The sequence below is a fragment of the Clostridium sp. YIM B02500 genome, from assembly GCF_022324665.1.
In the GTDB taxonomy this organism is placed as follows: Bacteria; Bacillota; Clostridia; order Clostridiales; family Clostridiaceae; genus Clostridium; species Clostridium beijerinckii.
Genome location: NZ_JAKGTE010000038.1, coordinates 1 through 45,443, shown reverse-complemented (window position 1 = coordinate 45,443; position 45,443 = coordinate 1). Strand labels below are relative to the sequence as shown.

The following is a 45,443-nucleotide window of genomic DNA, read 5'->3' as shown; positions in this document are numbered from 1 at the left end:
TAGATCCTGTTGCTCCAGTATCACCGGTAGGTCCGGTAATTCCAGTATCACCTGTAACTCCAGTTGCACCAGTGTCACCTGTAGGGCCTGTTGCTCCAGTATCGCCAGTAGGACCGGTAATTCCAGTCGCACCAGTAGAACCTGTGACTCCAGTATCACCTGTAGTTCCTGTTACTCCGGTGTCTCCAGTAGGTCCGGTTGCTCCGGTATCACCTGTAGGTCCTGTGACTCCAGTATCACCTGTAGATCCAGTTATTCCAGTATCACCAGTAGGTCCTGTTACTCCTGTGTCTCCAGTAGGGCCGGTAATTCCAGTCGCACCAGTAGAACCTGTGACTCCAGTGTCACCTGTAGATCCAGTTACTCCAGTATCACCGGTAGGTCCGGTAACTCCAGTATCGCCAGTAGGTCCGGTAATTCCAGTATCACCTGTAGCTCCAGTTGCACCAGTGTCTCCAGTAGGACCGGTAATTCCAGTATCACCTGTAGGTCCGGTAATTCCAGTCGCACCAGTAGAACCTGTGACTCCAGTATCACCTGTAGCTCCAGTAACTCCGGTGTTTCCAGTAGGTCCTGTTGCTCCTGTGTCTCCAGTAGGTCCGGTTACTCCAGTATCGCCAGTAGGTCCGGTTATTCCAGTGTCACCTGTAGGTCCTGTTACTCCAGTATCACCTGTAGATCCTGTTGCTCCAGTATCACCGGTAGGTCCGGTAATTCCAGTATCACCTGTAACTCCAGTTGCACCAGTATCGCCAGTAGGACCGGTTATTCCAGTGTCACCTGTAGGGCCTGTTGCTCCAGTATCACCAGTAGGTCCTGTTACTCCAGTGTCACCTGTAGTTCCGGTTGCTCCAGTGTTGCCAGTAGGACCGGTAATTCCAGTCGCACCAGTAGAACCTGTGACTCCAGTATCACCTGTAGCTCCAGTAACTCCGGTGTCGCCTGTAGGTCCAGTAACTCCGGTGTTTCCAGTAGGTCCGGTTATTCCAGTAGGTCCGGTTATTCCAGTATCACCTGTAACTCCAGTTGCTCCAGTAGATCCTGTGACTCCAGTGTCACCAGTAGATCCTGTTACTCCGGTGTCTCCAGTAGGTCCGGTTACTCCAGTATCACCTGTAGGGCCGGTAATTCCGGTATCACCTGTAGGTCCTGTGACTCCAGTATCTCCTGTAGCTCCAGTTATTCCAGTATCACCAGTAGGTCCTGTTACTCCTGTGTCTCCAGTAGGGCCGGTAATTCCAGTATCGCCAGTAGGTCCGGTAATTCCAGTCGCACCAGTAGAACCTGTGACTCCAGTATCACCTGTAGCTCCAGTAACTCCAGTGTCACCTGTAGATCCGGTTACTCCTGTATCGCCAGTAGGACCGGTAACTCCAGTATCACCTGTAGTTCCTGTAATTCCAGTTGCACCAGTAGATCCAGTTACACCAGTGTCACCTGTAGATCCGGTTACTCCAGTTACTCCAGTGTCTCCAGTAGGTCCGGTAATTCCAGTCGCACCAGTAGAACCTGTGACTCCAGTATCACCTGTATCTCCAGTTACTCCAGTATCACCTGTAGATCCGGTTACTCCGGTGTCGCCTGTAGGTCCAGTAACTCCGGTGTCTCCTGTAGTTCCTGTTACACCAGTATCGCCAGTAGGACCGGTAATTCCAGTATCACCTGTAGATCCAGTAACTCCGGTGTTTCCAGTAGGTCCGGTTGCTCCAGTGTCTCCAGTAGAACCTGTGACTCCAGTATCACCTGTAGCTCCAGTAACTCCAGTGTCTCCAGTAGGTCCGGTTGCTCCAGTGTTGCCGGTAGGTCCGGTTACACCAGTGTCACCTGTAGGTCCAGTTGCACCGGTATCGCCTGTAGATCCAGTTGCTCCAGTGTCACCAGTAGGTCCGGTAACTCCAGTGTTGCCAGTAGCTCCAGTTATTCCAGTGTCACCAGTAGGTCCGGTTACACCAGTATTGCCTGTAGCTCCAGTTGCTCCAGTATCACCGGTAGGTCCGGTAACTCCAGTATCACCGGTAGGTCCGGTAACTCCAGTATCGCCAGTAGGACCGGTAATTCCAGTATCACCAATAGATCCTGTTGCTCCTGTGTCACCTGTAGGCCCGGTAACTCCGGTAACTCCGGTATCACCTGTAGCTCCAGTTGCTCCGGTGTCACCTGTAGGTCCAGTAGATCCTGTTGCACTTGATGAAAATTCTATGCTAAGGAATGGTCTTTGAGTTTCGACTGCCCACTCTTTTGAGAAATATCCTATAATAGTGTCAATTATATTTTCGATACCAGTTAATGTTAAACCAAAATTTGTTGCTGGGTTATTTACCCAATCAATCACTAAATTAGTTATATTAATACTTATATACATACCGACATCTGCATCAGTAACATTTGTAGAATAAATTGTTGGATTTATTGCTGGCGCATTATTCCACGTAACTGTATCTTCAGAAAAATCGCTTGCATTTGTAAATACGCTAACGGTTTGTGGGGATAAAACAGCATCAGGTAAATCTTTTCTAAAAACGAATAAATTTAAGGAAGCATTTGTTATAGTACTTCCGGATGGAAGAGACCCAGTTAAATTAAATTTTAATAAACTTCTAAATAGGTCATTAGGCTGAACAAATCTCCCTGTAAATAAAAGACTCGAAAATCCAAAGTTCGTGTTTGGATTTAACAATGATATATAAGCATCTGCAATAGGGACAAGAATTGCAGTAGGCATTGTGTCATCTCCTTAATTTCTTTATTTTTTCCTAGATAAAAAAAGATACATCACTAATAATATACGGAAAATTGTAAAGTCTTGGCACAATATAATGCAATTATGTATATAAAAATGGAACAGATTTTAAATTTTATGTACTATAGAATAGATAAAAAAATCAATATTTCTCTATACTGAAACTTTAAATAAATAATGAATGCTATGAAAAATGTACTTGATTTTATATCAAAGCCCTCTGATTTTAGCAGAGGGCCAATCTTATATTCTAATCTAATTTTTTAATGGTTAATTGAGAGCCAACTCCTGGAGCCAATGTCATCACTAAAGGAGTTGCTGAGTTATTTCTTAAAGTGATGACATCTCCGGCAGCAAGAGTTAATATAGCGCTTCCGAATAATTCACCAGTAGCAACTAAAGCTGTTATAGGAGTAGATGCATCAACAGTACCATTTACAGCAATTGCAATTTGTGCACCAACACCTGCTGTTATACTTACACCATAATTTATTTCATAAGTGCCAGCACTTGCTACGGTAATAGTAGTGGTACCTGGTGTGTGAGTTATACCACTTAACGGTCCATTGTTAGAGAATGGAACGTCTGCACCACCAACAACAGTTGAATCGGCTATTGTTGCAAGTTCATATACATAGCCATCAGCAGCTAGACCTGCACCTGTTGCTCCAGTAGGTCCAGTAACGCCAGTATCACCTGTAGGTCCAGTTACACCAGTATCACCTGTAGGTCCAGTAACGCCAGTATCACCTGTAGATCCTGTTGCTCCAGTGTCTCCAGTAGGTCCTGTTACACCAGTATCACCTGTAGGTCCAGTTACACCAGTATCTCCAGTAGGTCCGGTTACACCAGTATCACCTGTAGGTCCAGTTACACCAGTATCACCTGTAGGTCCGGTTACACCAGTATCACCTGTAGGTCCTGTAACGCCAGTATCTCCAGTAGGTCCGGTTACACCAGTATCACCTGTAGGTCCGGTTACACCAGTATCGCCTGTAGGTCCAGTAACGCCAGTATCTCCTGTAGGTCCAGTTACACCAGTATCGCCAGTAGGTCCTGTTGCTCCAGTGTCTCCAGTAGGTCCTGTAACGCCAGTATCACCTGTAGGTCCTGTTGCACCAGTATCTCCTGTAGGTCCAGTTACACCAGTATCGCCAGTAGGTCCGGTTACGCCAGTATCACCTGTAGGTCCGGTGGCGCCAGTAACTGCGCTGCCAGTATTTCCTGCAGGTCCAGTTTCTCCAGTGGCACCAGTAGGTCCAGTAGGTCCAGTAGGTCCGGTAGCACCAGTAGCGCCAGTTCCTCCAGATGAGAATTCTATGCTAAGGAATGGTCTTTGTGTTTCAACTGCCCACTCTTTTGAGAAGTAACCTATAATTGTATCAATTACATTTTCAATACCAGTTAATGTTACACCAAAATTTGTTGCTGGGTTGTTTGCCCAATCTATCACTAAATTAGTTATATCAATACTTATATACATACCAATATCTGCATCAGTTACATTTATAGAATAAATTGTCGGATTTATTGCCGGTGCATTATTCCACGTAACTGTATTTTCAGAAAAGTCGCTTGCATTTGTAAATACGCTGACAGTCTGTGGAGACAAAACAGCATCAGGAAGATCTTTTCTAAAAACAAATAAATTTAAAGAAGCATTTGCTATAGAACTTCCGGATGGAACAGAACCAGTTAAATCAAATTTTAATAAACTTCTAAATAGGTCATTAGGTTGAACAAATCTTCCTGTAAATAAAAGACTTGAAAATCCAAAGTTCGTGTTTGGATTTAACAATGATATATATGCATCGGCAATTGGGCTAATAATTACACTAGGCATTGTGTCATCTCCTTAATTTTCTTTTGTTTTCAAATGACTTAACTATTATTATAGTTGTCTAATATAATATATGTTAAATCATTAAAGCTGCTACAATTATGATAAATGACTATAATATTCAGATTATTATTATCACTTTTATTTTATAAGTGTTATATATGGACAGTTTAATCTATAATTTTCTTAGATTAAATATACTTAAAAATAAGTGCTTTAAATTTTCATAGTTTTTAAACCCGCATGTTTCCTATAAATATTTATATATTTTTATATTTAAATAGTAAAATATGTTTATATAAAACTAGATACCTATAAATATATATTTCTATATAAATATTTTTCTATGTATTGATTCTAGTATAGTTTTATGGACACATTCCTGAAATAAATTATAATTAAAGTAAGAGAGGTGTGTCTGAATGAGAGGGAAGAGTTATGCATAAGATTTTAAGCAAATGATAATCGAGGTATATAACACTAAAAAAAATGAAAAAATAGAAATAGAATTTGTGTGAAAATTTCCAATTTAGCTTGTAACGCAAAAAGCGGTGACATGCTAAATTGGATACAACTTGCAACTTAGGGATTTCAGCTATGTTTCCATAGTCTTCCGGATTATTATGACCCTTGGGGTTACAGAAATATTTATTGTTTCGGTAAGATACCACATAAGTCTGAATTCAGATTTGAGTATCTATAAAAGTATTGTTTTGAAACTTAGCTACATACTGGTAGGATATAAAAAAGCCTTTCATATTACTTCCAACAATATCACATATTTGATCTAAAAAATTATCATCTTCTTGTGATATTTCTCTAGAGTAATGAAATATATATGGATTTATATATCCACATTCCTCGAATATTTTTTGTATATCTGGTAATGTGAAAAATTTTGTGCACTTTGGATTTAATATGGAATCGTGATTATAGATAAAAGTTCCCTTTAATAAACCTTTTATAACAGAATAATGCATTAAATTTGGTATTGTGGCGATTATATATCCATCAGGCTTTAAATATTTTTTTAACTCAGTTAGTAATTTCCATGGATCCTTACTAAATTGAAGTTTATTCCCAATAATTATATAATCAAAAAAGTTGGTTTTGCTTTCTTTGAAGTTCATAGTATAGTTTTCTTCAAAATCCCCAGTCATTGTTTCTATTATTTTTTCACATATTTTGGATACATTTCTATTTTGTTCTATACCATACAGCATTGCATTAGGATACATATATTTTAATTTAAGCAGGGTAGATCCCAGACCACAATTAAATTCAATAATATTCAATTTTTTTTCTATTGGTTCATTTATACGGTTTATAATATCAAACTTTAATAAACTTTCTGAATTAGAATTGAAGCCCCATTTTTCTTCAAACTTATGAGCATTTGTTTTTAGAATGTTATTAAATTTAGCATAATCACTCTTAAAAGATGTGCTTCCAAAATGGTGTATGAAACTATCATTACAAACCATGAGTTTATATCCAGCCTCCACAATCCTCATGCATAAATCATCATCTTCAAAATTTCCAGGAGTAAACCTCTCATCAAAGGTTCCGACTTTATTAATAACTTCTCTTTTAATTAACATGCAGAAGGCTACCAATCTGGATTTTTCTTCCCACATCTCTGAATTAGAGATATTGTTTTTGTCTGCAAAATCGATCATATCTTCTATATCTGTATATGGAACATTTATTGCCTGATAGTTGGAACAATTATTAGTAATTGAGGCCACAGCACCAATTTTTTCATTGCTGTATAGACAGGCTTTAAGGTTATCAAGCCATCTTGGTGTAGCTTTTGTATCATTGTTTAAAACTAAAATATCGTTATCTTTTTCAGCTGCATTTATTCCAAGATTACAGCCTTTTGGAAAGCCCAAGTTCTCATCATTTAAAATGAGTTTAATATCAGTTTGTTCTTTAAGCCATTCTCTAGTTCCATCACTAGAATTGTTATCTACAATGATTATTTCATAAGTACCTAAAGTAGTATATTTTCTTATACTTTCAAGGCATATTTGATTATAATTAATATTATTATAGGTTAGTATTATTATTGAAGTTTTTTTGTTTTGAAACATTATTTTAATATCTCCTGTAATAGATTAATATAGTAATTGTTTATTTATAAACAACCATACTTAAAATCATACTAGTGCTTCATTGTATTTTATGAAAATTAACAAAAAGCGTGAAAAATAGAGTTTAAAATATCTTGATTTTGCCATATTCTAAAAGAAAGAGTTTATTTTTTCGCATATTTTTATCCACTCAAAATTATCTCTTGTATTAATTTGAATATCATTGCACACCTGTTCAAGTAGCTTTTCGTTTGAGCATGTTAAAATCAATTTCTTTGAAAGTTCCTCAAAGTTATTTATTTGAAATATATCCCCATATTTTTTATCATCTGTAATATCTATTGCTCCCTCTACATCAGAGGATATAATATAATTTCCATTAAAAGCAGCTTCACCAAACACTTGAGCAAAAGCCTCAACCCTTGAAGTCAAACAAAATACTTTTGACTTCTTGTATTCTTCCATGAGTAACTTTCTATCATAAATAGGGCCTGTAAAAATAACTCTGCCTTGTAACTTAGGATAGTACTTATACAAGTAGTTATTAATATATTCATTAAAGCCGGGTTCAATGGGTCCTACTAATTTTAATTTCCAGTCAGGAAGTTTTTCTGACGCTATTTTAAAGGCTTCCATTATAATTTCAGTAGCTTTTTCATAAGAACCTAGCCTGCCAACTGTTAATATGATATTTTCCTTATCCTTGTAATTTATCAATGGACTATCAAAAAAATCATAAAATCCATTAGGTATATGCTCAACCTTTATAGGCCAGTCAGTATCAATTATTTTTTTTAGATTTTTCGATTCCACGGAAACCAAACTGTTATTACTTAACAAATTAATGCTTCGATCATTAAAAGTTATTCTATTTAGCCAATATCTATTTAAATCTAGTTTTAAGTAAATATTGCCATTGGGATTTACTGATTTAAATCTTTCTATCATATTTAAATTAAAATCATATAAGCCAATAAACATAAGGATATCTGTTTTTTGCAATAAGGATGTCACTGAAGCTTCGTCGTCCATAAAATTAAGAGTAATGTTTTTTGTAAATACTTCATCATAATGTTCTTCATTTTTGCCACATAAAATAGAAACCTCATAATTTAAATGCTTTTGAAAGACATAAGGGATTAAACCTACATCTTTTGTAAGATGAAAATTTTGAAGTCCAGGCCAATATAAAGTAAAATATTTTTTCATAGTTCCTCCTATTTTTTTATATAGAAAAACTCAAGGCATTAACCTCGAGTTTAAACTATTTTTAATTCTAGATTTTACAACTAATTAAAGAATAATTTATATTAGATTTTATAAAATATTGAATAAAATTCAATATCCAAATTACATCTAAATCTAAAGACTTAAGCAATTTAGGCTTTACTGAGATCAGGGACACTAAATAAGCGTCCCTCTCAATCCAAAGTCCATAGCACTTACTGATCTTTAATTAATTATTACTAGCATATTGTTCCACATGTTGCTATTGCACCAAGAGTTGCGTTATTTATACTTAAAGTACCAACAGTAACTGCACTAGTAACAGTTGCAATTACACTATAAGTGCAGCAGTCATCTGAACAACAATCGCCACAGTCACAAACAAAGAAAGAGAATGTTTCAGATGCTAATAGTGCTACTAAATTAAATGTGAATGCAGGTCCAACAGGAACTGGAGTAGATTGACCTCTGCATTGTTTAAATACTTGGAAATTTATAGTTCCTGTAAATGCAACTGTAGCAACTAAATTACTTGCAAATTCTAATTTTACGCAAGCATTCTTTAAGCGAGAAGTGTTTAAAGAAAGAGCGGTAAGAGGAAAAGCTGTTCCTAAAACAGTAGCAGGAGGGAGCGTTACTGCACCCGGTGTACTACATCTTATAATAGTTGGACATAAATCTTTTTCTTTCCTGCAATCATCATGATCATCATGATATTTTGACATTGAATTCATAAATAGAATCCTCCTTTTAATTTAGATAAATTTTTATAAAAATTTCTATATGGATAATTTAGAATTCTTTGGTTCTTCTACTATAATATATGAACTTTATCAAAGAAGGTGATGATAATACTTGAATTTTATAATTGAATATAATAATTCAATAAAAGGATACCATCACATCTTTATATCTATTTTTAGTAAAAGACCTCAATCTATTTATCTACAGAAATTCTAATAATCCTTGTAATTATAATGTTAATCATACTATTGATCATTATCATCACCGTCTGAGAATAATGGCTCTAAGTTTTGATCAGGATAGAATTTAGGAATTGGAGCCTTTTCAAATCTCTCACATGGGTCTTCCTCTGGTTCCTCTTCACATGGTTCTTTTGGAACAGGGCAATAATCATAAGCTGGTATAAGAAGTTGAACAATAAGCTCACATTTTACAACAATATAGTAACCTAAAGTTATATCTAAAACGTCGTTTCCTTCTTCATCTTCTAATAATTCACCTGCCAAAGCTTGGGCAACCATTTCAAGTTTTATTATATTAGAATCCAAATCAGCTGCATCTTGAACAGGAACAAAGCTAGCAGAAATTTGAGCTATAGACTCAGGGCAATAAAATTTTCCTATTACATCGGTTCTATTAACTTCGAACAGTTCGCTTTGATTTACACCATTTGCATCTATATAATCTGCATAGAAAGAAATTCTATAGGAAATAACTATTTTTTTGAAGCCAGGTCTGCCTGCAAGTGGAATCTTATCCACAGAAATTAATGTTAAATTAAAATCTCTACTACCAATATATCTTTTAGGATCTGTTAGTGGATTGCTTCTTAATTCAGAATCTGTTGTATTTGTGTCAGGACCATCGCCATATACAAGACATCTTTTTATTAGGCATTGATCAAAAATCTTTGGTACTTCAATGCAAACTAATTCAGAAGGATCTGGTAAATGTCCTTGTTTATTTACAAGGCCAGGACGTGGCGAAAATTTCTTGAAGTTAATGGGCATATATTTTCCTCCTCTTCAAAAAGTATATTGAATATAAGTCTATTCAACATTTACAATACATTATATGAAATTACATTATGCTGGTGATAATAAAAGTTAAATTAAAATAAGTTTTACAAAAAAGCATAATAAACTTCTATTAAAAATATAATTTTATTAAGGAGGGAGTGGCATGAATAGTATATATGTTGATTATACTGATAACATATGGAAATTTTTCCGAAATGATAATAAAGAATTGTGTTATAAAATTATGTATGAAGAAGGAAAATGGACTAAAGAAAATTTGATTAATAATGAAGTATTGGGGTTTGCTGTTTATGTTGAGGGGGATGAGAGAATACATATAGTATACAGCAATATTAAGGGTGAATTGAAATATTGCACAATGAAGGATAAACATTGGGTCGGAAAAACTCTATATCAAATGGATTTTGATGAGTTTCAAATAGAGCATTTAAAGATTGAAATTATTGGAGAAGAAATGCATATATTTTTTTTGCTCATAAGCAATGATGGCAGTGATCACGGTGTGTTAATGCATTGCGCCTGGAATGGAAAAGAGACGAAATTTTTCTCGCTGCAAGATATCGTCTTGGTACCTAACTTAAAGGATTATTATTTAGTAAACACAAATGAACAAAGTGGCCTTGAAGTATTTTTCATCACAGATGAAGGAGATGAAGTCTCACTAAACTATTGTAACTTTGAAAATCGTAAATGGTCTTCTGCTAAAAGACTTTATGGGATTCAAGGAGATGATATATCTTTTGAAGTGTTAAGGGACCAACAACAGGATGTTCATATATTAAACAAATCTAGAGAAGATTTATTGTATTTTATTGATCACGTTTGTATAGATATTAGTGGTAATATACAAGTTTACAGAGTCCGTGAAAGTAATATGAACTTAATCGATCCAATATTATTTATTGGAAATAACGAATTATGTGCCTGTTGGATAGAACAAAATAAGATATTTTATTCATTTTTTAATAATGAGCAATGGGAAAGCCCTATATATTTTGATAAAGGTAATGAATTTACAGTAATGAGATACCATTGTTTTATGCATTATAACAGAGATAATTCCGTTAAATTACTAGAGACTTACGGAACAGATGAACCGGATTTAAATCTATATATTCCAAATAGATTTACTATGAATAATTCATTGAAACATGAGACGAATCAAGTTAATAATGAAATTTCATTTAATGAAAATGAGGAAATTCAAAATTTAAAACTCGAATTATCTAAAGTGAAGTTAGAAAAGAAAAATTTGGATAGGAAAATTGATTCATTAAATATGCAATTGCAAAAAAAACAAAGATTCATGGATGATTATGAAGAGAGAATTGCAATAATATTAGAACAAAAACGTAAGACAGATGAGAATTATAATGTATTTATAGAGTTACAACAAAATCTTCAAAAGGAATTTGATGATACAAAAAAGCAGCTGGATGATGCAAAAAAACAGTTGAATGATGCAAAAGATCAATTACTAAAAGAAAAAGATATTAGGATAAGTATAGAAAAAAAATTATTAGAACTTGAAAATGAAAATCTAATAATTAGACAGAAAGTCATGACAATAAATGAAGAAAAGAATAAATTATATGAAGACCTTGAATTTGAAAGGAATCAATCTATTATGGAACGTTTATTAAGAAAGAAACCAAGTGGAATATAGAATCACTTCTAAAATTTTAGAACATACAATAAGGTAGAAATATCTTATAAATAATATTAGGATAACACCAGATAGAGGCGATTTATATGAAAGCAGAAAAGTATGATTATATAATGGTATTTACTTGTCATCAGAGAGCACTATATATATATGAGCATTTAACTAAAAGAAATATTAAAACAAAATTAGTTAGTGCTCCTAATAAAATTAATATTAGCTGCACTCAGGCAGTCAAATTCAAAGACATAGATATGGAAATTGTTCAAACAGAATTATATAAGAATAATATTTATCCAACCGCAATGTATAAGATTTTAGGAGAAGGAAAAAATGAAACTTATGAATTAGTTGAATAAGATCTGGTTAAACCAGGTCTTTTCATGTTTTTGTTGCATAATAACGAAGAACAAAGCATAAATTTTAATATAAGAAAATGATGGGGTGACAGCAAACTTATGATTGATAAACTAGAGAAGATGATTTATTATGTATCGAATATAGGCACAGGTAGAGTATCTATCATTGATGGTGATACTTATCGCATTATAAAAGAAGTTGAAATTGGTCCAAGGCCTCAAAATATAGTTATAGACGAAAAAAACAATATATATATAGCTAGTGATAGAAATAATAAAGTTACTCTTATTCATGATTTGTTTAATTCTGATAAAACATGGAATATCCCCAATAATGGTAATATAAAAGTGGATTCCAATAATAAAAAGATATATGCATGCGATACGGAAGAGGTATGCATTTATAATTTAGAAACTAGTGAAAAGATTGGTTCTTTGAAAGGCTTTATAGCGGCAAATTGCTTGGAACTTGATAAATCCAAGAGAAGATTATTTGTATTGGATATTTTACAGAATGAAATTAAGGTATATGATACATCAGATTTTCATTTAATCAATCTATATAAAGAAGTTGGCATTTTACCAAACTATATTATTATAGAAAAAAATGAGAAATGTATCTATATCGCTAACAAAGGAGCAAATAAAGGAAATTATAAAGGAAATGTCTCTATACTTAATCTTGAAAGTGGAGATATTTCATATATAAGCCTACAAATAGGTTCTATAATTACAGCTCTAGAACAGAATGAAACTTTTTTGTATGCAGCTAATAGTGGCTTACATAGAATTGAAGTTATAGACTTGCTAAAGAAAGAATGCATAACAAATATAAAAACTACGCTTCCAAAAATACAAAGGCTTCGATTATCTCCAGATAAAAAAATACTCTTAGTAACGAGTCGAAGTGATGATGGGAGAGGAGTAATTGATAGAATTGACACTTCAAATAATAAAATTATAGATACATTTAATTTTGAACAAAATAATAGTCTTCCATATGATATTGGGATAGTAACTAAAAGTAAACTCCAAGTACAAGATGAATTTTCTAATTTAATAGATTCAGAAGAAAAATTAAAACAGGAAAATAGTATTACTATAATCGCAAAAAAAGTGCTATCTACTTATCAAGAAAAAATAATTTTCTCTGAAATTTCAATTAGATTACCCTTAAATAAGGATGCAATTATGAACCTAGAATATATTAAATTTAAAAAATGTGAAGTTATAAATGAAACAAAAAATATAACGATTGTAGATACTCGAAAAGATTATTCAATATTACAATATAATTTTTACATACCATATATCGTAGAGTTTAAAGGTAAGGATAAAGAAAAATATATTGTAGAAGGAAAGATTGAAGGAATGCAGAAAGCAAGGTTATATATCCCGGTTTATGCAGAACAACAAGGAGTAGAGTTTGTAGTAAATTCTTTTGCTACAATAACAAGCAATCCAGTTGTTGCAAATGAAAAAATGAAGTTTGAAGTTAGTGTTTTGATTTCTACAAAAGCAATTGTAGATGAAATGATATCCATACCTATATACAATAACTATAATCTATGGAATATTAGAGGAGAGCAAAAGAATTGAAAATAATGACGAATATATTTGCAGCATTCCTCTAATTTTTACATATCATTATATAATAAAGCTTATTTTATATTCCGTAAGATTTTTCATATTGATTTTTAGTACTTTATGATGAAGCTATATTTAATTATAAAGGTACAGATTTTTATGCACTTTAGTACAGGGAATGAATTAAGAGGAATGATACTAATTAAACGTTGCATAACTTTTATAGAAAGTTATTAAGGTAATTTTATCAGAAAATGATAAAGTTAATGTAGGAATAAATGAAATTTTTTAAGGTAATATCCAGATTATAATATATAGTTAAAAGAGGTGCTTATTTTATAATGAAGATATTAATAACTGGAGCAAAAGGACAGTTAGGTAGAGAGATTACTGAAATAATAAAAATCGGAAGAGCTGATATAGGAGAAATATCGGAGAGTATAAAAGTATCTGAAGTTATTGGCTTTGACGTAGATAGGCTAGATATAACAAATTTAGTCAAGGTTAAAGAGGTACTGAGTTATTTAAAGCCAGAGGTAGTAATAAACTGCGCTGCAGCCACCAATGTTGATAGATGCGAAATTGATGAAGATTTTGCGTTTAGAGTTAACTCAATAGGACCAAGAAATCTTGCTATAGCTTGTGACGCCATAGGCGCTAAACTAGTACAAGTTTCTACTGATTATGTGTTTAATGAAAATAATCATAAGCCATTGAAAGAATATGATTTAGCTTCACCATCTAGTGTATATGGTAAAACTAAATTTCTTGGAGAGCAGTATGTACAGCTATTATGTTCAAAGCATTTTATTGTAAGAACAGCGTGGCTTTATGGTTATGTAGGAAGTAATTTTGTTTATACAATAATGAAACTTTCTAAAGAAAAAAACCATATTAATGTTGTGAATGATCAAATGGGAAATCCCACTTATGCTAATGATTTAGCATATCATATCTTGAAGCTAATAGAAACAGATGGTTACGGAATATATCATTGTACTAATAATGGCGAGTGTACATGGTATGAATTTGCTAAAAGAATTGTTAAATTATCTGGAGAAGAATGTGAAGTAAGACCTTGTACTTCTGAAGAGTATAAGACTCAGGCAAAAAGGCCTAAATATTCGTCTCTCGATAATGCGATGTTAAGAAATACTGTTGGCGATGAAATGAGAGATTGGAAAGATGCAATAGAAGCGTTTATAAGTAAATTAGGCAAGTGAAATGAAGGAGTTGTAGTCATGAAAACTTATTTAGTTACAGGTGGAGCTGGATTTATAGGGTCAAATTTTATTTTATATATGCTAAATAAATACGAAGATATTAATATAATAAATTTAGATAAGTTAACTTATGCAGGGAATTTAGAAAATCTTAAATCAATAGAGAATGATAAAAGATACGAATTTGTTGAAGGAGATATTTGTGATAAAGAATTAGTTACAATACTTTTTAAGAAATATCATATAAATTATGTTGTCCATTTTGCAGCAGAATCCCATGTTGATAGAAGTATAAAAGAACCTGAAGTATTTGCGAAAACAAATATACTTGGTACTGTTAATATCCTCAATTGCGCAAAAAATGCTTGGGAAAATGAACAAGGATTTGAGGAAGGCGTTAAATTTCTTCAAGTATCAACAGATGAAGTTTATGGCTCATTAGGTTCTAAAGGCTTTTTTAAAGAGACTACCCATTTAGATCCTCATAGTCCATATTCTTCAAGTAAAGCAGGGGCAGATTTGATAGTTAAAGCTTATTATGATACGTACAAAATGCCTATAAATATAACAAGGTGCTCAAATAATTATGGACCTTTTCAATTTCCAGAAAAGTTAATTCCTTTATTAATAAATAATTGTTTAAATCATAAGAGGCTTCCTGTCTATGGAGATGGAATGAATATAAGAGACTGGCTTTTTGTAGAAGATCATGTAAAAGCTATTGATATGGTAATTAATAATGGAAGAGTAGGAGAGATATATAATATTGGTGGTCATAACGAAAGAACTAATATACAAATTGTTAAAACCGTTATTTCTTATATTAACGAAAATGTAGATAAGAATGTAAGTGAAAGCTTAATAAAATATGTTGAGGATAGAAAAGGACATGATAGAAGATATGGCATAGCACCAGACAAAATAAAAAAAGAATTGGGGTGGTACCCAGAAACTGCTTTTGAAGTTGGAATAAAACAAACAATAAAGTGGTATTTAGATAATAAAGAATGGATGAAAAATGTAACCTCTGGTGATTATCAAAAATATTATAAAAACATGTATAAATAATATAATTAATAAAAAGGCTCTAAACTATATTCCTAATGAAGACCACATGTTTGAGCAAGAACCTTTAAAAAGCCTTGTCAAAGATAGACAAGTGTTAATCAATAATAGAGCATATAATTAAAGTTCTTGCTTAAATAATTTTACTATTACCTGAACAAGAACTTTAATTATACAGTACATATTAAATGATTTTTTATTGTAGTCTAGTTTACGGGCTCAGCTTTTATGGAACAAATCAATTTCGTTAATGAATTCAAATTTGACGATACTTCTAATAATTGAGAGCTTATAGAGTTCAAATTAGAAAAATCAAGTTTCCCTGTCTTAGTAAATTCATTAATTGTCTCTTTTAGATTCTTAATATTTACACTTAAATTAGGTAATAGAGCTTTTAATTCCAATAGCTGATTATTTAATGATGACATATTCATATTTAACGTTTCAATATCATTTTGTTTTAAATTAGCAGAATTTTCACCTAATGAAGATATTTTATCACCGATATCTGCAACTTTGTTTGATAGGCTGTTTATTTCTTGGCCTAAAGATTCACTGTAAGAGTTCAGAGAATTTAGTTTCAAATCTTGATTTACTAAGATATCCATAACTTTATTAAGCAAATGATTAATTAATGTAACATCTTCTTGATCCTTTACACTATCTCTTTCAACATTTGAAGATTCCTTTGATGCAGAAATATCCTCAGAATTATTAGTCTCAGTCTCCTCATCATCGTAAGTATTCTCTTCAACAGGTTCTTCAATATAAGTTTCAATATTAAGTTCTTCCGATAAATCTATATTATTTGTCGAATCTGTATTATATGTTATTATATCTAAATATGGAGGATATTTTGACTCGAATGAAGATAATTTAATAATTGAATTAGAATCCTGATTTTGAGGAAGTAAAAATATATTATAGCTTTCGTTATGTGTTGTTAGAGATCTAATTAATGAAGTAACATTAATTTTTAAATAATGTCCTATATTATATCCATGTACTATATGATTTAATAACTTTGTATAATCCTTTTTGGGCAAGCTCGACCAATCAATAGCAGCTATATCTATATTGCTATAATTACCTAAAATACCAAAGCTAAAGGAATTCTTATAATCTGGTTTAATATCTTGAATAAACAAATATAAATATGCTTTCTTTACAGCGTTAGGATGTAATTCAGATAGTTGAAAGTTTAATAAAGAAATATAGCGATTATTGCCTAGTGACCTATTGTTTATGGACCCAACGAGTAATGAATCATTACTTGAAAAGTTTGTATTCGAATGATATTTATCCAAGTATGTTGAAGTATTGCAAATAGCTTTAATTGAATTTTCCACTTTTACTACTCCTTAAATTTTAAAGGTTTCATATTATACTATGAAATTTTATATTATTAGGTGCTTTTTGCTTATATACCAATATAAATTTATTTTTTAAGTCCTAGTATTTTCCTCCTAAAAGATTTCTTCTACTATGTATATTTAGCGACAGGCTATTTTATACATTTCTTTTAGGAGGAACTAAAAATAAATAATTTTCTATATAATATTGTAGTGTTTTAAAGCATATTTAATTCCATCATCCTCAATATCCTTTGTGACAAATGATACTAAGTCAAATAATAATGGAGTACTATTTCCCATAGCAATACTGTTTTTTACATATTTAAGCATAGATAGATCATTTGTACTATCACCAATAGCATATGTGTTTTCGTGATGAATATCTAAATAATTTATTAAGTATTCTATACCTGATGCTTTAGAGAATCCTAAAGGAACTAATTCATAAAAGCCTTCACCACGATGGATAAATTCAAATAAACTTTTGAACTCATTATGAAAGCTTTCAAAATCACTATTTTCATTAGTCCAAATTACAAATTTATCAAAGTTAATTTCAGTATCATCAAAAGTTTTACCTTTATAAAATCCTTCCCTTATGTGACGTTCTTTGATTCTAAGAACTTCTTTAGAATGTATATTAGTATCGTAATAAATGTCATTCTTACCTTCTAATATAGCATCGATATTATATTTGCGAAGCTTGGCTACAATTTCTTTTGATAAATCTATTCCAAGATTTCTATGTAGTATTTCTTTATTTTTAAATTCTATGTAAGTTCCACATCCACAAACATAACCATCAAAATTTAGTTCTTTGACACAATCATCAATTCCTATAATTGTTCTCCCTGTATTAATGAAGATTAGATGCCCATTTTCTTGTGCTTTTTTTAGAGCTGCCTTAGCACTGTTAGGGACTGTATAAGTCTTTTCATTAAATAATGTTCCATCAATATCAAAAAATATAATATTGGATTCCATTATGTCACCTTCCTTTTTCGTTTGTATATCCATATTTAAATTGCCTTATTTTACTTTGTTTATTATAACTATTTTATAAGATTAATACAATGTTTGACCAGCTAATTAAAGATTTTTCGATAATCGACAAACAAATTTACGTTACTTCTCTAAACTTTACATACAGCTATTAAGTATAGTATAATTACAAAATAATTAAGAATTCATGTTCGATTTATAAAGTGAAATTCAATGAAAAAAGGAGGGGAGAAATATGGAATTTGGCAAAAAACAAAAAAAGATAATTAATAATAAGCCAAATGGTCATCTATTAATAAAAGGTCCAAAAGGGTCTGGGAAGACCACTGCATTTATACATAAGATTCCATCACTACTTAATAATTATTGTATATCTAAGGATGATAAAATACTTGTCGCAGCTTGTAACGAAGAATATTCTGATTATTTTTATTCTGTCTATAGAAATATTGAAGGTGAAAAATATCATCAAAATAGCTTCTTTGATGAAGATAATAGTGATAAATTAGAAATAAGCACAATAGATTCTTTAGTCTCTTATTATTTAAACAAATATGTAAAAAATAATAATATAAATCTTACTTTGGCATCTTTTGAAGAACGTGAAGCTGAGCTTAAAGATGCAATACGTATAGTGTCAAAAAGATACGAAAAGAAAAAGCCGGATATATTAAATTTAGATCATATTGAATTTATAAAAGACGAGATTAAATGGATTAAATCATGTAATTATTTAAAACTTGAAGAATATCAAAGCGCTAATAGAGTTGGTAGAATTAATAATTTGAACGTTGAGATATCTAAAATTCTTAGAAGAAACTCTAAGCAAAGACAAGCTATCTTTGAAGTTTTAGAAGAATATACTAATAACTTAAGAAAGCTTAATAAAGTAGATGCTCAAGACATGGAACTTTTAGCTTTAAATGAAGCAAAAAAAGCTCCAATAATTAATTATACTCACATATTTATAGATAATAGTCAGCAACTTACGAAAGTTCAATTAGAATTAGTTAAATCAATATATAATGAAAAATCTTATTCAAGTATAACATTTATTATGGATACTTTTGAAACTGCAATTCCTAATGCTTGGCTTGTAAAGGGACGCCACTTTTCTAGTTTAGGATATGATATGAAGGGAAAATGTATTTCTTTGAATGAATCTTACAAAGAAATAGAAGTTGAAGAGATAGAAGGATTTGTAGATAGCAGTGATAAGTTGATTCAAAAAAATGAGGCTAATAAGAATTTATTACAAAGTTCATCTCTTACATTAGGGTCTATAGAATACATAGATTTAAAAAGAGATATATCTCATAGATTTATAAAAGATTCAGGATCAGTAGATGAAATATATGTAGATTATAACAATTTTGAAGAAAAAGTAGACGACGTAGTAAATATTCCTGTATTTAATGAGATTGCAGCGGGTAATCCAATTTTAATTAATGAATATATTGAGGATAGCTACTCATTACCAAAGGATTGGATAAGAACTTCAAAAGATGTTTTTATGCTTAAAGTTAAAGGTGATTCCATGATAAATAAAAATATTTATGATGGAGATTATGTAGTAATAAGTAAGCAGAATATGCCACGTATTAAGGATATTGTTGCTGTTGATATTGAAGGTGAAGCAACGCTTAAGACTTATAAAGTTATTGATGGGAAAATTGCTCTTATACCTGAGAACGACAAATATCAGCCAATTATTATAGAGGATCAACAATTTAACGTTTTAGGTGTGGCTATTGGACTTATTAAAAATTCATAGATTTGGTGAAAAACCTTGTAATTATTGGTATAATTGTTACAAGGTTTTTTTATTCTTAAAGAGTGCGAAGCAAAATACGGAACTTAACCACAGTCGCCTGCGATTTTTTATCTATAATAAAGTTTATGCCATCAATCAATTTGAATGATATGTGCAGAAATGATTACAAACGCTATATAATGAGGAAGTGAATTAATATGTTTGAAATTAGAAATATAAAATTTAGAAATATATTAGATATCAAATTTCTGAATATAGATAAACCAATTACATGTGTTGTAGGGCCTTCTGGTAGTGGAAAGACAACTTTACTTCGTATGTTAAACCGTTTAAACGTACCCGATGAAGGAGTTATACTTTATAATAATAAAGATATTTCTAAAATTGATACAATATTATTACGTAGAAATGTAGTTATGCTAGGTCAAACTCCTGTTATTTACAGTGGTAATATAGAAGACAATCTCCAAATTGGATTGGAATTTTCAAAAAAACTTCCTGCATCAAAGAGTAGAATGAAAGAAATTCTTGAAAGAGTAGAACTTAATAAAAAACTCACTGATGGATGTGGTAACCTTTCTGGAGGAGAGAAACAGCGACTATGCCTAGCTAGAGTAATGTTAATGGATGCTGATACATATTTGTTAGACGAGCCTTCAGCTGCACTAGACAAAGATACTGAACAATTTATAATAGATAATTTTTCAAAGTTTGTATTAGAAAACAATAAGGAACTTATAATGATCACTCATTCAGAGCAAATAGCGCAGAAATATAACAATTCAATAGTTAGGATTGAAAATGGAGAGGTTGTGAAATCTTATTATGAATAATGCAGTAATGAATCTATCAGTCTTCCAACTTTCAATTGCTTATGTTTTTGTACTAATAATGCTTATTATTTTTAAATCACGAGGTATCAAAAGAGAAAAACAAATATTGATTGCTTCAACTAGAATGACAATACAACTTACTATAATGGGCTATGTTCTCATGTTCGTATTTAATAATCCAAGTTGGTGGTTAACTTCTTTTATGATTATAATTATGATTTCTTTTGCAATTTATAATTCAATAAAAAGAGTTAAAGTTCAAATGTCAAAGGAATTAAAAAGTATAATTGCTATTTCAATGACCTTTGGAGCTCTTTTGACTGCAGCTTTCTTTATAATAGTTGTTCTTAGTGTTCGCCCATGGTTCAATCCTCAATATTTTATTCCTATTTCAGGTATGATTGTTGGTAACAGCATGACAGGTATTGCACTAGGTGCAAATAAACTATGTAGTGATTTTGAAGATAAAAGAATTGAAATAGAAAATTCGTTAATGCTTGGTGCAAGCCCACTTGATGCCACTAGACAAATTGTTAATAATGCTTTCGACAGCGCCATACTTCCAACTATGAATAACATGCTAACTATGGGAATTGTATCGCTACCAGGAATGATGACAGGACAGATTCTTTCTGGAACATTTCCTATCACTGCAATAAAATATCAAATTGGCATAATGCTTGCTATATTAGGCAGTACCGCTGTGTCCACTGTCTTGTTTGTAACCCTTGGATATAGAACATTTTTTACTAAAGATAACAGGTTAAAATAACTATTTTCTATAGGCTTTATACCAAAAGGCATTAGATATTCTTAAAGTTTTAATTAATATGAATTTTAATCTTAAATTTTTCATAAAATTCATAAGAAGTAATTTTTTATATTCCATACTTTATAACACTAAGCTGTATTTTCAATAAGAAAAATATATTAATTATTAAATTTTATTAATTTATCTGGATATAATATAAGAATTAGTATATTATATTATTAAATGATAATTAATATTAATTAGTAAATTGTATTAAAGAGGTGAAGGAATGTTTAATTGTATAAAATGCGAAAATAATAACTTTAAAAATTTAATAAATGGTGAATGGGTTGGTAGTAAAGATAACAAAGTAATTGAAATCTATTCGCCACTTGATAATTCATTAATTGGCACAGTTCCTGCTATGACAAAGGAAGATGTTGATAATGTACTAAGCATTGCAAAAGAGGGCCAAAAAAAATGGAGTAAAGTTCCAATGAGTGAAAGAGCTGAGATTTTATATAAAGCTGCTGATATTTTAGTTGAAAGAACTGATGAAATTGTTGATATTATGGTCAGAGAAATTGGTAAAGACAGAAAGAGCTCAAAGTCTGAAATTCATAGAACAGCAGATTTTATAAGATTCACTGCTGATACAGCTAAGAATATGTCTGGTGAAAGTATACCAGGCGATACTTTCCCTGGATTTAAAAGAAATAAAATCTCAGTTGTAAATAGAGAGCCATTAGGAGTAGTTCTTGCAATATCTCCATTTAATTACCCAATAAACCTATCAGCATCAAAGATAGCGCCTGCAATAATTGTAGGAAACTCATTAGTATTAAAGCCTGCTACTCAAGGTAGCCTATGTGGTTTATACTTAGCAAAAGTTTTTCAAGAAGCAGGAGTACCAAATGGGGTATTAAATACAATCACAGGTAGAGGAAGCGAAATAGGAGATTACGCAGTTACTCATAAAGGCGTAAACTTTATTAATTTCACTGGAAGTACAGACGTTGGTGTTAGAATTTCAAAACTAACTAGCATGGTACCACTTTTAATGGAGTTAGGTGGAAAAGATGCCGCTATAGTTTTAGAAGATGCGGACTTAGAGCTTGCAGCCAATAATATTGTAGCAGGTGGTTACTCATACTCTGGCCAAAGATGTACTGCAGTAAAAAGAATTTTAGTATTAGAAAAAGTTGCTGATGAATTAATTTCTAAAGTTAAAGAGAAAATGAATAAACTTGTGGTCGGAAATCCATTAGACAAAGATGTAGATATTGTACCATTAATTAGTACTAAAGCGGCTGATTATGTTATGGAATTAATAGATGATGCTAAAGATAAAGGTGCAGATCTAATTGTTGGTGGAAATAGAGAAGGTAATTTAATATACCCAACACTTTTTGATAATGTTACTACTGATATGAGGCTTGCATGGGAAGAGCCTTTTGGACCAGTTCTTCCAATAATAAGAGTAAAAGATAAAGATGAAGCTATTGAGATAGCGAATAAATCAGAATACGGACTTCAAAGTGCAGTATTTACAGAAAATATTGATGATGCATTTTATGTAGCTGACAGATTAGAGGTAGGTACAGTACAAGTAAATAATAAAACAGAGAGAGGTCCAGACCATTTCCCATTCCTAGGAGTTAAAGCTTCTGGAATAGGAACTCAAGGAATAAGATATTCAATTGAATCTATGTCTAGACCTAAAGCAACAGTAATAAATTTAGTTAGATAATATCTTATACTAAAATAAGTACGATATTAACTTAAATTAGCTAGTTAAATCCTTTTTAAATAACAATATATAAAAAAACAAATGAAGCATCAAATTCAACACAATAAGAATTGAATTTGATGCTTTTTTATTCTCTATGAATTTATATTCAATTCAAGTTAACTCTATGGATTAAGTTAGAGAAAAGATCAATTCAGAAAGTTATGGTTTCTAAAGAGAATAAAAAAGAAATTAAATTATAAGGAGACATAGATTTAATAATACCATAAAAAGTCACCTAATAAATAATACATTATTTATTAGTAGACATAATAGATAATTTTCACGATATAAGGAGATAATTAAAGCTAATAATCACCAAATAATGAAAACTAATTAGCAAACCGCATATATAATGATATTAAGCTATTATTAAGTTAATATGCAAATTGATATATATATCTTATAAGAATATAATGAAGTTGTCACTAGATAGTGTCAAAAGTAATGGAGTGGATACATATGAATATTTCTATAATAACATCTGAAAACAGAAGACTTTATCCTGCTTTAGTATACAATACAGAAGATAATGAGCTTAAGAAGCTAATCACAGAAATTGATGATATTTATGATTTACTGTACAAAAAACAAAATATATTAGTTCTATCAACTCAGTATGACCAATATGGTAATGAAATCAAATTCTTTAATGGTCAATTAGAAAAATCAGATATAAAGGCCTTATATAGCGTAAACGAAGATATGAGTTCTAAAGGTTTAGCATTTGTTATGACACTATCTGAGGCAGCAAAGAAATGGGGATTGTCAGATGGTTCAACTATTAGAAAAGCTATTGAGAGAGGTAAATTTCAAACAAATGAGGTAAAACAAGCTGGTGATGTATGGATAACTACCTATTCTGCAATGGAGAGGGTATTTGGTTCAATAAGAAATGAAGAGAATGCATATGTAATATATGATGATTTTGAAACAGTTTATCTTACTACGAAAATAAATTTTGCTTATGCCCAATTAGCTTACCTCAGGGGATTACAATATGATATGAAGTTAAAGGAAATTGAAGAAAAATATAAATATGTTAAAGACGTATTTATAAATGCTTTAAATGCAATAAAAGATGGCGGAAAAGTATTAATAAAGAAAAGCAGAAATAATAAAATCCGGCAGATAATAAATACTACAAATGAACTTCTTTTTTATATAGACACATTTCGTAGTAAACGAAATTTACCTCCTGAATTAATAAATAGATTAATAGATGATTTAAAATCTGTTGAACAGTAAAGATATGTCTAATACAAATATTAATAATTTAAAGGAGAATATTAAGTTATGGAAACAAAAAATGATATTCATTATGGAATGGTTGATGTATTACGCTTAGTTTTTGCAATTGCAGTTGTATCAGTTCATACAATGGCTTTTAAATCCGTAAATGATGACTTATGGATTGCTACTAGTATGGGTATTGCTAGACTCGCTGTGCCATTTTTCTTTATGGTTTCGGGTTACTTTTTATATAATAGAATTGGTTCTGAGAAAGAGCCTAAATCAACTATTAAGCATTTATTACGTATCTATGTTTTATGGGTGCTTATTGAGATCATAGCGTTATTTCCTCTTGTCTTAAGCAGTTTAAGTGCACCACCTATTTTAATTATTGAGAGATTATTATTTGCAGGGGTCACAGGAAGCCTTTGGTATATATCTTCGCTAATTATTACTATCTTTATAATTTCCCCATTATTAAAAAGAGACAAGCTGTTTTTCTTGTTTATAATTGGATTTGTATTATATCTATTTGGGACAACTGGAGATACCTATTATGGGTTGTTTGAAAAAACTATGATAAATCCATTAATCAACGGATATACTTCAATATTTATGCTTCCACAAATAGGCATTACTGAATCAATTCTTTTTGTATCTTTAGGTGCAATCGTTAGCAAATATAAATTAAATGAAAAGATACAAAAGTCAGGATTACTAAGTATACTTTCAATTATATTACTTTTAATTGAAACCTTTGTGTTAAATAAAACTGGAATTGCTAAGGACGCTAATATGTATCTATCATCAATAATTGCAGCCCCTTTAATCTTAATTTGGGCAATTAATTCCACAAAAAATATTTCTACTAAGGTTTCTAAAGCCTGTAGGGAATATAGCTTAGGAATATATTGTTCTCATCAAATAGTTATGATATGGCTTGCAATGTTTATACCAGTACTTTTTGCAAATACACTTCTTAGGTTTATCTGTTCTTTATTATTGTCTGCATTAATAATTACAATTTTAAGAAAAACTAAAATTAGAAAAATATTTTTAAGATAAATATTTATATCTATTTTCACTTAAATAAAATATTAATGAAAATCTCTAAGATAATTGTTATAATTGTTCTAGGGATTTTTAGATGTATAATGAAATTTATATAAATATTACCTTAAATTAAATATATATAAATCTAGGTCGATAAATAGTGTAACCTAGCTACATAAAAAGGAGGAAATTAATTATGGCTTTAACGCCAATGATGGTTGAATATATGAAAACGAAGGAGGAATACAGTGATTGTATTCTATTTTATAGATTAGGTGATTTTTACGAAATGTTCTTTGATGATGCAATAACTGTATCTCGAGAGCTTGAATTAGTTCTTACAGGAAAAAATTGTGGTCTTGAGGAAAGAGCTCCTATGTGTGGAATACCACATCATGCAGCAGCAGCATATATACCAAGACTTGTTAATAAGGGATATAAAGTAGCAATATGTGAACAGCTTGAAGATCCAAAGGAAGCAAAAGGAATTGTAAAAAGAGGTGTTGTAAAAATAATTACACCAGGAACATTCATAGATGCTAATAGTTCTCTAGAAAATGATAATACATATTTAATGACCATATATGAAAGCGATGAAAAAATAGGTTTAGCAGTTTCGGATATAAGTACTGGCGAATTTAAAACAACTTCCTTTGATAATATTAAGATAACCTTACTAGATGAGATTTCAAAGGTTGCACCTAAAGAAATTTTAGTAGATAAAAACATTAGCCAATCTTTAATAGATGATATAAAGGGTATAACTACTGCACTTATTACAGAGAAAGACTTTAATGAATTTATCGTATCAAAAGAAGAAATTATAGATCAATTTTCGGATTTAGAGGTTTCTGGATTAGTAAATGAAAGAGAAATTTCAAGTAGAGTACTACTTAAATACATATATGAAACTCAAAAAATGAGTTTAACTAATATAAATTTGCTAGAACAATATGAAATAATTAATTACATGACGATCGACGGAAATTCAAGAAGGAATTTAGAACTTACTGAAAGTATAAGAGAAAAAAGCAAAAAAGGGTCTCTTTTATGGGTTCTTGATAAGAGTGCTACATCTATGGGTGGTAGAACAATTAGAAAATGGATTGAAGAACCGTTAATTATTAAATCTGAAATAGAAAAAAGACTAAGTGGTGTTAGCGAAGCATTTAGTTCAATTAGTTTTAATGAGGATTTAAGAAGTTCTTTAAAAGATATTTATGATATAGAAAGAATTGTCGGTAAAATTTCAAATAAAAATGTGAATGCAAAAGATATGTTATCTCTTAAAGCTTCATTAGACAAATTACCATCTATAAAAGAACTTTTAGGAAGTGCTAATTCAGAACTGCTAAAGGAATATTATGAAGATTTAGATGAGCTATCAGACATAAGAGAATTACTTGAATCTTCCATTAAAGAAGAGCCTTCTTTAAGTATAAAAGAAGGAAATATAATTAAAGATGGTTATAATTCAGAAGTTGATGAATTAAGACAGTCAAAGCTTCATGGTAAGGAATGGATTGCAGCTCTGGAAAATCGTGAACGAGAATTTACCGGGATCAAATCTTTAAAGGTAGGTTATAACAAAGTATTTGGATATTACATAGAAATTTCAAAATCAAATTATAATTCTATTCCAGAAGGTAGGTATGTAAGAAAACAAACTCTTGCAAACGCTGAGAGATATATAACAGAAGAACTTAAAATTATGGAAGATAAAATTCTTGGCGCAGAAGAGAAGCTTATAAACTTAGAATATTCTTTATTCACTGATATAAGAGATTCCATTGAGAAGGAAATTGCAAGACTAAAAAAAAGTGCTAGAATAATTTCTAATCTAGATGGTATTTCTACCTTGGCATTAATCGCTCTTGAAAATGATTATGTAAAACCTGAAATCAACGAGGATGGAATTATCGAAATAGTAGATGGCAGGCACCCAGTTGTTGAAAAGGTAATTGGAAGAGGTGAATTTGTTTCCAACAATACTACCTTGAATCAAAGTGATAAGGAATTACTATTAATAACTGGACCTAACATGGCAGGTAAGTCAACATACATGAGACAGGTTGCCCTTATTACGTTAATGGCCCAAATAGGATCTTTCGTACCTGCTTCTAGCGCTAATATTTCAATTTGTGATAAGATATTCACTAGAATTGGAGCTTCTGATGATTTAGCTGGTGGTAAATCCACATTTATGGTTGAAATGTGGGAAGTATCAAATATACTTAAGAATGCAACTTCTAAAAGTCTAGTATTATTAGATGAAGTAGGGCGTGGAACATCAACTTATGATGGACTTTCGATAGCTTGGTCTGTCATTGAATACATAACTGGTAACGAAAATTTAAGATGTAAAACTTTATTTGCAACACACTATCATGAATTAGTAAAACTTGAAGGAGTTTTGCCTGGTGTTAAGAATTACTCTGTAGCTGTTAAGAAAATGAAAGATAGCGTAATCTTCTTAAGAAAGATAGTCGAAGGTGGTGCGGATGAGTCTTATGGTATAGAAGTTGCAAAACTTGCTGGTCTTCCTGATGATGTCATTAATAGAGCAAAAGAAATTCTTCTAGGCCTTGAAGGCGAAAATAATTTTGATATACACAAAGTAACAAACACTGAAATCATAGAAAATGAGGTTGCTGTAGATATAAATGGAGGCAACAATGTAGTTACTATTACTGAAAAAGCCTGTGAAAGTAAGAGTGAATATATAGAAAAAGTTGAAGCAAAAGACCCTTTTGATAAAACAGAAAGTAATAAAGCTGATCATAGAATTGATGAAAAGACTGAAAATTCATCTAAAAAACATAAGAATAAGGATTCTTCTAACAATATGCAATTAGATTTTACTTTTATAGAAAAAGAGGCATTTCTAAAAGAAGTTAGCGAAGTGGATATATTAAGTTTAAATCCTATGGAAGCCATGAACACTCTATATAGGTTAGTTGCTGAAGCTAAAAAATTAAAATAAAAACTTTCTAATCCTATTAAAGTAGTTTAATAGTTCCAATTATGTTAAAATAATTCTAAATGCAGTTGGAACATAAGTTTTTAAATAAATAATATAATATTTTAATGCTAAATTACTTGCTATAAGTTACAACTGTGTTATATATACTATTACGGGGTGAGTTACTTTGACATATATAAACGAAAATACATTTGAAGAAGAATTATTTGAAGATCTAAAAATTAATTGCCAAGAATGCTTTGGTTTTTGTTGTGTTGCATTATATTTTTCGGCTTCAGACGGATTTCCAAACAATAAAAGCGCTGGAAAGCCTTGCTTAAATTTGCAATCAGATTTTGGTTGCTCTATTCATAAAGATTTGAGAAAAAAAGGACTTAAAGGTTGTACAACTTACGACTGTTTTGGTGCTGGACAAAAGGTTGCTCAAATTACATATGCTGGACATAATTGGAGAGAAAATCCCGAATTATCCGATAAAATGTATGAAGTCTTTTTGATTATGAGGCAGCTTCATGAAATGTTGTGGTATCTAAAACAAACTTTATCAATTCAAACTAATGAAAAGATAAAAAATAAAATAAATGATCTAATAACTGAAACAGAAGATATTACTAAATCAGCACCCGACCTCCTTATGACTTTAGATATAGAGGTGCATAGAGATAATGTTAATGCGCTACTCAGGCAAACAAGCGAATTTGTTAGGGCCAAAGCGCTTGGTAACAGTAAAACTAACTTAAAACGTAAAAAAACAATTGCTGGCAGATTGGATTGCATTGGTGCAGATCTTAAAAAGATTAATCTTAAAGGTGCGGACCTAAGAGGGGCATTTCTCATAGCAGCAGATCTTAGAGGAAATGATTTGAGTTATGCGGATCTTATTGGAGCTGACTTACGTGATGCAGATATTAGAGGTGCTAATCTTAAAGATAGCTTATTCATTACGCAATCTCAGATTAATTCAGCTAAAGGAGATTCTAATACAATCTTACCAAAGTCAATAGTGCGTCCAACTTCTTGGTAAAGGAATCAATGTTAGATTTTTATAAAATCTTATAATCATAAAGTATTTTGTATTTTTAATAATACACTAGGCTGTATATTTGTTATATAGAGTCTAAACACTTTGATTCATTAAAGTTTATCTTAAACTTTAATTTTATATAACCAAACAAATTTATATAAAATGAATTATCTTTTTGGGAACCTATATAAGGAACTAAATAATAAATCTAAGTAGAGTGATTATAATAAAAAAATAAGCTTTTACAAGCTTATTTTTTTGCAAAGAATTATTTAAGTATTAGAATATGATAGAATAATTTTAAAAGAAGAATTAAAATACAAGGAAGTGAATATGATGCCCATATTTAGACTAACAAATGAGATAATATTTCCTAATCCTGAGCTTTCAGAAAAAGATGGACTTTTGGCAATCGGAGGAGATTTATCATTAGAAAGATTGATATCAGCTTATTGTAATGGTATATTTCCATGGTATAACGAAGGTGAGCCGATTCTTTGGTGGTGTCCCAAGCCAAGATTTATATTAATACCAGATGAAATTAAAATTTCTAAATCAATGAAGAAAATTATAAAAAAAGAGATGTTTCATGTAACTTTCAACAAAGATTTTTATGGTGTAATTAGTAACTGCAAGGATATTCGTGAAGATAATAATGAGGGAACTTGGATTAATAATGATATGAAAAAAGCATATATGAATTTATTTAATAAAGGTTATGCAATGAGCGTGGAGACATACCTTAATAATGAATTAGTAGGCGGTTTATATGGCGTCAAAATAGGAAAATGCTTCTTCGGAGAGAGTATGTTTTCTAAGGTAAGTAATGCATCTAAAATAGCATTAATAAAGCTTGCAGAAAAATTAAAAAACGAAAATTTCATATTTATAGATTGCCAGATGCATACAAAACATTTGGAAAGTATGGGTGGAAAATTTGTTGAATGGTCTACATTCAAGGAATTATTAAGAAAAGGTATAATATAACTGAAGAAACATCGTAAATAATAAATTCCTAATATTGAAATTATCTATAAATAATCATAGTATTGTAGATGAAATTAATATAAAATATAAAAATAGGTTTAAAACTAACATATTAATACTGTTAGTAAACAAGATTATTGAATATAAGGTGAGTTGAAGTATGGAAGAGTTAAAAAAAGCGATTAAAGAAATAATAGAAGACAATGTTATAAAGCTAGTTATTAGCAATAAAACAAATAAAAATTTTGAATATAATAAAATAGTTATATATCTCAAAGAAAATGATAAAAGAACGTACTATCAAATAGAAAAATATACTGATAAGCAGGTGTTCCATGAAAACATTGATACAGATATTTTGGAAGAAAGAATTATTGAGTATGTGGAGCCGAATTATAAGCAAATTTCTGCATGGTCAAATTCGGCTAGCTTTGAGGTAAAAATATCAAAAAAGGGCAAGGTTCTATTAAGTAAGAAAAAAAGTGATAATCAAAAAACACTTAATAAAGCTCATAACAAGGAAAAAAATTATATATTAAAAGAGGGTATGATTATTGAACCCTTAATAGATTTAGGTGTATTTACTAAAGAAGGAAAAGTAGTGAACTCAAAGTATGATAAATACAAGCAAATTAATCGTTTTGTTGAAATTATTGATGATGAAATCAAGAAAAATGATTATAAAGAACTTACTGTTTTAGATTTTGGTTGTGGAAAATCTTACTTAACTTTTGTATTGTATTATTACCTTGTAGAAATAAAGAATATTAAAGTAAAGATGATCGGATTAGATCTTAAAGCCGATGTTATAAAAAAATGTAATGATATAGCCCAAAGTTATAACTATGAAAATTTACACTTTGAACTTGGAGATATAAATGGATTTAAATATAATAATAAAGTTGATATGGTAATAACATTACATGCATGCGATACTGCTACTGATTACGCATTATATAATGCTATAAAATGGAATGCTAAATTAATATTCTCTGTCCCTTGTTGTCAGCATGAATTTAACGCCCAGATGAAAACAGATTCACTGTCTATATTAACAAAGTATGGAATAGTTCAAGAAAGAATTGCAGCACTTATGACTGATTCTGTTAGAGCAAACCTTTTAGAATGCATAGGATACAAAACACAACTTTTAGAATTTATTGATATTGCACATTCTCCTAAAAATATATTGATTAGAGCCTCTAAGTCTAATATATCTAAGGATAAAAAAGAAAAAGCTTTATTAGAAGTTGAAAATTTAATTGGTCAATTTAATTTTAATCCTACATTATATAATCTATTGAAAAATGATAATTTAATTTAAAGTTCATAAATCCACGACATAATTTAATTTTTGTCGTGGATTTATGATTTTAGTGTCTTTTCTTTTTAAATTCAGTATGAGAAGAAGGCTCAGCTTCCCCAAATGGACTTTCTTGATGTGCTTTTTCTTTTACTACCTTATTATAATTTTGTGATGCTGGATCAGATACACTTTTAGTTGAATTATAAAAATCTTTATCATTCATATTAAAGCCTCCTTATAGAAAATATTTAATTTCTAATATTAGCTTAACCATATTATCGGCAAATATTATTTATTGTAAATATATTTTGTATTTAGATTGTTACTTATATGTAAATTAAATATAATATTGTTCTAATGGAAATATTAATAGAAATACTAAAATCATTTAGAGTATACAATAAAAATCATAGTCAAAAAGATATATTCGAATTACAGATCATTCCAATGCCAGTATTTCAATATTATTGAATATATTAAACAAGTATGTAATAATAACAATGTATTAGAAATAAGTTCATGTGTTCATTAGGAAGGCTTATTTGGAAGTGATTTTATCATTTGCATTTTACGCCCATAAGCATTGAAAGGAGGAAAGGACATCTTGAAGAGAATAAATATATTAAATGAAGACACAGCAAATAAAATTGCAGCAGGAGAAGTTGTAGAAAGACCAGCGTCAGTAGTCAAAGAGCTGATTGAAAATTCAATTGATGCAAATTCTAAAAACATAATCATTGAAATAGAAGAAGGTGGAATTTCTCTTATTAGAATAATAGATGATGGAGACGGAATCTATAAAGATGATATAGCGAAAGCATTTCTTCCGCATGCTACAAGCAAGATCCAAGAGTCAGAAGATATTTATAATATACATACTCTTGGATTCAGAGGCGAAGCACTGCCATCTATAGCATCTGTAGGTAAAGTTAATTTAAAGTCTAAGCAGGATGAAGAAGCTTTTGGATATGAAATATCTATTGAGGGCGGTAAAGCATCAGAAGTAACAGAGTGTGGAATAAATAAAGGCACTATACTAGAAGTGCAAGATCTATTCTTTAATGTTCCTGCTAGGAAGAAGTTCTTAAAATCTGTATCAAAAGAGAGTTCATTAATAAATGATATAGTAACAAGATTATCACTTGCAAATCCTAAAATAAGTTTTAAATTGTATAACAATCATAAAAAAGTATTACATACCTTTGGTAATGGAGATCTTAAGGATGTAATAAGAACTATATATGGTAAGTCTATAACAGATAATATACTTTACTTTAGTGATAGTTCCGATTTAATAACTGTTTATGGTTATGTAGGAACTGAGGAAATAGCTAGAGGATCAAGAAATAATCAAAGTATTTTCGTAAATAGAAGATACATAAAAAATAGGGCGTTAGCAATAGCTGTAGAGCAAGCATTTAAGTCATTTTCAACAGTAAATAAATTTCCGTTCTTTATATTATTTATAGAAGTATATCCCGAATATGTAGATGTTAATATTCATCCAACAAAGGCTGAAATAAAATTTAATGATGAAAGAATGATATTCAAAAAGATTTTTGGAGCAGTTCATACTGCATTAAAAAATGAAGTTTTTGATACTTTTGCGATAAAAGAAGAAGAAAATACAAAAAAAGAACCGCTCCCAACATTTGAGGAGATTGCTTTTAAAATAAAAGAAGAAGAAGAAAAGGTTAAATTTGCAAGTTCTGCAGCAAAGACTTTAATGTCTCAAGGAAAAGACCTCAAGGCTAATAACGAGAGTAGCCTTAAAAGTGTATATGATCCAAGCTTGAATAATATTAATAAAACAATAGTTGAGGAAAGCACTGATTATAACAAAGAAAATGAAGAGCCTATAAGTATTCCTGTAGATCTTAAGCCTAATTCATATATAGAAAATTTGGTTGATGATTATAGTGACAATGCAGAAGATGAAATAAAATCTAATTCTGAACCTATAGAAAACGTAATTACAGAAAACAAATACGAAAATATTAAGCCAAATCCTATTGCTAAGTTTCCACCAATTACTATAATAGGTCAATATAATAAAACTTATATATTAGGAGAGTATGACGGCACCTTATACATGATTGATCAGCATGCTGCTCATGAAAAAATATTATTTGAAAAATATCTTAAAGAAATTGAAGAAGGTACTATTATAATTCAACCTCTTATTGTTCCAAGTATAATTGACTTGAGTATTGATGATTATTCTTATTTTGAAGAGAATAAAGACATATTTAGAGAGGCTGGTTTTTTATTAGAAGAGTTTGGTGGAAGTTCATTATCTTTAAAAGAAGTTCCGTACTTCTTAGGACGACTTAATCCTAAAAACTTGTTCCTAGATATACTTGATAATTTAAAAAATTTAGGAAACGGAAAAACAAGTGAAGTAAAACATAATGCTATTGCAACTAAAGCATGTAAAGCAGCTATTAAAGGAAATGATAAATTAGAAATGAATGAGATGATTAAATTAATTGAAGATCTAAGATATATAGATGATCCTTTTCACTGCCCACACGGGAGGCCTGTAATAATAAAATTTACAAGTATAGACATTGATAAAAAATTTAAAAGAATAATATAATGCTTTTGTATTATTATAAATGAATATAAACTTTAAAATTATTAACGAAAGGATAAAATAATGAAGCAAAAATTATTAGTTATTGGTGGCCCTACTGCAGTAGGAAAAACTGATCTTTCAATAAAATTAGCAAAAAATTTAAACGGAGAAATTATTTCAGCTGATTCTATGCAAATCTATAAATATATGGATATAGGTTCTGCAAAGGTAACTAAAGATGAAATGAACGGGATAAAGCATTACTTAATTGATGCAATAGAACCTGATACTCCTTTTTCAGTAGCAGATTTTAAGCAACTTGGCGAAGAAGCATTAGAAAAAATTATATGTAACGGAAAATTTCCAATAATATCAGGAGGAACAGGTTTATACATTAATTCATTAACTTGCAACATGACTTTTACAGAAGCAGAAAAAGATGAAAGTTATAGAGAATATCTAGAAACTTTAGCATTAGAAAAGGGTAATGAATATATACATGAAATGCTTAAAGATGTTGACCCTATAAGTTACAAAGAAATTCATGCTAACAACAGGAAAAGAGTTATCAGAGCGTTAGAGGTTTTTAAACTTACCAATAAGCCTTTTAGCTCATATAATGTTGGATTGGATTTTTACAATAGTGAATATGATGTATATTATTACGTACTAACTATGAATAGAGAAAAATTATATGATAGAATCAATAAAAGAGTTGATTTAATGATGGAAAAGGGCTTGCTAAATGAATGCATAAGATTAAAAGAAATGGGATATAATTCAGATATTCAATCTATGCAGGGGATAGGATACAAAGAAATATTATATTATCTAGAAGGTAAAATAACTCTAGATAAAGCAATAGATATGATAAAACAAGGATCTCGAAATTACGCTAAAAGGCAACTTACATGGTTTAGACGTGATGAAAGATGTATGTTTTTAGATAAGGATATTATGAGTGATGATGAAATTTTAGATAAAGTTATTAATGACATAATAAAGAACTAGCGTTATAATATTAGTAATAAAATCACTTATGGAGGTGTTATATTTTGGTCAATAAGCAACAAAACAACCTACAAGATATATTTCTAAATAATGCGAGAAAAAATAAAATACAAATAATAATACACTTAGTAAATGGATTCCAGTTAAAAGGTACTGTAAAGGGTTTTGATAATTTCACTGTTATTTTGGATTGTGATAATAAGCAAATGCTTATATATAAGCATGCAATATCAACTATAACGCCAACTAAACCAATTTTATTTGCAGATAACGAATACGAAACTACTTAGTAAATAGGCATTTTTGCCTATTTATTTTTGAGTATTTCTAAACTTTGGAGGATGAGACTTAGATATGTTAAAAAAGACAGAAGAATTTTTAATTAAGAATTATAATATTAGCGAAAGGACATTTGATATATATAGACATGCTTTATCTGATACTGAAGCTCAATTTAAGGAATATGATGAAATTAGAGAATTTAATCAACTTAAAGTACTGAAAGCATTTCAATTAGAAAAAATTAGCGACTCTCACTTTACAAATACTACAGGTTATGGACTTGATGATTTAGGGCGTGACTCATTAGATAAAGTATATGCTAATATCTTTAATACTGAAGCCGGACTTGTCCGTCCACATTTTGTTAGTGGTACACACGCTATTGGATGCGCTATCGCTGGTAATGTTAGGCCTGGAGATAAGATTTTATGTGTTTCCGGACTTCCTTATGATACTTTGCTTGGCGTTCTTGGACTATCAGAGAAGAAAAACGCTGGTTCATTAGATCAATATGGAATTAAAACCGATATAGTAGATTTAGATACTAAAGGTAAATTTCAATTTGATAAAATTCAAGAAGCATTGAGAAATGATCCAAGTATCAGACTTATACATATTCAAAGAAGCACTGGTTATGCTTCAAGAAAATCTTTTCTAGTTTCTGAAATAGCTGAAGTTATTAGGCATATAAGAGAAATACGAGAAGATGTAATTATATTTGTGGATAATTGTTACGGAGAATTTATTGAACCTGTTGAACCTACAGAATATGGTGCAGATATAATGGCTGGATCACTTATGAAGAATATAGGTGGAGGTATTGCTCCAGGTGGAGGATACATCGTAGGAAAGAGACAGTATGTTGATGCAGCTGCTAATAGAATGACTGTACCAGGTGTAGGAGGCGAATATGGCGCTACATACGGACTTATGAGGAGTTTATATCAAGGATTGTTCTCCGCTCCTCACGTGGCAATAGAAGCTGTAAAAACAGCAATATTCTGCGCCCGTGTAATGGAAATTGCAGGATTTAAGGTATTTCCTTCATCAACAGATAAAAGAACTGATATAATTCAAGCAATTGAATTTGGCGACGCTAAAAAATTAATTAATTTTTGTAGTGGTATTCAAGCTGGATCTCCCATAGATGCATTTGCAGTGTGTGAGCCATGGGCAATGCCAGGATATGATAGTGAAATCGTAATGGCTGCTGGCTCATTTATCTCAGGTTCAACAATCGAATTATCAGCTGATGGACCAGTTAGAGAGCCATATATAGCATATATTCAAGGTGGATTAAACTTTGATCATGGAAAAATTGGAATACTTATTGGGTTGAGCAAAGTATTAGAAGTTGATAAATAATATCACTAATTTATCACTAGCTTCCCAATATGTAAGTAGGCATAAAATTAAAAATAGACTATTAAATTTTATAGATCATAAAATTTAATAGTCTATTAATTTACTATCTTATAATATAATTTCGAAATCAATAACAAAGTAATTTGTTTAAAATGATCTGAATATACCTACAAGTTTTCCTAAAATCATGCAATCATCTACTATTATAGGATCCATAGCATCATTTTCTGGCTGAAGTCTAATATGATCTTTTTCTTTAAAAAATCTTTTGATTGTAGCGCTATCTTCTATTAAAGCTACTACTATATCACCATTTATCGCCGTTTGTGCACTTTCTATAATAGCTAAATCATTATCTCTAATACCAGCATTAACCATACTTTCACCAGAAACACGCAACATAAACAATTCTCTATCATGTTTTATAAAATCCAATGGAAGCGTAAATGTGTCTTCTATGTTTTCGGTTGCAAGTATTGGTAAACCTGCTGTAATCTTGCCTATAATAGGAATGTTAATCATTTCTTTCTTCGGTATTGAAAGTTCTGCTATTTCTAAAGCCCTTGGTTTAGAAGGATCTCTTTTAATCATTCCCTTTTTTTCTAATCTTTTTAAATGTCCATGAACAGTTGAAGTTGACCTTAAAGAGACTGCTTCGCAAATTTCTCTTACTGAAGGTGGATAACCTTTGCTCTCTGTATAACTTTTTAAAAATTCATATATCTCTGATTGCTTATCTTTTTCGTCTGACATTACAAACACCTCACTATTCTTCTAATAATTATAACATATACTATATAACATAGCAAACTTGTGTTCTAAAGTGTTTATAGGTAGTATGTATTTGGTTTAGATACACACTAAATTGGAATACAATATATTAACTAAGTATTCCAATTAATTAAAAATGGTAGTATTATTTTATAGTAGAATAACTAAGGTTAAGGTTATAAAATTATTTTTTTTGGGACGATAGTTTCAAGGTGAGGCGGTAGTAAATATGTTTGATATTAAAATTTTTGAAGGCATGAGTACAGAAAGTAAATTAGACAACATGCTTATAATGCTTGAAGGTTTGATTCAAGGAGATGAAGATTCTCCAATAACAAAGCTTTGTAATGCATCAGCATTAATTAATGCACTTATAGATAGAATAAATTGGTGTGGCTTTTATTTGGTTAAAAACAATACTCTTGTATTAGGACCGTTCCAAGGAATGCCTGCTTGTACAAAAATTGAAATAGGGAAGGGGGTTTGCGGAAAAGCTGCATTAGAAAAAGAAACTTTACTTGTTAAAGATGTACATAATTTCGAGGGACATATAGCGTGTGATGCTGCCTCAAATTCAGAAATAGTCATTCCTATAATTAAAGAAGGAAATCTTATTGGAGTTTTAGACTTGGATAGTGAAGAATTCGAAAGATTTACTGAAGTAGAAAAGACTTACCTAGAAAAGGCTGTTGTTATACTTAGTAAATATATAGAATGGAATGATATAATTTAGATTAAATAATTAGATTACATTTAATAATTTATCTACGTTAAATTATTTTATTCTTTATTGATATTCTATCTTCGATAAAAAATTTGATTTAATTTATTGTTTTTGGTATAATTAAGTTTCCATAATAAAAAAATGAGGTGTTTTAAATGACATATAAATATACTGATGATGATTATTGCGATATCTATGAAAATAAAATATGTGATAATTGTGGTAAGTGTTTGCAAATCAACGGCATAGATACAAAAGCCATTAAAATAGAAGACATTGCGAAAACACAAGAAGAGAACGAATTACTAGAAGAAGAATTTTTAAATGACTTAAAAGCATCCTTAAGTGAAGATGAATTACATGAAATTAACGAAGATAAATTAGATTTAAAATCTATATATAATAAGTTTGCAAAAACATCAAATGACATTGACGTAAATGACTTTAATCTTGAAGACAGCGCTTACGAAGATGCTTTTGATCATATTGAATATTTAGATGAGATCAGTTTAGATGATGATCTGATCCTCGATGAAATGACAGAAGAAGTATATCCTGGAGTAAGAAGATTAAAAAAATCAATCGAATAAAAGAAGCTTGTAGACTACACTAAAGAAATGCATAGATTTTCGCTTTATTTCACATAATAATTTCGTAGAAGATTTCACAAGAAAGGATGAATTATTATGAAGCGAAAATCTATTTTAGCGTTGAATTTGACAGCAATTCTTTTGGTTTCAATATCTTTGTTTGGGTGTGGTAACATATCAAGAACAAGAACAAATAATGATGTCACTAGACAAAACGACATAACAAACGATGGCATTAGAAGTGGAAGTGTAGATGGAACAGGTACTGGCGCTAATAATGCTCAAAATGGTACTGACGGAAACATGCAAGGTGGAACTAGCGGAAATATGCAAGGCGCAGCAGGAAATGGAACTGTAGGAGGGGATACTAATCAAAACAATGTAGCCGGATCGACTTCAGATACTACGAGGGATAGAACAGGTCTAACTACTAATGATACAACATACAGAGCTGCCGATTTTAAAAACGATTTCACAAATGCCGGATATGATGTCAAAGAATCAACTAACACTAACAAAAATGATTATTTCAAAGGAAATGAAACTGATTATTTATTAGGTGGAGATGTAGTTAGAATATACGAGTATAATTCTCCAACAGAGCTAGAATGGGCTATCAACAGAATCGTACCAAACGGAATGAATGCTAGCAGCAATAATGCAAATAACAATGCGAGCCCTTATTATTATAGAAAAGGAAATACTCTTATCGTTTATGAAGGAAAAGAACCTGCATATGTTGACGAGTTTGGAAAAATGTACGGAAACACACTAAGACCACAACACTAAAAATATTTATATTAAGCACAAAAAGGTTACGATAGAAAATAAAGTAACCTTTTATTTTTTTTAATTTAAGCAATACCAAAGCATAGTAGGAGAGTAGCAGTAACATTTTTATTATAAATTTTAATGATAAAATTACAGTTTTGAAAGAGGATTCGATTTTACAGCATCTCTTAATGAGTCATCGTCAACATGCGTGTAAATTTGGGTAGTCGAAATATTTGTATGACCTAATATACTTTGCAAACTTCTTATATCTACGTTTCCGTACTTATACATAAGAGTTGCAGCAGTGTGCCTCAACTTGTGTGGAGTATATTTATCATCAGTTAACCCTGCATTTGTTATATGTTTTTTTATCATTATCTCAACCGTACGTTTATTTATAGGACCATTTCTAGATGATAAAAATAAAAACTTTTTATTATCCGGCAAAGCCTTAGAATCATCTCGTACATTTAAATAATTTGCTAAAGCTTTAAGGCATGCATCATTTAAATAAACAGTTCTTTCTTTATTTCCTTTACCTATGATAGTAAGAGTATCATCTCTAATTTTATCAATTTGAATACTACAGAGCTCCGAAAGTCTCATTCCGCAATTCAAAAAGAACATCAAAATGCAATAGTCTCTGGAGTAGTTTTTATCATTTTTATTTAAAGACTCCAATAGATGAATACTTTGATTTAGAGTAAGGTATACAGGATGACGCTTATTTATTTTAGGCGATTCCAACTCAAAAGCAGGATTCTCCGTGATCACTTTAGCTTTCCCAAAAAGAAACTTAAAAAAAGATTTTAAAGTAGCAACTTTTCTAGCTCTAGCATATGAACTATTGTCTCTATATTTCTCTGTAAAAGAAAGAAACGCATATAGATCTCTAAGTTTTATACCTCTTAAAAATTCATCATCTATAATACTTATATCTATATCTTCAAACTCAACAGAGTCGGAATTTACCTTTCCTTTATAAATCATCATAAATCTAAAAAAGATAGTCAAATCTATTCTGTATCCATAAATCGTATTTATAGACGTACTTTTAATCGTTTCTAAATAATTTAAAAAATCAACCAAACTTTCTGGCAGATTATTATTCTTAAGAACCTGGATATCGTATTTCATTTTTTCACCTGCATTATTTATAAATTTCTTATTAATTAAGTTACGATATTAATAATTTAAATCATCATTGATAAATTTTATTCTAATAAAGTAATTTTATACTAAGTTAAAAATATTATATCAAATATCATAAATTTATGCAATTATTTCGCTAAATGTATATTTAGCGAAATAATTATTAGCTATTTTTATAATAATTCAGTTAATTTTATTATGATTTTAGTCTTTTCATTTAAACGAACGCCAAAATTATTCCTATGCTTTCTTATTAAAAACTATTTATCATCAATACTTTATATTAAACTTTTATAATTCAGTTCCTCGAATATTGTTAATCATTAAAACTTAATCAAAATTTATAACTTCAATCATAAATTCTAAAGTAATATTTTTTAATCTTATTTGAAATAAAAAAATAAATGATTTTTCATATAAAAAAACATTAACTTTAAAAACTATCAAGTTTTTTCTTTTTTCACATATTGATAATAATTATCAACATACTGTTTTCTCCCACCTTTTCACAATTATATTTCCATTAAATAGTATTCGATTCTGATAAAAAAATAAATTTGAACGTTATTCAATACTATATTTTCTACATTTAACAAAAGTTCAAATTCATAATAACCAAACTCAGTTTTTGATCAAATTCAGATGATTTTTATATCTAAAATTCACGTATAGAAATAATCTCAAAATAAAAAACTATATCTGCTTTTATGATATAATTTAAATAAACAATGTCATTAATCATCAGTAATGAATATAAACTAAAACTTACGGAGGAATGTTGAAATTATGGCTCAAGGAAAAGGAAAAACTAATGCTATGAGAATTCTAGATAATAATAAAATAAATTACACAACTCACAGCTACGAAAATAATGATGGTAAGATAGATGGTGTTGCAGTTGCACACAAAATAGAAAAAGACGTTAATCAAGTTTTTAAAACTTTAGTAACTCAAGGTCATTCTAAAGAATTTTATGTTTTTGTTATTCCAGTTGCTGAAGAATTAGATATGAAAAAAGCCAGCAAAATCGCAGGCGAAAAAAATATAGAAATGATTCATGTTAAAGATATAAACAAAGTAACAGGATACATTAGAGGTGGCTGTTCCCCACTCGGTATGAAAAAAATATTTAAAACTTTTATTCAAGAAAACGCATTATTATTTGATACAATTGTATTTAGTGGAGGAAAAATAGGTTCTCAAATAGAAATGAATCCAAATGATCTAAAAAAAGCAATAGAATGTTCATTTGTAGATATAATCAAAAACTAATTAAACAATTGTCACAATCAAAAGATAAGTTCTTTATAGATATCCAACTCTAAAACTAAATTTATGTGCTAACTTACCGAAATCATAAATATTTTGTTCCGAAAAGCTATGAAAATATCGCTTAAGGTTCTAAGCAGCAGGTTGTAGCCACTTTAGCACGTTCCAACTTTCAGTTTGACAAGCTAAGCTGGAATAACCTACAGCTAAGAACCTTTAAAAGCTCATTTTCAAATGTTTTCTCCACAAATATATTTATGATTTCTTGTGAATATACAAACTTAAAGTCTTAGTAAATTTGAAAATATATTCATCTAATAAATCTAATCCTTAAGCTGTTTATCTATATATTTTAAAAAATAACAAATTAATTCTTATATTTTATAGAACAAATGTTCTCAGGTGATAAAAATGGCATTTATTCCACAAGATATCATCACAGCATGAAATATTTTTTATTTTTATCATCTGATAAACCCCACATTGAAGTTCTTTAACCTATAATTTATATTTTTTTCAAATTATAAAAGCAACAATATGTATGCTGAACAAAAATGCTATTTTTATAGTTTAAGAACAAACGTTCGTATCTACTCATATTTTTTTATTTTAACCAACTAAATAAAATAGTCTGTATGATCTATTAGGGTAAGTTATAACGCCTCTCCTATTAAGAATCTATACAGACTATTTTAAATTCATTTTATTTAAATCATAAATTTATTTTTTACTTTTCAACTTCTCCAATTAAAGAGAATGAATTAGCTTTAACTATTTTTACATTAACTAATTTTCCTATTAGGTCTTCCCCACCCTCAAAGTTAACTAGTCTTCCGTTCCTAGTTCTACCTGTTAATTTTGATTCATCATTTTTGCTATAACCTTCAACTAAGACTTCATATATCTTTCCTTCTGCATCCTTATTTCCTTTAGCTATGCCCGTATTAACTATCTCAACTAATCTGTTGAAACGTTCATGTTTAATTTCATCTGCTATCTGATTCTCCATTTTATCCGCTGGAGTATGATTTCTTCTTGAATAAATAAATGTGAAAGCAGCATCATATCGAACTTCTTTAGCTAGCTCTAATGTTTCATTAAAATCTTCTTCAGTTTCTCCAGGGAAACCAACGATTATATCAGTAGAAAATGTTACATCTGGAATTTCAGCTCTTATCTTTTTTGCTAACGTGATGTATTGTTCCTTTGTATAATGTCTATTCATTTCTTTTAAAATTCTATCAGAGCCACTTTGCACTGGTAAATGAATTTGCTCGCATACTTTATCACAATCTCTTATAGCATATACAACATCTAAAGTTAAATCTTTTGGATGAGAAGTCATAAATCTAATTCTTTCAAGTCCCTCTATTTCATTAACTTTTCTTAGAAGGTCTGCAAAAGTAATATTTTCTTCCAATCCTTTTCCATATGAATTAACATTTTGTCCTAAAAGAGTTACTTCCTTATACCCTCTTGTTACCATATCTTTTATTTCATTTACTATATCTTCTGGCTTTCTACTTCTTTCTCTACCTCTAACATAAGGAACTATACAATATGTACAAAAGTTATTACATCCATACATAATAGTTACAAAGCCCTTAATATCGCTTTTTCGATCTATAGGTATCCCCTCTACTATTTCAGTTTCCTTATCAATAATCTCTTTAATTTGAACACCTTCTGTTTTAACTCTATTTAAATATTCAGGAAACTTATACGAGTTATGAGTTCCAAATATTATGTTTACATATGGAAATCTCTTTAATATATCGTCAGCCATCCCTTTTTGCTGCATCATACATCCACATATTCCAATAACTAAATCAGGATTCTTTTCCTTTTGCTTTTTTAAAGCGCCAAGATTTCCAAAAACCTTATTTTCTGCATTTTCTCTAACACAGCAGGTATTAAATATAATTATAGATGCTTCGTCTCTATTCTCAGTATTTTCATACCCCATCCTTTTAAGCATACCTGAAAGTTTCTCTGAATCTTCTTCATTCATTTGACAACCATAAGTTTGTATAAAGAATAATTTTTTTTCATCACTAGCCATTTGGCTATCTAGTTTTTCTATATCAAAGTTCATTATTGTTCCTCCGTATAAATTACAATTTCTATAGTATTATAACAAATAATAATTCTAAATAAAAGACTATAATTATGCATAATTAAAGGAGTTATACTCATAGACAACTCCTAACGCTAATTAATTAATTTTTTTATACCAACTAATAAAAGATTGATATTCCCTAAATCCAATTTTAGTGTACAAAGATAAGGCTTTTAAATTATTCTTTTCTACTCTTATATAAACAGTTTTTATAGAATTTCTATAACATAAATCTATAAGATATCTAACCAATAACTCTCCATACCCATGTTTTCTGTATTCTTCTAATATTCCTAAATTAACAATAGTATAAAATCCTCTATTAAAAATAATTTGACCATATCCGACAACTTGTCCATTATTGTTACATATAAAAACACCAAAATCTTTTATATAATAGTCTTCCTCTTCTTCCCTATATATATCTTCAATCGTTAAAGGAACTCTATTTTTTTCATTAAAAACCGAATTTTGAATTCTGCATCTTAATTCTTCATCTTGTCCTTCTTTAAAGTGTTTAAAAAATATTCTATTTTCACAAAAATTATTTTTAATATTGCTTGTCCTTATCTTCATTAAAATGTTATTAGAATTAACATCAAAATTTAATTTTTTCATTATAAAAGAAGCCTTTGAGTTTGCTAACATATCGAATCTGAAGGCACTAGCATTAAAAAATGATAAGATTTTAGAATTAATTAAATGTATATATTCATCTTTCAAATATATAGAATATATATTACTAAAACCATTATACGAAGGATATTCGCACCATATATATCCCACATATTCACTATTAACTCTAAAAAGTCTAATTTGTTTACGAATTATATATTTTACTACAAAAGATTCATCATCATAAATTTCAAAAAAGCTTTTATCGCACGAATATGCATCTTCACTCCTATTATATAATCTCCTGAAATGATTCATATTGAATAAAGATAATTTTTCCAAAAAAACCATAAAAATTCCTCATTTCCCCTTTAATAAATAAATTATAAATCTTACAAAAATTATAGTCAACTTCTGATAGACTTAAACAATGTGTTAATATATAGAATATAGGTTGTTGAATAACTAATTTTTACAAATGGTTATTTAAGAAAATATTCTTAGAAATTATATATTCCA

General features: G+C 30.0%; 36 protein-coding genes and 1 pseudogene. 24 read left to right on the top strand and 13 right to left on the bottom strand.

All coding sequences use genetic code 11. The features are described from left to right. Positions 1-71: 71 nt before the first annotated feature. Entirely contained in the window at positions 72-2,219 is a 2,148-nt protein-coding gene (locus L1S46_RS26575) for a DUF4573 domain-containing protein (protein WP_343217285.1), read from the top strand. A 38-nt stretch (positions 2,220-2,257) separates the two neighbouring features. Here the strand turns inward: L1S46_RS26575 and L1S46_RS22625 are convergent. The 6 genes and pseudogenes from L1S46_RS22625 to L1S46_RS22600 form a co-directional block, all read right to left on the bottom strand. Further along, positions 2,258-2,722: pseudogene (locus tag L1S46_RS22625) on the bottom strand (DNRLRE domain-containing protein); the annotation flags it as partial. Between the two features lie 268 nt (positions 2,723-2,990). Next, positions 2,991-4,583, bottom strand: coding sequence for a DNRLRE domain-containing protein (locus L1S46_RS22620; RefSeq protein WP_238901044.1), 1,593 nt, complete (start codon positions 4,581-4,583; stop codon positions 2,991-2,993). A 680-nt stretch (positions 4,584-5,263) separates the two neighbouring features. After that, on the bottom strand, positions 5,264-6,676 hold the full coding sequence (locus L1S46_RS22615; protein ID WP_238901043.1) for a glycosyltransferase: 1,413 nt from the start codon (positions 6,674-6,676) through the stop codon (positions 5,264-5,266). A 150-nt stretch (positions 6,677-6,826) separates the two neighbouring features. After that, positions 6,827-7,885 carry a glycosyltransferase gene (locus tag L1S46_RS22610; protein ID WP_238901042.1) on the bottom strand — a complete coding sequence of 353 codons (1,059 nt, stop codon included), beginning with the start codon at positions 7,883-7,885 and terminating at the stop codon, positions 6,827-6,829. Positions 7,886-8,142: 257 nt separating this feature from the next. Next, complete coding sequence (locus L1S46_RS22605) at positions 8,143-8,637, bottom strand: DUF4489 domain-containing protein (protein WP_017211582.1); 495 nt, start codon at positions 8,635-8,637, stop codon at positions 8,143-8,145. Positions 8,638-8,892: 255 nt separating this feature from the next. Continuing rightward, complete coding sequence (locus L1S46_RS22600; RefSeq protein ID WP_017211583.1) at positions 8,893-9,657, bottom strand: hypothetical protein; 765 nt, start codon at positions 9,655-9,657, stop codon at positions 8,893-8,895. A 172-nt stretch (positions 9,658-9,829) separates the two neighbouring features. Here L1S46_RS22600 and L1S46_RS22595 point away from each other — a divergent pair, with 172 nt between their 5' ends. The 5 genes from L1S46_RS22595 to rfbB all read left to right on the top strand — a co-directional run bounded on the left by L1S46_RS22595 (position 9,830) and on the right by rfbB (position 15,587). Beyond that, a complete protein-coding gene (locus tag L1S46_RS22595; RefSeq protein ID WP_238901041.1) occupies positions 9,830-11,353 on the top strand; it encodes a hypothetical protein in 1,524 nt (507 codons plus the stop codon). A gap of 86 nt (positions 11,354-11,439) precedes the next feature. Continuing rightward, complete coding sequence (locus tag L1S46_RS22590) at positions 11,440-11,709, top strand: DUF3343 domain-containing protein (RefSeq protein ID WP_012058792.1); 270 nt, start codon at positions 11,440-11,442, stop codon at positions 11,707-11,709. A gap of 99 nt (positions 11,710-11,808) precedes the next feature. Continuing rightward, positions 11,809-13,308 (top strand): hypothetical protein, encoded by a 1,500-nt coding sequence (locus L1S46_RS22585; protein WP_238901040.1) that lies wholly within the window; start codon positions 11,809-11,811, stop codon positions 13,306-13,308. A 329-nt stretch (positions 13,309-13,637) separates the two neighbouring features. Continuing rightward, positions 13,638-14,519 (top strand): dTDP-4-dehydrorhamnose reductase, encoded by an 882-nt coding sequence (gene rfbD / locus L1S46_RS22580; protein WP_238901039.1) that lies wholly within the window; start codon positions 13,638-13,640, stop codon positions 14,517-14,519. A gap of 18 nt (positions 14,520-14,537) precedes the next feature. Beyond that, positions 14,538-15,587 carry a dTDP-glucose 4,6-dehydratase gene (gene rfbB, locus L1S46_RS22575; RefSeq protein ID WP_238901038.1) on the top strand — a complete coding sequence of 350 codons (1,050 nt, stop codon included), beginning with the start codon at positions 14,538-14,540 and terminating at the stop codon, positions 15,585-15,587. A gap of 203 nt (positions 15,588-15,790) precedes the next feature. Here the strand turns inward: rfbB and L1S46_RS22570 are convergent, their stop codons facing one another. Together L1S46_RS22570 and L1S46_RS22565 are read right to left on the bottom strand one after the other, a co-directional pair. Further along, positions 15,791-16,933, bottom strand: coding sequence for a DNRLRE domain-containing protein (locus L1S46_RS22570; protein WP_238901037.1), 1,143 nt, complete (start codon positions 16,931-16,933; stop codon positions 15,791-15,793). A 201-nt stretch (positions 16,934-17,134) separates the two neighbouring features. Continuing rightward, the gene (locus L1S46_RS22565; protein ID WP_012058787.1) at positions 17,135-17,923 is read right to left on the bottom strand and encodes a Cof-type HAD-IIB family hydrolase; all 789 of its coding nucleotides are present in this window, start codon (positions 17,921-17,923) and stop codon (positions 17,135-17,137) included. A 253-nt stretch (positions 17,924-18,176) separates the two neighbouring features. On the opposite strand from L1S46_RS22565, the gene lexA (L1S46_RS22560) reads away from it, so the two are divergent. From lexA (L1S46_RS22560) to L1S46_RS22515, 10 genes are all read left to right on the top strand, one after another. Continuing rightward, entirely contained in the window at positions 18,177-19,715 is a 1,539-nt protein-coding gene (gene lexA, locus L1S46_RS22560) for a transcriptional repressor LexA (protein ID WP_238901036.1), read from the top strand. 197 nt (positions 19,716-19,912) lie between these two features. After that, the gene (locus L1S46_RS22555; RefSeq protein WP_017211592.1) at positions 19,913-20,548 is read left to right on the top strand and encodes an ATP-binding cassette domain-containing protein; all 636 of its coding nucleotides are present in this window, start codon (positions 19,913-19,915) and stop codon (positions 20,546-20,548) included. Beyond that, the gene (fetB, locus tag L1S46_RS22550) at positions 20,541-21,320 is read left to right on the top strand and encodes an iron export ABC transporter permease subunit FetB (protein WP_012058784.1); all 780 of its coding nucleotides are present in this window, start codon (positions 20,541-20,543) and stop codon (positions 21,318-21,320) included. Before L1S46_RS22555 ends, fetB begins: the two co-directional genes overlap by 8 nt. Before the next feature lie 268 nt (positions 21,321-21,588). Further along, positions 21,589-23,049, top strand: a complete 1,461-nt coding sequence (locus tag L1S46_RS22545; RefSeq protein ID WP_238901035.1) for an NADP-dependent glyceraldehyde-3-phosphate dehydrogenase — start codon at positions 21,589-21,591, stop codon at positions 23,047-23,049. Between the two features lie 501 nt (positions 23,050-23,550). After that, entirely contained in the window at positions 23,551-24,336 is a 786-nt protein-coding gene (locus L1S46_RS22540) for a helix-turn-helix domain-containing protein (protein WP_238901034.1), read from the top strand. A gap of 48 nt (positions 24,337-24,384) precedes the next feature. Then, positions 24,385-25,386, top strand: a complete 1,002-nt coding sequence (locus tag L1S46_RS22535; RefSeq protein WP_238901033.1) for an acyltransferase — start codon at positions 24,385-24,387, stop codon at positions 25,384-25,386. A 184-nt stretch (positions 25,387-25,570) separates the two neighbouring features. Continuing rightward, positions 25,571-28,357: a DNA mismatch repair protein MutS gene (mutS, locus tag L1S46_RS22530; protein ID WP_238901032.1), complete on the top strand. Its 2,787-nt coding sequence runs from the start codon at positions 25,571-25,573 to the stop codon at positions 28,355-28,357. A 166-nt stretch (positions 28,358-28,523) separates the two neighbouring features. Next, positions 28,524-29,381: a pentapeptide repeat-containing protein gene (locus L1S46_RS22525; RefSeq protein WP_238901031.1), complete on the top strand. Its 858-nt coding sequence runs from the start codon at positions 28,524-28,526 to the stop codon at positions 29,379-29,381. Between the two features lie 336 nt (positions 29,382-29,717). After that, positions 29,718-30,368 carry a leucyl/phenylalanyl-tRNA--protein transferase gene (gene aat / locus L1S46_RS22520; RefSeq protein ID WP_238901045.1) on the top strand — a complete coding sequence of 217 codons (651 nt, stop codon included), beginning with the start codon at positions 29,718-29,720 and terminating at the stop codon, positions 30,366-30,368. 160 nt (positions 30,369-30,528) lie between these two features. After that, entirely contained in the window at positions 30,529-31,692 is a 1,164-nt protein-coding gene (locus L1S46_RS22515) for an SAM-dependent methyltransferase (protein ID WP_012058777.1), read from the top strand. Between the two features lie 49 nt (positions 31,693-31,741). On the opposite strand, the gene L1S46_RS22510 is transcribed toward L1S46_RS22515, so the two are convergent. After that, complete coding sequence (locus L1S46_RS22510; protein WP_017211601.1) at positions 31,742-31,897, bottom strand: hypothetical protein; 156 nt, start codon at positions 31,895-31,897, stop codon at positions 31,742-31,744. A gap of 381 nt (positions 31,898-32,278) precedes the next feature. Here L1S46_RS22510 and mutL point away from each other — a divergent pair, with 381 nt between their 5' ends. From mutL to L1S46_RS22490, 4 genes are all read left to right on the top strand, one after another. Next, positions 32,279-34,273, top strand: a complete 1,995-nt coding sequence (gene mutL / locus L1S46_RS22505) for a DNA mismatch repair endonuclease MutL (RefSeq protein WP_238901030.1) — start codon at positions 32,279-32,281, stop codon at positions 34,271-34,273. Between the two features lie 60 nt (positions 34,274-34,333). Then, positions 34,334-35,263 (top strand): tRNA (adenosine(37)-N6)-dimethylallyltransferase MiaA, encoded by a 930-nt coding sequence (gene miaA, locus L1S46_RS22500; RefSeq protein ID WP_077830487.1) that lies wholly within the window; start codon positions 34,334-34,336, stop codon positions 35,261-35,263. 44 nt (positions 35,264-35,307) lie between these two features. After that, entirely contained in the window at positions 35,308-35,553 is a 246-nt protein-coding gene (hfq, locus tag L1S46_RS22495) for an RNA chaperone Hfq (protein WP_012058774.1), read from the top strand. 64 nt (positions 35,554-35,617) lie between these two features. Beyond that, positions 35,618-36,910 (top strand): methionine gamma-lyase family protein, encoded by a 1,293-nt coding sequence (locus tag L1S46_RS22490; protein WP_238901029.1) that lies wholly within the window; start codon positions 35,618-35,620, stop codon positions 36,908-36,910. Between the two features lie 147 nt (positions 36,911-37,057). Here the strand turns inward: L1S46_RS22490 and lexA (L1S46_RS22485) are convergent, their stop codons facing one another. Further along, the gene (gene lexA / locus L1S46_RS22485; protein ID WP_238901028.1) at positions 37,058-37,663 is read right to left on the bottom strand and encodes a transcriptional repressor LexA; all 606 of its coding nucleotides are present in this window, start codon (positions 37,661-37,663) and stop codon (positions 37,058-37,060) included. Between the two features lie 247 nt (positions 37,664-37,910). Between lexA (L1S46_RS22485) and L1S46_RS22480 the strand changes: the two genes are divergently transcribed. The 3 genes from L1S46_RS22480 (at position 37,911) to L1S46_RS22470 (ending at position 39,784) form a co-directional block, all read left to right on the top strand. Continuing rightward, a complete protein-coding gene (locus L1S46_RS22480; RefSeq protein ID WP_017211607.1) occupies positions 37,911-38,414 on the top strand; it encodes a GAF domain-containing protein in 504 nt (167 codons plus the stop codon). 146 nt (positions 38,415-38,560) lie between these two features. Further along, positions 38,561-38,995 (top strand): hypothetical protein, encoded by a 435-nt coding sequence (locus L1S46_RS22475; protein WP_012058770.1) that lies wholly within the window; start codon positions 38,561-38,563, stop codon positions 38,993-38,995. Positions 38,996-39,091: 96 nt separating this feature from the next. After that, positions 39,092-39,784: a hypothetical protein gene (locus L1S46_RS22470; RefSeq protein WP_238901027.1), complete on the top strand. Its 693-nt coding sequence runs from the start codon at positions 39,092-39,094 to the stop codon at positions 39,782-39,784. Positions 39,785-39,916: 132 nt separating this feature from the next. Here L1S46_RS22470 and L1S46_RS22465 read toward each other — a convergent pair whose 3' ends face one another. Beyond that, on the bottom strand, positions 39,917-40,906 hold the full coding sequence (locus L1S46_RS22465) for a tyrosine recombinase XerC (RefSeq protein WP_238901026.1): 990 nt from the start codon (positions 40,904-40,906) through the stop codon (positions 39,917-39,919). An 801-nt stretch (positions 40,907-41,707) separates the two neighbouring features. On the opposite strand from L1S46_RS22465, the gene ybaK reads away from it, so the two are divergent. Further along, entirely contained in the window at positions 41,708-42,193 is a 486-nt protein-coding gene (gene ybaK, locus L1S46_RS22460) for a Cys-tRNA(Pro) deacylase (protein ID WP_077830492.1), read from the top strand. Between the two features lie 724 nt (positions 42,194-42,917). Here the strand turns inward: ybaK and miaB are convergent. Beyond that, positions 42,918-44,285: a tRNA (N6-isopentenyl adenosine(37)-C2)-methylthiotransferase MiaB gene (miaB, locus tag L1S46_RS22455; protein WP_238901025.1), complete on the bottom strand. Its 1,368-nt coding sequence runs from the start codon at positions 44,283-44,285 to the stop codon at positions 42,918-42,920. Between the two features lie 120 nt (positions 44,286-44,405). Then, positions 44,406-45,275, bottom strand: a complete 870-nt coding sequence (locus L1S46_RS22450) for a GNAT family N-acetyltransferase (RefSeq protein WP_238901024.1) — start codon at positions 45,273-45,275, stop codon at positions 44,406-44,408. Positions 45,276-45,443 lie beyond the last annotated feature (168 nt).

Coding starts and splice junctions, on each gene's coding strand:
- L1S46_RS22620 (WP_238901044.1), bottom strand. CDS start 4,583: ATGCCTAGTGTAATTATTAGCCCAATTGCCGATGCATATATATCATTG.
- L1S46_RS22615 (WP_238901043.1), bottom strand. CDS start 6,676: ATGTTTCAAAACAAAAAAACTTCAATAATAATACTAACCTATAATAAT.
- L1S46_RS22610 (WP_238901042.1), bottom strand. CDS start 7,885: ATGAAAAAATATTTTACTTTATATTGGCCTGGACTTCAAAATTTTCAT.
- L1S46_RS22605 (WP_017211582.1), bottom strand. CDS start 8,637: ATGAATTCAATGTCAAAATATCATGATGATCATGATGATTGCAGGAAA.
- L1S46_RS22600 (WP_017211583.1), bottom strand. CDS start 9,657: ATGCCCATTAACTTCAAGAAATTTTCGCCACGTCCTGGCCTTGTAAAT.
- L1S46_RS22595 (WP_238901041.1), top strand. CDS start 9,830: ATGAATAGTATATATGTTGATTATACTGATAACATATGGAAATTTTTC.
- L1S46_RS22590 (WP_012058792.1), top strand. CDS start 11,440: ATGAAAGCAGAAAAGTATGATTATATAATGGTATTTACTTGTCATCAG.
- L1S46_RS22585 (WP_238901040.1), top strand. CDS start 11,809: ATGATTGATAAACTAGAGAAGATGATTTATTATGTATCGAATATAGGC.
- rfbD (WP_238901039.1), top strand. CDS start 13,638: ATGAAGATATTAATAACTGGAGCAAAAGGACAGTTAGGTAGAGAGATT.
- rfbB (WP_238901038.1), top strand. CDS start 14,538: ATGAAAACTTATTTAGTTACAGGTGGAGCTGGATTTATAGGGTCAAAT.
- L1S46_RS22565 (WP_012058787.1), bottom strand. CDS start 17,923: ATGGAATCCAATATTATATTTTTTGATATTGATGGAACATTATTTAAT.
- lexA (WP_238901036.1), top strand. CDS start 18,177: ATGGAATTTGGCAAAAAACAAAAAAAGATAATTAATAATAAGCCAAAT.
- L1S46_RS22555 (WP_017211592.1), top strand. CDS start 19,913: ATGTTTGAAATTAGAAATATAAAATTTAGAAATATATTAGATATCAAA.
- fetB (WP_012058784.1), top strand. CDS start 20,541: ATGAATAATGCAGTAATGAATCTATCAGTCTTCCAACTTTCAATTGCT.
- L1S46_RS22545 (WP_238901035.1), top strand. CDS start 21,589: ATGTTTAATTGTATAAAATGCGAAAATAATAACTTTAAAAATTTAATA.
- L1S46_RS22540 (WP_238901034.1), top strand. CDS start 23,551: ATGAATATTTCTATAATAACATCTGAAAACAGAAGACTTTATCCTGCT.
- L1S46_RS22535 (WP_238901033.1), top strand. CDS start 24,385: ATGGAAACAAAAAATGATATTCATTATGGAATGGTTGATGTATTACGC.
- mutS (WP_238901032.1), top strand. CDS start 25,571: ATGGCTTTAACGCCAATGATGGTTGAATATATGAAAACGAAGGAGGAA.
- aat (WP_238901045.1), top strand. CDS start 29,718: ATGCCCATATTTAGACTAACAAATGAGATAATATTTCCTAATCCTGAG.
- L1S46_RS22515 (WP_012058777.1), top strand. CDS start 30,529: ATGGAAGAGTTAAAAAAAGCGATTAAAGAAATAATAGAAGACAATGTT.
- L1S46_RS22510 (WP_017211601.1), bottom strand. CDS start 31,897: ATGAATGATAAAGATTTTTATAATTCAACTAAAAGTGTATCTGATCCA.
- miaA (WP_077830487.1), top strand. CDS start 34,334: ATGAAGCAAAAATTATTAGTTATTGGTGGCCCTACTGCAGTAGGAAAA.
- L1S46_RS22490 (WP_238901029.1), top strand. CDS start 35,618: ATGTTAAAAAAGACAGAAGAATTTTTAATTAAGAATTATAATATTAGC.
- lexA (WP_238901028.1), bottom strand. CDS start 37,663: ATGTCAGACGAAAAAGATAAGCAATCAGAGATATATGAATTTTTAAAA.
- L1S46_RS22480 (WP_017211607.1), top strand. CDS start 37,911: ATGTTTGATATTAAAATTTTTGAAGGCATGAGTACAGAAAGTAAATTA.
- L1S46_RS22475 (WP_012058770.1), top strand. CDS start 38,561: ATGACATATAAATATACTGATGATGATTATTGCGATATCTATGAAAAT.
- L1S46_RS22470 (WP_238901027.1), top strand. CDS start 39,092: ATGAAGCGAAAATCTATTTTAGCGTTGAATTTGACAGCAATTCTTTTG.
- L1S46_RS22465 (WP_238901026.1), bottom strand. CDS start 40,906: ATGAAATACGATATCCAGGTTCTTAAGAATAATAATCTGCCAGAAAGT.
- ybaK (WP_077830492.1), top strand. CDS start 41,708: ATGGCTCAAGGAAAAGGAAAAACTAATGCTATGAGAATTCTAGATAAT.
- miaB (WP_238901025.1), bottom strand. CDS start 44,285: ATGAACTTTGATATAGAAAAACTAGATAGCCAAATGGCTAGTGATGAA.
- L1S46_RS22450 (WP_238901024.1), bottom strand. CDS start 45,275: ATGGTTTTTTTGGAAAAATTATCTTTATTCAATATGAATCATTTCAGG.